The organism is Acinetobacter chengduensis (assembly GCF_003664645.1).
Lineage (GTDB): Bacteria > Pseudomonadota > Gammaproteobacteria > Pseudomonadales > Moraxellaceae > Acinetobacter > Acinetobacter chengduensis.
The window spans coordinates 115,344-173,014 of record NZ_RCHC01000004.1 but is presented as its reverse complement, the minus strand read 5'-3'; the positions used below and the strand labels follow the sequence as shown (position 1 = coordinate 173,014).

Below are 57,671 nucleotides of genomic sequence, written 5' to 3'. Positions count from 1 at the left end.
CTTTGTCTGAAATGATCCCACCTAACGCACGGGCAAATAGCGCTAATAAACCAAATATACCTGCAGCCATGCCGGCTTCTTTTAATCCAAATTGGAAGTTGTCGACGTAATACAGCGCAATAATGTTGTGAATAAAAATTTCTATACCAAAGCAAGCAGCATACGCGCCAAATAAAATCCATACGCGATAGTTACGTGCTGCATGCATTAAAATGGCCACACCGCCTTTTTTATCTGAACCGACTGCAATGCCTTGTTGACGTAATTCTTTAAAGTTCCCTTGTGGGCAGTCTTGGGTAAATTTCCAATACATTGCACCCACAATCAGCATCATCACACCCGGTACAATTAACGCGATACGCCAGCCCATGGTTTGTTCGACACCAAACATAACCAGTGCACCGAGCATTAAAGGCATAAGCGCTTGTGTTGCACCACCACCTGCATTTCCCCAACCCGCAGTTGCAGCATTGGCTGTCCCCACCACATTTGGCGCAAACATAATACTGGTGTGATATTGGGTGATCACGAAACTTGCCCCGATTGCCCCAATCAGCAAACGAAAGAACAAGAATGATTCATAACTGTTAGCCGATGCCACACCAAAGACTGGAATACTTCCGATGATGAGTAATGCTGTGTAAGTTTTCCGTGGGCCGTATTTATCACACAATGGCCCAACGATCAGTCGAACTAAAATAGTGATTGCAACAGCGGCAATATTAATATTGGCGATTTGATCTTTGGTAAGGTGAAATTCGCCTGCAATGACTGGCATTAAAGGTGCACAGGCAAACCAAGCAAAAAAGCAAACAAAGAATGCGAGCCAACTCATGTGGAAGGCCCGCATTGCTGCTGACGAAAAATTAAAAAGACTTATTTTTGTTGCTTTTTTAGCATTTAAATTTGAAGACATAGCTTCCAACTCCTGAACTGAACGTATACAAGTTGCTGTTATGTGTGACATAACAGAAACGATCAGAACGGACATCGTTGGCCGTCTTACAAATTATTTTTTAAAGTCGTCTTTGACTCATTTATACTTCAAGCATTCATCGTGCCAATCTTAAATTAAAATATATTAAGTCATTGTTAAATATGTAAATAAAAATTATTAGACTGTGTGCAGAAATTAAATTCCATCTATTCCCACTGCTTTCGTATTTTTTACAAAATCTAATCATGAATAAAAGCGCTTAATCTTGATGCATAATTGCATCATAAAAGTGCATATAAATATTTACATGGCTTAAGTTTTTTAACATCTATCGCGCTTTGTATGGCTTGTCTTTTATTTTTAATTGGCATCTAAATTGCTTAGCTTGCTAAATTTCATTTCAGCTCGACCCTGAGCATTTACATGCCAAAATTAAAAATAGCACTCATCGATGATGATGTAGAACGTGCATCTTTTATTAAGTCCTCACTCATCGAACATGGTTTCGAAGTTGTGGCCTGTCTGATGATTGATCATCTAAACAGTACAGATCTACAGACATTACAGGCAGATGTCATTCTTTTAGATATGGATCATCCACAGCGTGACATTATAGAAAGCTGCGTCAGTCAGTTTGATTTACCTACTGTTCTTTTTACCAAAAATTCGCATAAAGACACCATTAAAAATGCCATTGAAGCTGGTGTAACCGCCTATATTGTTGATGGAATTGATCCTGAAAAATTAGACAGTATTTTAGAAATTTCGATTGAACAGTTTAAAAAACATAAGAAACTGCTCAAAGACTTAAATGAAACTAAATGCAAACTGGCCGACCGCAAAGACATTGAAAAAGCCAAAGTCATGCTCATGCAAATTCATCATATTGAAGAAGATAAAGCGTTTGCTTTACTTAGGAAAAATGCCATGAGCCAGCGTATGACGATGGGTGAAATGGCGCGTCGCTTAATCGATGCGCAGGCCTTGCTTCAAACTCAATTTAAGGACTAAACATTCACTATGAATCAATTAGAAAAAAAAGATCTTCAGCTTGGCTATATTCCTCTGCTTGATTGCACGGCCATACTTTGGGCACAGCATCAGGGATATTTTGACCAACAAGGACTGAATGTGACTTTAGTCAAAGAAGCTTCGTGGGCGAGTCTACGTGATCGTATGGCTTTTGGATTATTGGATGTCACGCATTGTCTATCGGCCATGCTCCCAGCAGCAGCCACAGGAGATGATCATTTAGGTATTCCGCTACAAACCTCACAGGTGCTAAGTACAACACGTGCCTTTATTAGTTTAAGTCAGCAATTATGTTATGAATTAAATATTAGCCCCACAGATACGCCTACTGATTCTGCGAGAAAAATTACTCAAGCTATGCAACAGGGTAAAAAAATTCAACTGGCTCATGTATTTAAACAGTCCATTCATCATTATTGCCTACGTGAATGGCTCGCCTTGGGTAATACTGAATTGGCCCAAAACTATCGCTTATCAACCCTACCACCTCCGTATATGGTCGAAGCCATTGCGGCAAGGTTAATTGATGGTTTTTGTGTAGGTGAACCCTGGAATATTCAGGCACAAATTCAGGGTTATAGCCAAATTATTGCGGAAAGCCGACAGATTATTCCAGAAGTTGCTGATAAGGTACTGGCGACCACCCAAGAGTGGGCTGTGCAACATCCCAATACACTCAGCGCTGTGAAAAAAGCGATACAGCAAGCACAGCACGATTTAACCCATTTAGATCGGCTAGACGAGGTATGGAGAATGTTAGAAGCCAGTGAAATTATTCGTTTTAATTGTTCTGATCATTTGCATGTTGAAAGCTTTTATAAAATTCAAAATATTATTCGTAGTTTTGGTGTGCAAAAAGCACCTCAAGTTGATCATTTCAAATGGATTGTGCAACAAATGAGTAAATGGGAAAACTTAGAATTAAGTACGGCAGAAGTAGAGCAAATTGCCCAGCAGTGCATGGGGATAGCAATTGAATAACAACTTCATAGACAATGCCGAAGCCCTTCTCAATCGCTTTCTAATTTTTAGAATAAAATTTGAGTAAATCATTCAAAAAACTCAACATGGCATAAAAATCGCTTATGCATCATTAGCCCTGTACATAGCGTATAGATGATCCTAAGCGATATGCCAAGTGCATGAATTTTGAGACTGGTTTTTATGTCGATTACTTTTTCACGATTTTCTGAATATTTTATAGCGGTTGCGAAGTCAGGAAGCTTACGCAAAGCCGCAGAACAACTTTTTATCTCAGTGTCTGCGGTACATCGACAAATTGTACTGGCCGAAGAAGAATTGGGTGTCGCACTATTCGAACGATTACCTCAAGGTTTAAAACTTACGCTTGCAGGTGAACTGCTGTATGCAGACTTACTCAAATGGCAAAAGGAATTTCAATTAACACGGGTACGATTTGATGAAATTCAGGGTTTAAATCGGGGTAATATTCATATTGGATTCATTTCTGCGCTCAACGACAGTTTTGTCTTAGACAGTATTCAACATTTAACACAATTGTACCCGTGGATTAACATGAACATTTGTGTTCACAACAGCGAGGTTATTTCAAAAAAAATTATTGATGCAGAACTGGATTTTGGCATTATTTTAAATCCACAAAGTCACCATCAATTAGAAACTCTATCTTTTATCGAGATCCCGCTGGGCTATACCCTTTCGCCTTCGCACCCTTTAGCGGCAGCAGAAAAAATCTATTTATCAGATACGCTCAGTGAACGGCATATTATGCCAAGTGATCCTTTAGTGATCAGTGAATATGTTCACACTTTATATAAACATCATAAATTTACACCCATTCAAAAAATTGAATGTAATGATATTCGTATGATGAGTGCTCTTATTAAACAGAATTTGGGCATTGGTTTAATGTCTTATATGGATGCGCTTCCTTTGATTAAAACGGGTGAACTCATCTTTAAACCGCTTCATGAAAAAGGCATACATCGCTTAACTATTGCATTGTGCGTTGCATCAAAGCGTCAGACCACTAAAATATCTAAAATTATGATTAATCAAATGATAGAACAAATTGAAATAATCAAAAATGACCTTAAGTTTTTATAAAAATTAATTATTTCATTGGTATGCGAATAAAAAATACAAAAAACCAGTATCTAGTACTGGTTTTTTTGATTCATTTTAGTCACAAAATTAATCTAAAGGATTACCTACAATATTACTGATAATGCCCTTCATAATATGCTCGCCTTGCTCATGTTTTAAGTCTTCATACCATTGACGAGTGATGGCTTCGTCTTTCATGTGAGTCACATCACAACGCTTACGTGCCCGTAGCACCAGTTCATTGGCGCGTTCATTCCGTTTATTTTGATAGCGTTTTAAGGCATCTTGTAGCCCTAAGGTATTAATTTGCAAGGCACGTGCTAAGTAAATTGCATCTTCCATGGCTTGGCAACCACCTTGACCAATGTCCGGTGTTGTACTGTGTGCAGCATCACCCACAATCACCACACGCCCTTTATAGAAATCTGCAAATGGCTCAATATCATGAATTTCAACACGATTGGTTTTTTGCACATCTACAGCATCAATCAGCTTTTGTACGGGTTCACACCAGCCTTTAAAATATTCTTTAAACAAAGCTTTATATTGGCTACGATCATTTTCTAAACCTGCTGGCAATGGTACATCAAAGAAGAAGTAGAAACGATTCTGTGCAACAGGCATGAGAGAAACCCGTTTGCCTTCACCCACAAAAGTTGTCCATTGATCTGCAGCTGCAAATTCTTCTGAAATATCGACCAAGCCATTCCAATTGACATAACCCGCATAGCGACGATCAACCTGCGCACCCAATACATAAGCACGAGTAATGGAATGTGTTCCATCAGCACCCACGAGTAAGTCACATGCGTTTTCGGTACCATCTGCAAACTGAATTTGAACGCTGTCATTTTTTTCAGTAAATGCGGTCATTTTTTTAGCTAAATAAATATCTTCACGACCAAATTCATCCATGAGCATGTTTTGTAAATCAGCACGCGATACAGGATATGGGCGCTGGCCAACTTCCTCAATGAGTGGATACAAACTGAACTGCGTCATGGTGTCGCCACTGAGGCCATCAATATAGGCCAAATAATCCATTTTGCCACCAAGTTTTTCCACTTGCTCTGTTAAGCCAAGGTAATTTAAGCACTTCACACCATTTGACCACAGGGAAATTGCTGCACCAATAGGTAAGATCTGCTCAGCTTGCTCATAGATACTGACCTGATGCCCAAATTTTTTCAGTGCAATGCCCGTTGTTAAACCTGCCATCCCCGCACCGATAATTGCAATTTCCATCTGTCACTCCTGTCGTTATTTCGTCATTTACAGGTTGAAAAGCGAAAAGCGTGCCATTTTTTTTAAATAGGCTAAAAAAATCAAAAGTTGGCATAGGCTGTGCTTCTAATACCATGTATGGCTTGTTTTTATCGAATGTTAAAAATTCATCAAGATGATGCAAGTGTGATCTTTACAACAATCAAACCTGAATGGATTTTATAAATGGCAACTTTATTCGCCCCTATTTTTGATATTCCTGCACAATTACAAATACTCACTAACTTAGCAGATGACCGAATTGGTGCAAAAATTGTGGAATGTTCCGATGATTTTTTTGCAGAAGCAAAACGCATGCTTCAATTTGAAGCACCAGTATTTGTAGAAAATAAGTTTGACGACCATGGGAAATGGATGGATGGGTGGGAAACGCGCCGTAAACGTCAGAGTGGTTACGATTGGGCTATTGTGCAATTAGGGGTTGCGGGTCGTATACAAGCAGTAGATATAGACACCACATTTTTTACGGGTAATTATCCAGCCTCGGCTTCTGTTGAAGCATGCTATGCACCTGATGGTGATTTAAGCCAAGTTGAATGGGTCAGCCTAATAGATAATTCAATTTTAGGCCCAAGCCAGCACCATATATTTAATGCTAAATCCCAGCAACTTTTTAGCCATATTCGTTTAAATATTTTCCCAGATGGTGGAGTGGCACGTTTTAAAGTATATGGCACTGTTGAAGTGCAACAACACAATACTGAACAGACCTTAGATCTGTTAGCCTTAGAAAATGGTGGTCGCGTAATTGCCTATAGCGATGCTCATTTTGGGCATCCACGTAATTTAATTAATCCAGGTCGTGGCATTAATATGGGAGATGGCTGGGAAACTAAACGTCGCCGTGCTCCTGGTTTTGACTGGTGTATCTTAGCATTAGGTCAAAGTGGGAAGATTGAACAAATAGAGATTGATACAGCACATTTTAAAGGCAATTATCCTGCGCAGGTGTCTATACAAGCGGTATATATTGAAGATGCAACTGATCCGCAGCTCATCCCACAAAGTATATTTTGGCCATTTTTACTCACTGCACAAGAGATGCAAATGGATCATATTCATCAATATGTGGCTGAAATACTCCAACATGAAAAAATCTCACATATACGTGTAAACATGATTCCAGACGGTGGAATTAGCCGTATACGCCTTTGGGGTAAAATTGCAGGATAATAGCTATGAGCGTGAATATTGATTTGCAAAGCATTTATATTGAACCGCTTGCTAAAACGAGCTTTGCTACTTTTGGTGAGGTGATCCAATGTGCTGAGCAAGAGTTTTTTCACATCAATGATGCACATACAGAACGCTATCATGCGATTGCTATGAGCCAAGCAGATCAAGCACAAACAGGTATGAGTATTTTTCGAAATATCAAATCTACGGCATTGCCCTGCACAATTAATATGCTAGAGCGCCATCCTTTAGGATCTCAGGCTTTTGTTCCCATGCATGGGCAGGCATTTCTAATTGTTGTAGCCCCTGCTTTAGACGAAAACCAACCAGATCTGAGTCAACTACGTGCGTTTATCACGAATGGCGAGCAAGGTGTCAATTATCATGCGGGTACATGGCATCATCCACTTCTGACTTTTGAAGCCCCAAGTCAATTTGTAGTGATTGACCGTATTGGTACGGGCCCGAATTGTGACGTGGTTCAGTTCACGGTTCCGGTTCAGATTTGTGAGACTTAAAACATAGTCCTTTAAAATTTATTTCTTATCTAAAACAAGCACTTCAGTGCTTGTTTTTTATCTTAATTATTTTTTTATTATAAATATATCAGTCTGTCGATCTACGGCTTATATATGTATCTATCGAACTGCTCACACTATTCTAAACCTTATAAAAAAGCCCACAAATGTGGGCTGTAGGCTCGCTCTTAATAAAGCAAATGATTAGTTTAGTGCGGTGTTTTTATCATTGTTTTAGACACACTCACAGCACTTTTAGGTTTAAAGATACTCAGATGGTTAAACACAATGTTTAGTAAGATCGCCATGACGCAAGTAGAACTAATTCCTGAATGAAATAATGTTTGTACCCATTTTGGAAAGTTAGCATAGAATGAATGATCAATAATTGGAATCATACCTGCTGCGATTGCGGTCGCAACAATGATCAAATTCTTTTGTTCGTTATAGTCAATTTTGGCCAAAGTACGAATACCACTAGCAGCCACAGTACCAAATAGCACCAAGCCTGCGCCACCCAATACAGGTACTGGAATAGCCGCAATTAAACGCCCCATAATAGGTAAAATACCCAGCACCACTAAAATTAAACCGCCTGCAGCCACCACAAAACGGCTTTTTACTCCAGTAATGGCAACCAATCCCACATTTTGTGCAAATGCGCTTTGCATAAATGATCCAAAAATTGGGGCTACTGCACTCGATAGCATATCTGCACGTAAGCCATTGGTAATACGTTCTGCATCTACTTTAGTATCTACAATTTCCCCGACAGCAATAATGTCTGCCGTGGTTTCAGTCATAATTACAAGAGTAACAATCAGCATGGCAATAATCGCGCTGAGTTCAAATGTTGGCATGCCAAAAGCAAAGAAACTTGGGAATTGAATCCAGTTGCCACTTGCGACTTTAGAGAAGTCACCGAAGCCAAGTGCATAAGCCAATACAGTGCCTAAAATAATTGCCAGTAAAATAGACAGACGACGAATAGTAGCATTGCGGGTTAAATTCAGTGCAATCACAATAGCCAAAGTTAAAAACGCCAAGCTAATGTTTTCTGCACTACCCCAATCTGGTGCTTTGTTATTGCCGCCCATCATCCAGCGTACAGCAACGGGAAGCAATGACAGCCCGATCACAGTAATGACGCAACCTGTAACAATAGGTGGAAAGAAACGAATAATTTTTGAAAAATAAGGCGCCAGAAAAAAACCGATTAACGAGGCCACAATAACCGCACCATAAACAGCAGATAATCCACCGCCCGTAGTGACAATCGCAATCATGGTGGCTACGCCTGCAAAGGATACACCTTGCACTAAAGGTAATTGTGCACCAATATATTTCACCCCTATAGTTTGTAACATGGTCGCTAAACCGCCCACAAACAATGCAGCAGCAATCAATAATCCAATTTGTGCTGCTTCTAGACCAGCCGCTGTACCAATAATCAGTGGTGGTGCAATAATACCGCCATACATGGTCAACACGTGTTGCAAACCGTATGCAAGGCTTTTACCTGCACCTAAATATTCATGTTCTGGCGAAATGCTCTTTTCATGTTCTGTCATTTTTATATTCCCCTATATTTTAAACTTTTAGTTGTCAATTTAAGCGTTTAACTACCGCGGTAAGTCGAATACGCAAACGGGCTAATCAGCAAAGGAATATGGAAATGTTGTGATGTATCTTGTACATAAAAATGAATCACGGCTTTGGGAAAGAATGTGTCCATGCCTAAAGCTTTAAAATAAGGGGCTGTAGAAAACTCTAAACTATAAGCGCCAGCCTTAAACTCGGTCAGACCAAAGTCCATCACGCGTCCATCACTATTGGTGACGGCAGAACCTAAACTATGTCCAATGTCATTAAACAGTTCAATTTTTACATTGGAAGCAGGTTTGCCCAAAGTTGTATCTAAAATATGGGAACTGATCATGCGCTAAGCTCCTGCATTAATCTTAATAAGGCAATTTCTGATAACTGCTGATGCACAATGCGTTGCTCTGTATCTGGATCATTCATTAATCGGTAACGGAGCGCTTGAAGGACTTCTTGGCTGTTCAGGCCTGAAGCTTTAATTAAAAAAATGTAGCCATATTTTTGTTCATACGCGATATTTCCAGCCAAAAGCGCTTCCTGTGTTTCTTCATCACTGGTAATGCTTGCCTGCTCACGATTAGAAAAATCTTGTTCTTGATTGCTTAAATGAGCCTGAGCTTTTTTTTCACCAATTCGTGGATGATTATCCAAAGCACTTTTAATTTCAGCCCACTGCCATGTGGCTGCCTGTTGCTTTGCTAGACCTAGAAGCTCTTCAATTGATGTATAAGGTCGCTGAGCTGATAGTTGATTAGTCCAGCTCTCAATTTGCACACAGTGCTTTAAAAAAGTTTTTGCATCTGTTTCAGATGCTTGATTAAATTCAGCAAGATGCACTGTTAAATCGCCTAAAAATTGAATATTTGTTCAAATTTTATTTTGCAATATCAATGCCAAAGATACTTAAAAGCGAAAATCCATAATTTTAAAGATCAAAAAAATAGGAGCTAAGCCCCTATTTTTTAATTACTTATACTTCACTCATACCATGTGTTTTTTGCCAGTGCGAAGCAATGTCACCACGCTTACAAATCCACACTTTTTCGTGAGATTGCACATAATCTAAGAACCTTTGCAGTGCCTTAAACCGACCTGGTCGCCCTAAAAGACGGCAATGCATACCAATAGACATCATTTTAGGTGCAAACTCACCTTCGGCATATAAAACATCAAAGCTGTCTTTTAGATATTGATAGAACTGCTCTCCAGTGTTGAAACCACCCGCAGAACTAAATTTCATATCATTGCACTCTAATGTATACGGGATAATTAAATGAGCGCGACGATTTCCTTGACTGTCTGTCAAACTGCTCCAAAAAGGTAAGTCATCGCCATAGTGGTCACAGTCATATTGAATTTGTGGAAATTCAGCCAGCAGTTGACGAGTATTCGGGCTGTCACGTCCGGTGTACCAACCAATTGGAGTCTTACCAAATAATGCTTCTAACACGCTGATGGCCTGATCCATGTGTTGACGCTCAATCTCAATGGGCATGTTTTGATAGTGTAGCCAGCGCTGACCATGCGACACTACATCATAATCTGCATCTTTAATGGCTTGCACAATATGTGGATTACGCGCTAGCGCCATGCCTACGCCAAATATCGTCATAGGTAAGTCACGCTTCTGAAATTCTTCATGAATACGCCAAAAACCAGCTCTCGAGCCATATTCATACATGGAATCCATCGACATGTGCTTAGCTGGAAAGCTGGCAGCACCAACAATCTCAGATAAAAACTGCTCTGAACCTGCATCGCCATGTTCTACATGGTTTTCACCACCTTCTTCATAATTTAAAACAAACTGTACAGCAATGCGCGCTTGATTTGGCCATTGGGCATGGGGCGGATTGCCGTGATAGCCAATTAAATCTCTGGAATAGTGTTGTTGCTGAATTTCATCAATGAGCGCTTGTCCACGCAAATAAGGTGCTGACACTGGCATTTCCTAATTATCTATATCAAACAGTAAAATTAATTCACTATGCTTGCAATTAGTGCGCCAGAAAATTCTCTTTGCATTAAATTCTTTCATTTTTAAGTTTAAAGAATCTGGAAATGCTTGATTTTAATGCATCAATTTTGAATGACTAGAATCAATAAAGGTGTGTAAAATATTGATTAGCATAAGATTTAAAGCGTATATTTTGTAGATATTCAATAGTATCTTACATTTAGAAAAAACTGATTTGCTCTAAATTTTCTTCTACAATTTCTAGCCATGCACGCACGGCTGGGGTCATTGGAACGGTTCTATTCCACGCCATGCTTAAAGTCCAATTAATATGTGGCTCTTGTAAAATACTATAGTTAAATTTTTCAGCACTTAGCTGCTCGCAATATTTTTCAGGTAATAAAGCAATACCGACATTGGAATCCACAAGTTTACTAATAAAGTCCCATTGACTACTTTTACACACTACTTTGGGCTCAAAGCCGACATCGTTAGCAGCTTGTAAAATGATCTGATTAAGCCGAAATGTGTCATTAAACAGTAAAAAAGATTCTTCTTTCAGCTCGATCAAAGACACGGTTTTTCTCTTACCCCAACCAGATTGTTTTCGTGACAGCAAGCACATGGGCGAATCGACGATTGGAATACCACTTAATGCAGGCTTAAGGTGGCCTAAAATAATTCCGACATCTACTTTTCGGGCCAAAATAGCTGTTTCAATACTCGTTGCCCCAACTTCAAAAAAACTTAGCTCAATATTGGGATAAAGCTTATGAAATTTGGCAATCAATCGACTGAACATTGATGAGCCTATGGGGGGTAATCCAATGCTTAATGAACCTTGTTTGAGTTGCTGAATACTCGCAACAGAGGCATACATTTGTCTGTGTTGCTCGAGCATAGACAACGCGTGTTTATATATTTGCTCGCCAATTGCGGTTAGAGCGACATCCCTTTTACGCCCAGCCTGACCTTTATGGAATAAAGATGCGCCTATTTCTTCTTCTAATGCATCAATCATTTTACTGACAGTCGGCTGACTCACAAAAGATTCTTCGGCAGCTTTAGAAAAACTTTGTAGCTGTACGATATTCACAAAAACATTCAGGCTTTTAATATCCATAGTAAATTATTCAAAAAATGCATAATTATTTTTCAATTATTCATAATTTGCTTATGAGGTCAATTTTAAAATAGCCATCAGTTGTTTAGTACAGTCTGCTCTCTATGTTTAACTTACCTAAAATTCAGCATATTTCTGTTATTGCGTTACAACTTGGGCTATTAACTGCAATTTGGTGGCTTGGTGCTTGTATTCAGCAGTGGCTAAATTTACCTGTATCAGGTGGCGTAATTGGGTTACTTCTGGTTTTAGTAGCGTTACTGTCTGGCGTAATGAAGCTGGATTGGATTAAAGCTGGTTCTAGTTTTATTTTGGGTGAATTGGTGTTGCTGTTCATTCCTTGCGTTGTTGGCATTATGAAATATAAAGACTTATTCATTAGTCAAGGCTGGCAACTGGTATTAAGTGTCGTCATTGGCACCGTAATTGTTATGACCATTACAGCGCTCACTGTTGCATGGGGTTTTAAAATGGAAGCGACTTGGGCGAGCAAGCGCAGTGCTTTAAAAGCACAGCCACAGCAAGGAAAATAAGGTTGATCGTATGAACACTGTTTCAATTGTTTGTCTTATTGCCACTATTGTGGGCTATTTACTGGGCAAAAAGTTTTATAAAAAATATCCACTTATTATTTTCGCACCAGGTATTTTTGTTCCGACCATCATCATCATTGTATTGGTGATGAGTGGCGTGAGTTATGAAACTTATATGCTAGATGCGAAATGGCTTATATGGATGTTGGGTCCTGCAACTGTGGCCTTTGCCTTACCTATTTATGAATATCGAAAGTTAATTCAAAAACATGCCTTTGCTATTTGTTTGGGCATTATTGTAGGTATGCTGGCGGGCATTGTAAGTTCGTTTTATTTGGCAAAACTTTTCCAATTTGATGCGGCGACATCTTACAGTCTCATGGCGCGTTCAATATCTACACCTTTTGCCATGGAGCTCACTTCAAATATTGGTGGTTCTGTTGAATTAGTGATTGTATTTACGATGATTACAGGGACTGCAGGTGTAATGCTCGGTGATATGGTATTGGCTGGACTAAAACTGAAATCACACTTTGCACAAGGTGCATCTTTAGGAAATGCCGCACATGGCTTTGGCACAAGTCACGCTTTTTCACGTCATGCTGAAGAAGGTGTAGCTGCTTGTTTAACCATGGTACTTGCAGGCGTATTTATGGTACTTGCGGGGCCATTTTTAATCCGCTGGACTGTTGCCTTGCTTTAATCAGCATTCATTGAACTTATTTTAACTGCAACCTATCATTCGTGGGTTGCAGTGATTGCTCTCCTTTCTAGTGCAAAGCGCTTTCAATTTATATCCAATAAAAACCATCAAAGGTTTTATCATCCCGTCATTTACAATTCAGCGTATACTGTTTGGTTAAATTTCATATTATTTTGTGCATCACGCAGTCTTGAGCATGCAATGTCTAAAAATCTAGCTACCCTCATCGGTTTCAGTGCCATTTTGCAATGGTCTTCGATTGTTGGTTTATTAAAAACAGTCAGTTTCAGTATTGGGCCAGACCTTGCAGTGACCTTTATGTACACTTTCAGCACGGTCATTTTGTTGTTGCTATTCCGTATTCCAAAATTAAAAGAAATTCCGCGGGTTTACTTAATTTCAGCAACGTTGCTATTTTTGGTTTATGAACTGTGCTTTTCCTATGCTATTGCCTTAGCGCAAACTGCACAACAAGCCATAGAAGTGAGTTTGGTCAATTATTTATGGCCCAGCTTAACGGTCGCAGCATTAATTGTTTTTAAAGAACTTAAATTCAATATTTTTGTCATGATTGGACTGGCTATCAGCTTGGGTGGCATTGTAGTGATGCAAGCGGGTTCAGGTGAGTTTTCATGGGCTACAGTCATGCAAAACATCCAATCAAACCCTGCAAGCTATATTTTGGCATTTATTGGTGCCAGTTTATGGTCGGTTTATTGTGTAATTACTAAAAAATATAGCCAAGGCCACAATCCCATTGCGCTATTTTTCTTAGCTATTTCTGTAGTGTTATGGCTAAAAATGTTGTTATTTCATGATTTTCAAGGAATTCCAGAGATTAGTTTATCTACAGGTATATGTATGTTACTGGTTTCAATTGTGACAGCACTGGGCTATGCCGCATGGAATATTGGAATTATTCAGGGCAATATCACCTTATTAGTCACACTCTCATATTTTAGCCCATTATTTTCATCACTTCTGTCTATGCTCATTTTAGATACCGTACTGTCAAATGAATTTTGGCATGGTGCGATCTTAGTCACAGCAGGATCTTTCGTCTGTTGGATTTCGACAAATTGGGCAGATTTAAAACGCAAACTACACTTTAAATTTAAAGCACTCTAAAAAAAACAGCCATGATTTCATGGCTGTTTTTATGTGAACTCTTCAAAATCACTAAAGCATGTTTAAAACATTAATTAGTAAGTCACGCGTTTATAGTCACGATATTCAGGTGTCCAAAAATTGGCTTCAATTGCAGCCAAAATTTCTTCTTCACTCACTACGGGTGCTACACCATCTTGCATGGCTGCTTTTGCAACACGTAAAGCAATGACTTTAGAAATAGCTTGTAGCTGATCTAAGCTTGGCAATAAATCCGCTGTAGGGTCTTGTAATTTTGGTGAGCATTCAGCCAAAGCATTACTGGTCGCCATTAACATATTATCTGTTACGCGCTTAGCACGTGATGCAATCACGCCCAAGCCAATCCCAGGGAAAATATAAGAGTTATTGCACTGAGAAATATTAAAGATTTGATCATGATAATTTACAGGTGCAAATGGGCTACCTGTAGCAATCAATGCACGCCCTTCAGTCCATTGAATGACATCAGCAGGAACAGCTTCTACCTGAGATGTCGGATTTGAAAGTGGCAAGACTATTGGGTTCTCACAATTGGCAGCCATCGTTTCAATAATTGCTTTAGTAAACAACCCTGCCTGCCCTGATACGCCAATGAGCACGGTCGGCTTAGCATGTTTCACAACGTCTAATAACGAAATGATCTCATCTGCATTTGCCCAATGTGCAATGTGTTCTGGTTTTTGTGCCAATTTACGCTGAAAATTCAATAAATTGGGCTGATTTTCTGTAATTAAACCGAAACGGTCTACCATAAATACACGCTGACGCGCTTCAGCATCAGTTAAACCTTCAGCACACATTTGTGCAATAATTTGCTCTGCAATACCACAACCTGCAGAACCAGCACCTAAAAATGCAATGCGTTGATCTTTCAATTGTTTATTTGAAGCATGTGAAGCTGCAATTAAACTACCAACAGAAACCGCCGCCGTACCTTGAATATCATCATTGAAACAGCAAATTTTATCGCGGTATTTTTCTAATAAAGGCATCGCATTTTTTTGTGCGAAGTCTTCAAATTGAATCAGTGCTTCAGGCCAACGCTGCTGAATGGCATGAATGACTTTATCCACAAAGGCATAATATTCATCGCCACTAATACGTGGATGACGTAAACCCATATATAGTGGGTCATTTAATAATTGTTCGTTGTTGGTTCCGACGTCTAAGGTAATAGGTAATGTATAGGCTGGGCTAATACCACCACAAGCGGTATATAAAGATAATTTACCAATTGGAATACCCATGCCACCAATCCCTTGGTCGCCTAAACCTAGAATACGTTCGCCATCCGTAATCACAATGACCTTTACATTTTTTCGATTTACATTATGCAGAATCTGATCGACATGCTCACTGTCTGGATATGAAATAAAAACACCGCGATGGCGACGGTAAATATCTGAGAAATGTTGGCAAGCATCACCTACGGTTGGGGTATAAATGATCGGCATCATTTCTGTTAAATGATTTTCAATCAAATGATAAAACAGCGTTTCATTGGTGTCTTGAATGTTGCGTAAATAAATATGTTTATTGATTGGATCACTAAATGAACTATATTGCTGGTATGAGCGTTGACTTTGTTCTTCAATATTTTCAATTACATGTGGCATAAGACCATGTAAGTTAAATGCTTCGCGTTCCTGCTCTGAGAATGCTGAACCTTTATTTAGCAAAGGTAGCTCAAGTAAGGTATTTCCTGCGTATGGAATGTATAAGGGACGTTTATTTCGATCTGTACTAGACATTAAAAAAAGCTCTTTTGATTCAACTTTAACGACAGAGGGTTAAAGTATCGCGGTTTTATAGTTTATTCATATAGAATAGCGCAAAACAAAGTGGCTTTGTCATTCATTAAATAAATACCAATCTATCATTAATTTAACCGCAGAATATTAGTTATTGATTTTCTATAGACATGCTCATTGACTTAAAAAGCACAACACCCTTTAGTTTTAAGGAGTTTAATACTTTTGACTCATTTTCATTATTTTTCTTAAAATCATTTATTGATATCTTTTTATTATGATTGGCTTAAAAATAACACATTAACATTTTTATTATAAATATAGATTAATCTGTTTTAGCTATTATCATTTATTAAATTGCAAAGAATGAAATGGCAAAAAAACGTCATAAAAATTTAAGTTTATGTTTAAGCTAAATATTTTTAATATAAGCTACTCAATCACTACACAACATGTAAAAGTTTCGCAGAGAGCTTACACACAAGTACGTCAAACATTCATATTTGATCCCACTTTGTTTTGAATAATAGCATCATGACTTATCATCACCACCGCTTATATTTTGAGCTTGAGTGAAAACTCAATATCTATGGCGTTGGTCAGTAGTCACTTTCAAGGAATCTATGAGGTTTTAATGATGATAAAAAAAATAGCTACTCTTCTTGGTTTATCCGCAATTTCTGTTATGGCTTTGGCGGCCGATCCACTCCACGGTACCAAATGGAAAACGATTGATGATCAAACCAAAAAACCGCTCTCAATTGTAGAATTCCGCGAAGCACCTAATGGTGTGCTTACCGCTAAAATTGTAGATGTATTAACGCCTGGTGAGGCTGAAAGTTGCGCGAAATGCGTAGGTAAATTTCACAATAAACCCTTAAAAGGTGTTCAAATTGTGACTGGATTAAAAAATACTGGTAAGCAAAGCTATGACGGCGGGAAAATTACCGACCCTAAAAATGGCAAGACATATAGCTTTAATGCCAAACTTTCAAATGATGGCCAAACATTAAATGGTCGCGGTTATATCGGTGTCTCTGCTCTTGGGCGTAGCCAAACTTGGATTCGTGCCAACTAATAGATACGCAATAAAAAAATGGCTCTTATGAGCCATTTTTTTATTCTAAATTTTGAGCTTTACTCGTACGCCTGAGTATATTTTTAAGAAAGACAAAGATTAATAGACATCTCGTTTATAACGCTGTTGCTGTTTTAACTGTGTTAAGCCTTCAATTCCAATAATATCAATCAAGGCTTGTTCTACACCCTGAGCCATACCCATTAAACTGCCACAAATATACAAAGTTGCACCCTGCTCAATCCATTCTTTCAATTGTACGGACTTCGCAACTAATACATCTTGCACATAAGCCAGCGCCAGCCCATCTCTAGAATAAACCCGATCTATTTGGGGTAAATAACCTGCATTTTCTATGGCATTTAGTTCAGCTGTACAAATAGCATCATATTGTTGTTGTCTTTCACCAAAAATGAGCCAATTTTGCTGATGCCCTAAAGCTTGACGTTGCTGTAAATGTGCCATTAATCCAGCTAAGCCAGAACCATTGCCTATAAAAATGCAGGGTTCATTACTTGTATTGAGCTGAAAATTTGGATTGGAACGTATGGAAGCTGTCAGTTTTTCACCTATGGCCAAGGACGTAGTTAATAGACCAGAGCCTAAACCTAAACCTTGTTGTCCTACTTCTTGACGCACAATTAAATCTAAATGACCCTGCGCTGGAATACTCGCAATTGAATATTCACGCAGAGGTAAATGACTTAGTGCATCAATCCAACCCGTAACTTCCTGTTCTTGCTTCACAAATACAGGAGCTGTACGCAAATTTTTAAATCGTAGTGCATCAATATGTGAAGCATTTAAATGAGGCTGTTGATTTACAAACTCTTCCAAGGCTTGTTGGCTATTTGCACATTGAATTTCAACAATATCACCTGCATGCCATTGAAGCCCTGGTTCAACCTTAAAGCTCAAAAAGTATAAGCCTGTGCCCTGACTTCCAGCATTGAGTAAAGTTCTTTGACTAAGTTGTATGTCTGTCCAAACTTTTTTTGTTGGTACCCGACTCAACTCAAGCTGTGTGAACTGACTCAACTGTGTTTGCCAAGTATTTAAATCTGCATCTGCCAATTGATCTACACAAACTAAATCAAAGGAAGGCTGAGCATGTTGCTCAATTAACAAATCTTGCAAACGCTGCCCAAAAGCGCAAAAGTTCGTGTATCTACGGTCACCAAAAGCGAGTATTGCAAAAGTTTGGTGGGACAAATCTAAACGCTGCGAAGTCAATTGGTGCTGGAAAACTTGCGCACTATCTGGTGCATCACCTTCACCATAAGTGCTCACAAACCATAAACTTTGATGTGCTCGCTTCAGTTGCTCAACTTGAAGATCTTCAATATTTAGGCAAACACAGTGCTGACCTGCTTTTACCAGCTGTTCAGCAGTTTGTTTAGCGTAATTTTCAGCATGTCCAGACTGACTGGCATAGATGAGTAAATAGGTTTTATCGTAGATTTGATCGACTTTTTGCTGTGTAAATCGGCCGTAAATCAACACGCAAATATAAACCAAACAAAGTAAAAGCAAACACGCCAAAATTGTAAGAAGCAGTGCTACTGCAGAAGTCATCACACTGTCCTTAAATTGCAGTCCATATTAATAAGATAAACAAAGCCAAACTACTTGCGGTTAATAGCAAATGAGTGAGCAAACGTGTTTTGATACTTAAAAATAAAATGAAGCCAGCTACAGACAATAATAAAATAACGATTGAAGCGACATCAATAAACCAATTCCACGCAGTACCCGCATTTTTACCACGGTGTAAATCATTAATGAGAGATACCGTTGATGCAGGTTTTGATGTGACTTCTACTTCGCCTGTGTCTAATATTGCCCAAACATCAGTTTCGCCAGCAGGACTTTCTAGACGGATCATCACTTCACCATCCATCACTTCGCTACTTTTATAACGCCCAACCACAGTACTGTGTTCACGTACGTAATCTAAAAGTGCAGTACTTGGGTTTTCTTGATCAAGCAGTTGTTGGCTTACAGTATTGGGTAGCTGTAATTTAACTGGTGCTTCTTCTGGTGCAGGTTTGAACCAATCTGGATTATTTAAAAACAATCCAGTTAGTGCAAAAAAGAAAAGTGCAATAAATGCAAATGCAGAAAGCCAGCCATGCACATAGCGTGCATGGCGGTAAAAATCACGTCGTTGGTACACTGTTTAAAACCTTAAACTCAATCCGCTATTAATGCGCTTTTTGGAAACTCATTTTGACTGCGCCAATTTCAGTTTGAGCAGGCAAAGATTGTGCTGAAGCTTTAGATTTAACATCCAAATTCAGAGTTTGGTAGCTATGATCGCCGTGCTCACGTGAGGTTTCAATATGCACAGTATAGCTACCTGCTGCTACAGACTTACCATGATCATCCTTACCATCCCAAGCCAATTTGTAATTACCAGGTTGACGTGATGGTTTAGCGACTGCATCTAGATTGGTCATTTGACGGCCATAACGGCGCCACCATACATAGTTTGAATTAATCCACTTCTCATCTTTACCCCATACTGCAAGTGTACGGACTAATTTTTTATTTTCATCCGTTACCCATACAGAAACATAAGGCATACGATATTTTTCAACATTAATTTTTGGAATGGTTAAATCAATTAATGCTTGATAACCTGCTGGCCATTTTGCGGATGCACCTGAAGCAACTGTCAGCATTTCAGGGCTAACGTTGGTTTGTAATAGGTAATTCCAACCAGCGCTTTGATAAAATTCACCATTACTCATGGTCAGTTTTGCTTCGTAACCTACTAGGCTTTCAACTAAAGCCATACCATCTTCAGGTGACATCCCAGCTAAAGCAGTTGCTAGGGCATCTGCATCTGCAGCACACGCTCCAACAACCACACATTGTTCAACATGTTGCAGTGCCAAACCTGTATTTGGATTTAATAAATGACTTTGACCAGCCACATCGCGATAGCCTTTACCACTAAAAGCAACAGCATGGTCGCGTAATTTTAGAACTTCTGATGGAACGGCTAAATCGTGGTGATTAAATGCATCTTGTACGCCAATGCTCCAGCCATCCTTTTGCGGTGCATTCCCCCACACACGCATATCGCCACCAATATCAATGAGCAAACCTTCAATATGAGGTACTTTACTACGCGCTGCCAGCATTGCACGGTCAATAATATAACCTTTTGCATAAGCATCTGGCGCAAATGTGACCGCAGGTTGAATTGCTACTGTTTGCTGTGTAGCATCTAATGTCACTGTATCAGGTTTCATTAATTCGCTAGTAATGGCTACGCGAGTTGATTCGTCAACTGCTTGAATACCTTGGGCTTTTTCCCACATTGCAATCAATTCGCCAAGACGTGCATCAAATGCACCACAGCTTTTTGCGCGCCATGCTTCACATGCAGCTATCACTTCAAATAATTCTGGCGAAATTTGCGCCGATTTTTTTTCATTTAACGCTGAGATTTCGCTGTCAGAGCGCCATACTGAAAGCTTTTTATCTAATTGTGCAATTTCGGCTTCAATTGCATCTAAAGCTATTTTTGCATCTTGTTTATTGGTGCCTGTTACGACCACATCCAATGAAGTGCCTAATACATAATCACGATGAAAACGATGTGTTTGCGTCGTATCTGGCTGATTCAGTTGTGGACTTTGCACCAGATCTGTTGCGTAGGTCTGCAGTGGAGAAATCAGGGTAAGTGCGATAACCAGTGGGCTTAGATTAAACACTTTTTTATGCAATTTTTTGCTCTCAGCGAATGGCATGCTGACTCTCCAAAATATTTTTATAGCATCTTATTGATATTGATAACGGTTATCAAGTAGATTAACGCACATTGAAGATAAATAATTTTTAAACTGGAGAATTTAATGAACAATTGGTTGAAAATCGCCTTGGTTGCATCTTTACCTGTACTCGCAAATGCACATACAGCAAGCCCTTTTTTACTGCCTGACACCTTTGATGCGACATCTTCAAATGTAAGCTTCCAAAGCGCGATTACAATTGAAAAGTTTTTTGCACCCTCTATGAATTTCAAAACAACTTATGTTGTGACAAATCCAGATGGTAAAACAGTAGCGATTAATCCAGCGACTAGTTTGAAGCGTTTTAGTATTGCTGAGTTCGATTTACCTTCAGAAGGTACATATCGTATTCGTACACAAGATGCTACAGGTAATAGCACCAAATATGCACTTGTAGATGGCCGTTGGTTACGTGTACGTCCAGTACGTAATCCACAAAATGCACCCGCTAATCCTGCTCCACAAAAAGTGCCAGAACAAGCAAAAGTACCAACTGCTACACCAGCTCAACCGCCACGTGTAATCGCTGCAGATCAGGTGCCTGAAAAAGCACAAATTATTGAAGCAACAAATACATTTATCGCTGAAAGCTTTGTAACCAAAGGCAAACCTACGGCAATTCCAGCAGTGACCAACAAAGGATTTGAAGTTAAACTCATTAGTCATCCAAATGAGTTGTTTTCTGGTGAATCGCTTAAAGCACAAGTACTATTTAATGGTAAAGCAGTACCAGATTTAGAAGTAGATGTATTTAAAGGCGCGAGCACTTACGAGCCGAATGCAAAGCGTGAATTACCACATGTAGTAACCAATAAAAAAGGTGAATTTGAAGTTAAATTTGATAAAGCAGGTATTTATCTAATTACAGCATCTTACCCAGAAGCAAATTCAGACAACACCAAAAAACCAAACAGCGAAAACTTCACTTATGGTTTGACTGTTGAAGTTGCTGAATAATCTGCCTATCACACATTTATGGTAATGTTAAAAGCACATCTGAAAAGGATGTGCTTTTTTATGCTAAAAAACAATCAAATCGATTAAATGATGAACTCCGCGTAATTCATACTTCTATTTAATATGCTTTGTACGAAAATTTAAAAATCGCTCTGTCGATCCCAAATCATTTTTTGTATCAGCGAATATTTTATTTAAGCCCAAATGACCATGATGGCAGCAATCACGACCAATAAAAGCCCCCAGTGATCCGTTCGGGCGAGCTTTTCTTTAAAGAAAAAGGCAGAAATAAGTAAGCTAAACAGCACTTCTATTTGGCCTAGCGTTTTAACAATCGCAACGGACTGCATGCTCATTGCTGTAAACCAACCTAGTGAGGCTAAAAAGCTACAAACGCTCACTTTAAATGTAAGCCCAAGACGCTTGAACATTGCCACTAAAGTTTTTCGACTAAAAAGACTCAAATACAACAACATGCTTAGGCACTGAAAACCAATTACACAGAGTAATACCCACGAAGCACGATGTAAAAATGGCAAACTACTTAGCTCTAAACTCGCCTCACGGACCAATAACGATGTAATCGCAAAACTTAAACCGCTTCCTATACCAATGATAAGCGTGGGTATTGATAAGCTCTTTAATCCACTACCTTTGCTCAGTAAAAATACTGCTAGACCACCAATAAGTACGCCAATCCAGCCCAAAAAACTGAGATATTCTTGTAAAAATACCACACTAATGAGTGCCGCCAATATGGCTTCACTTTTAGCTAAGCCAACACCAATTGCATAGTTTTTTTGCTTGAATAACATCACCATTAAAATGGTGGCTAAAATTTGGCTACTTCCTGCAAAAAAGATATAGAGCCAAAATTTAGGGGTAAATTCAGCATGTAAAGTGATGGGATGCGTTTGGTACAACCAAAAGATATATACAGCTGCAAAAGGAAAACCAAATAAGAAACGTGCCAGCGTTACGCCATAAACATCTACAGTACTGCTGAGTTGTTTTTGAAATGCGTTGCGCCAAGACTGCATAAATGCAGCCATTAAAGTGAAAAGAATCCAGCTGGAGAACATGACTATTCCAATGACAGGAATGCTTAAAGACAAAGCTTTAATCTACGCTTATTTGGACTAATTTTCGAGTTAAAGTAGTCAGTTCTTCTATTCAAGTTTTTTATTAATGACTCAAAATCTCGTTATTACTCATACAAAAAATCAACTATTTAATCAAGCAAATAATGTCGTTATCTATATAAACTGCAATAGCAGTAATCTGCAATGCAATGCTTAGCATTTGCTAATTTTGTATGTTGAGATTTTAACTTAAGCTGAAATTTTCATGATTTATGCTTAGATCATTTTTTCTAAATTTACTTGTATAGGTATTATGTTTAATTGCAATAAAACACAATGCCATACCAAACGGTATAGCATTGCCAGCTTAAATCAACTGCATGAATCTTATGCTTTTTAAGCACTTAATAGCACTTTACCAAACTGCTCACGTAAGTCTTTTTTCAGCATTTTTCCAGTTCCACTCAGTGGAATGCTCTCAACAAAAATTACTTTATCTGGAATTTGCCATTTTGCGACTTTATCTGAATAAAAGTCTAAAATATCAGATTCATTTAACTCTACATCAGGCTTTTTAATAGCAATTAGAATAGGACGTTCATCCCACTTTTCATGCTCAGCGGCAATCACGGCTGCCATGGCAATTTTAGGATGGCCCATAGCTAAATTTTCTAAATCTACCGATGAAATCCATTCGCCACCCGACTTAATTAAATCTTTTGAGCGGTCACTAATTTTAAGATAGCCATCTTCATTTAAAGTAGCAATATCGCCCGTATCAAACCAACCATCAGTAGTTAAAGCACTATTTTCTTTGCCAAAGTAATTTTGGATAATCCAATGCCCTTTAATTTGTAAATTACCTGTAGTTTCACCATCGCGGGTGACTTCTTCAGTGCCATTTTCTTCATTGGTAATTCTTAAATCGACACCAAATGGCGGACGTCCCTGAGAAAGACGAACTCGCAATTTTTCTTCTTCAGATAAAGCTAAATGTTTAGCTTTAAATTGGTTTGCAGAACCTAAAGGACTGGTTTCCGTCATGCCCCAAGCATGGATGGTTTCACAGTTGAACTGATCTTTAAATGTTTTGAGCATCGCTGGAGGACAAGCCGAACCACCGACGACGTTGCGGGACAAGCTTGTTAGCTGACTACCTGACTGTTGCGCTGCGTTAATCAGACCTTGCCAAATGGTTGGTACACCTAAAGCAACATTCACTTTATAGCGATCAATTAAACCCACCAAACTTGCGCCATCTAACCCAGGCCCTGGCAATACCAAGGTACAGCCTGCCATAGCTGCAGCATAAGGTGTTCCCCATGCATTCACATGGAACATGGGTACAACTGGCATCATCACATCACGCGCAGAAATGTTTAAGGAATCTGGCATACTAATCGCGTAGCTATGCAATACCGTTGAACGATGGCTGTAGAGCACTCCTTTTGGATTACCTGTTGTGCCAGAGGTGTAGCACAAAGAACTGGCACTCAGTTCGTCAATCTCAGGCCATTGAAATTGAGTTGAATACCCTGCAATGAGCTCATCATAAAATAGAACGTCTGGAATGGCTTCGCGTACGGCATCATCAGGTGTATCTAAGCAAATGTAATGCTCTACACTTTTGAGTAAAGGCTTGACTGCCTTAATTAATGGCAAAAATGTTTTATCAAATAACAATGCCTTATCTGCCGCATCATTAATAATAAACACCAATTGCTCTGGGAAAAGTCGTGGATTAATGGTGTGACAGACCAAACCACTTCCTGAAATGGCATACCATGACTCTAAATGACGATGATTATTCCATGCAATCGTCGCGACACGGTCACCTAATACAAATCCAAAAGATTGTAAAACTTGGGCAAAGCGTTTGGAGTTATCGTGTATTTGTCCCCATGTTGTTTCAGTGATACTTAAATCGGTATTTTTTGAGATGACTAAACCGTCCGCATGATAACGTCCAGCGTGTTCAATCATGCTACTAATCAATAGTGGCTGAAACATCATATTTCCAAGCATGCCGTGCTCCTTATGCTATGTTGTTATTTCCATTTGCCCATCATTGGGTTTTATATTTCGGTATTTTTATACAAGTTCAAAGTGCAAATAAGCATCAATGTATTTTGCACTGTTTTATTTTTAACGTAGTTTAGTCTTTTTGACTAGCTTTTTTGCAAAAGTGTGCAAGTGCTTATTTGCTTGAATATTTTTAAATTAGAATAGATGAATTGAAAATGATCTTTTCCACCAATTTAATGTCCGAAAATCTCATTGAGTAAAAAAATAGCAAAAAAATACGCATCTAAAAAAGCCCAACACTGTTGAGCTTTTTTTAATGGATCGCACACAATTTGGAAGGCTTAAGATCATAAAAACCGCAAGAAAGAATACTTTAACCCATATTAATTTTGTCTGCATTTACCGCAATAGCAACACCCAAGCAAAATAAACCTGCATAAATAGCAAACCAAATAATCATATTTTTAAAGGCCTTGTCTGAAAGGCTACTATCCGCATATTGCGGTGCTTTATCTTGAGACTTTTGGTTCATGGACTCACCTTTAATTTCAATGAAGTGATGATTCATTATGAAAGCCCCAGCTATTTTGGGCTAGATACAGAAATAGATTAAAAAAATATAACAGTTAATGTAAATTGGCGCTAAATTTCTTCAAATTTATTAAAAATGAGTTATTTTAGTTAAATTATAGATACAGATATTTAGGCTGTAGCATGTTTAAATCTGAAAAATTAGCACATAGCATTGAACAACTCATTAAACATGGCCAATGGAAAACACATGAGAAATTACCGTCTTTACGTGAACAAGCCCAACTTTCCGGCTATAGCCTGATTACTGTGTTAAATGCATATCAAATACTTGAAGCTAAAGGCTTAATTTACGCTAAAGATAAGTCTGGTTACTATGTAGTTAAGGCAAAATCTATCCTTCAGCATCCGCTTGAGATGCAACACAGCAAAAATATTCAAATCAATTCTAAAGTCTTTCATTATTTAAAAAGCATACAGCACAGTGATATTTTGCCTTTTGGTTCGGCATTTCCTAATCCAGAACTTTTGTATAACCAAAAATTCATGCAACTCTTAGCACAGCATGCCAAACGCAAGCATAGTTATTTAAACAGCGATAATATGCCCCCAGGCAATTTTGCGTTACGCCAACTAATTGCAAATCGTTATATATTACAAGGTGTGCAATGTGATACGGATGACATTGTCATTACATCTGGCGCACTTAATGCATTGAATTTGGCTTTAGAAGCCCTTACACAGTCTGGGGACTTCATATTATTACAAGACACCGTATTTTACGGCGCATGGCAAGCGGCAGAACGCTTAGGTCTAGAAGTCGTTACTATTCCGACTCATCCAGATCATGGTTTTGATATTGTTGCCTTTGAACAAGCCCTTAAACAGTATCCGATTAAAGTCTGCTGGCTCATGTTGAATGTTCAAAACCCTGTAGGCTATACGGTTTCAAATTCAATTAAGCAAAAGATTGCAAATCTATTGCATGAATATCAAGTGTATTTGATTGAAGATGATGTATATGCCGAGTTGAGCTATGGCAAACATAAACCTTTGCCAATGACCTATTTTGATCAGCACCAACGGGTTTTGCACTGCTCCACTTTTTCTAAAACTCTTGGCATGGGCACCCGTGTAGGCTGGATTCACGCTCATCAATTTTCAGATGCAATCCAACATTTACAACTGATGAGTACAGTTTCAGTCAGCCCATTGGTGCAAAATGCTTTGGTCGATTTTCTCTCACACCATTATTATGAAAAGCATTTACGCCATTTACGCCAGCGTTTGGCCCAGTACAAGCAAGTATTTTATGACTATTTAGCGCAGCATTTGCCCGAAGATTGCCATATCCATTTTTTCACAAGTGGTTATTTTCTATGGATTGAACTTGCGCCAAACTGCGACAGTTTTAAAATTTATGAAAGCTTGTTAAAGCAAAATATTGGTATTGCACCGAGTGTATTGTTTCGACTTGAAAAAAATACACAAAATTATATCCGCCTCAACTGTTCATTTGAATGGAACGATACAATTGAAGTTGCTATGCAACAATTATGTGTATGTATACAACAGCAAAATGCATCCAGTTCTTTCACTTTAAATTAAAGCCTAAAAAGCCTAAAAAGCCTGAAATGATTCAGGCTTTTTGTTGATCGGATGACGGTTTTAAGCGTCACTTCTTTTAAAAATTATACATCGCGACTGCATTGACTCTGTTGTCTGAGCCTGTTTGGCTGCCATTTGGTGCTGGGCCAAAGGCTTCACGTTCACCATAAACATATTCTAGCCCTAAACTGATCGGTTTAATGGGGCTATAAAATACATTGGCCCATGCTTGCCATAAATCTTTATTGGCTTTGGTTTTATCAGGTAGTGCATTTATATACGTATCATTTTGATCCGCTTTCATATAGCCGTAGCCCAATGTTCCTTTAAACTGTGGGTTAAATTGCTGGGTAATACCAATAGTAATGGAGTCAAATGCATTGGTTGCGATGATCTCTTTATTGGCATTTGTTAAAAAACCAGAGTTGCTCCATGACACAAAACTGCTATCGCCTTTTACATGGTAATAGTCGGCTTTGATCATAGTTTTATCCGTCACGTCAAATTTGGTGCCTAAGCCAATGCCCCATGCTGTTTCTGTATCAGCATCGGTTTTTTTCTCTGTAGCCATTGCACGTGCGCTCAACAATAAGCGTTCATTGAATTGATGGTTTAAACGTGCAGTTAAAGCTGGTAAGCGTAAGTTTGAACTTTCATCTTTCGAATCTTCTGCAGCCAACACAAGGTTGGTGATTTGGCTCAATTTATGATTATAGCGAACCTGCGGTGTACGCTTTACCGCACCACCCACATAAGCTAAAGCATCAATTGTTTCAGGCATATAATCAGGGACTGCAAAGTTTGACCAGGTCTGGCCAACCAACCAATTTCCATAATTTATATATGCATGACGTATACGAAGCGCATCATTAGTGCCTAAAAAATCGACTTCAATTTTAGCTGAGATGTCTTGATCAGGTGTGCTTGTTTTAAAGTCTAATCCTAAACGTGTAGCGGCCAGCGTTGCCTTTAAACGATCCGAGCTTTCACTATTACCAGCTAAAGGTACGGTATTGATTTGATTATATAAGCGCGTGGCACTACCACCTTCTGCTTGGTATGAAGCATCTGCTCGTACATTGCCATAAAGTGTAAGTTCTGCACCTGCTTTGGTCTTTAAGCGCATGGTCTCAATTTTTAATCCCGACGTGCTTTCAGCATTCATTTTGGTTATGTTGGATTGAGCTTGTACCTGTTGCAAGTTTTGTGCATTGCTCTGCTGTTGCTGTGCATATTGTTGCATTAATAATTTTAAAGCTTTTACTTCGTCACGGAGTTGTTGTAATTCAGCATCTGTATTTGAAGCAGCAAAACTCATCATCGGGAAACTGCATGCACATGCAATGAATAATGTTTTTAATTTAAATGTTAACATTTTGGTGGTCATCCTGATTGTTTATAACCCAATATTCCATTTGGTTGACACACCAATTCATTGACTGCGTAAGTCTAGCCAAACTAGGCTTTCAATTGGTGTGTCGGGTTATTTTGTATTTGAATTAATGCGCAGTACTTTTGATTGGCGTAGCTTTTGTTGATGAAGCATGTGAACTCTTCACGCCTTCTACAGATGCCTTTAAGTTCACAAAAAATATCGCAATTGCAGCAATAGCCCCTGGTATAGCAATGACTAAGAAATTCATCTGATGGGGCAATTCTAGTGTGAGTAATGCACCTGTAAGGACAGGACCAACAATGGCACCGATACGGCCAATACCTGATGCCCAGCCCATTCCTGTAGAACGGACAGCCGCTGGATAAAACTGTGCGACAAAGGTATACAGTAAAATTTGTGAGCCAATGGTGGCAGCACCTGCAACCGCAATGAGCAGGTACAACACAAATTGAGGACTATTAAAACCCAGTAACACAAGTGCAATCGCACCAACGGTAAACATAATGCTGAGTACAGGTTTTAAATGAAATTTATCGGCCAATGTCCCACCACCAATTGCACCCACCATGCCACCAATATTGAGCGCAAATAAGAACAGCATACTTGCTCCCAACGAATAACCTGCTTGAATCATCAGTTTAGGTAGCCAACTGCCAAGTGCGTACACCATCAGTAAGCACATAAAAAATGCGATCCAAAACATGATGGTACTAAAGGTACGTCCTTGTTGAAATAAAGCTTTGAATGGCGCTTCATTGGTGCTGGTTTCATTTAATACAAATTGGATTTGAGGGCTAATACTCTGTGTCGGTGAAATTTTTTGCACAATTTCTGCAACTTGTGTGGTTTGACCTTTTTGCGTCAAAAACATGAGAGATTCTGGTAAGAATTTCCAAATCAGTGGTAACGCTAAAAATGGAATACATGCAATATAAAACATGATTTTCCAGCCGTAGTCCGCAATGAGCCAAGCCCCAAGTAGAGCCGAAGCCATACCACCAATGGCATAACCACTAAACATGAGTGCGACTAAGGTACTGCGAATACGTTTGGGTGCATATTCAGTCATGAGCGCGACGACATTGGGCATAACCCCCCCGATGCCTAGACCCGCTAAAAAGCGAAGTATGCCAAACTCAATCGGATTTGAGGCAAATGCACCTAAAAAGGTGAAGCCACTAAATAAGCCTACGCAAATCATAATGGTTTTTTTGCGCCCTAATTTATCTGATAATGTACCAAAGCACATTGCACCAAACATCATGCCAAACAGTGCTGTACTGGCCAATAAACCTGCTTGTACTGCACTTAGTGACCATTCTTGCATGAGCAATGGTAAAGCAACGCCATAAATGACTAAATCATAACCGTCAAAAATAATAATTAGTAAACACCAAATTAATACGCCCCAATGAAATGAGCTAAATTTGGCCTCGTCTACAATCGAGTTAACATTGAGTTGTTGTGTATTCACGCTAAGCCTCCTGCTTGTGAATTTTCCTATTCATAAAAACAATGAAGCAAAGGTTTTTTGATGTCCAAAACTGATAAGCTCTATATTTATACCTTTAAAGTAAACGCAATTTTTTCTGCTTTTAAACAATGGATTAAATAACGATGCTGAAGCATATTAATGATGAAATTATTTTGAATTTGATGTTTAGCTATAAGCCCGGACATAAAAAAAGGCAAATCTAAAAGTAATATTAGATTTGCCATAAATTATATATTTCACATGTTAAAAATATTTTTAAAGTTTAAATTTCAACCGTTTTAGCGAGATCGATCGTGTATGTTCAAAAACATTATATTAGATGCTCGCACGGTCGTAGCTAATCGCTTCTAAGTCATAGACTTGATAGATACAATCAAATAATGAACGAATATCATCGCTTTCATCCATACTTCGAAGAGCAAGAAAAATAGGACTGACAGCAGAATCATCAAGGATTGGAATATAGTGTAAATGTGGAAATTTAATCGTTTGTGCACTTTCAGGCACAACACAACAGCCCTCACCTGCAGCCACCAAACCCAACGCCAGCTGAATTTCACGGACTTCTTTTAAGTTTTTTGGGTCTAAACTATGTTCGGAAAATAAATGGCGAACTTGCGTGGAAAAATTAGGTTTAGGATGGCTTGGATATAAAAACATGTGTTCATCGACAATATCTGCCAAATACACACCTTGTGTTTGTGTGGCCAAAGGGTGACTAGCGTGTACTGCAAGCATTAAAGGCTCTTCCCTTAATAACACGCGACGTACTGCTGAATCTGAAATTCGTAAGCGTCCAAAACCCACATCAATCCGACCTTCTTTTAAAGCAGAAATTTGATCTTTGGTGCTCATCTCAATCAATTCAATTTTTAAATTTGGATGCTGTTTGCGAAATAAATAGACAATTTTGGGTAATAAACCATAGAGCAGAGACCCAACAAAACCCATCGTCACTGTTTTTTCTACCAATCCAATGCGCTGCGCCATCGTTTTTATTTCTTCAGCATTAGACAAAAGTTTAACGGCATGTTGATAGAAGAATTGCCCTGCTTCTGTGGTCTTCAAAGGGCGACTGCCACGCTCAAAAAGCTGTATGCCTAATTCGGCCTCAAGATTCTGAATCTGACGGCTTAGAGGTGGTTGAGCAATAAACAATTTTTCAGAAGCTTTAGTAAAACTTTGCTCTTCTACAACAGCAACAAAATAGCGAAGGTGTCTGAGTTCCATTCAATTTCATACCTTTTTAGTATATTAAAATGCATATTTGGTCTTCGACAGTCAAATATTATTCTTTTAAGGTATATCACAAGAGCTATGAAACGCAAGTTTGCGAAGAGTAAACATGTATAAATCTGTCGAAACAATTTTAGTCGAAATCCCAACCATCCGCCCACACAAAATGGCGGTGGCAACCATGCAAACCCAAACTTTGGTGTTAATTAAAATCACCACCGAAGATGGCTTTGTTGGTTGGGGCGAAGCAACCACCATTGGTGGCTTAGGGTATGGCGAAGAAAGCCCTGAAAGTATCAAGACAAACATTGAAACTTATTTCTCGCCTTTACTCCAAACGCTAAAAGCCCACAACATTGCACAAATTATGCAAGTGTTGAAAAAAAATATTAATGGTAACCGTTTTGCGAAATGTGCCATTCAAACTGCCCTTTTAGATATACAAGCACAGCGTTTAAATCTGCCATTGTCAGAACTGTTGGGTGGTCGATTACGTGACAGCGTACCTGTGCTTTGGGTTTTAGCTTCTGGTGATACCCAAAAGGATATTGCTGAAGCACAAAAAATGATTGCGATTAAACGTCACAACACCTTCAAACTCAAAATTGGCTCTCGCCCTGTAGAAGCTGATGTGGAGTATGTACTTGCCATTAAACAAGCATTGGGTAAAGACGTTTCAATCCGTGTAGATGTGAACCGTGCTTGGTCAGAGCTTGATGCCATTAAAGGTATTCAGCTTTTACAAGACGGTGGCGTTGACCTTATTGAGCAACCATGTGCAATTGACAATATTGATGCCATGCAACGCCTAAGCCGTCGTTTTGATATTGCCATTATGGCCGATGAATCTTTGATGGGTCCAAGTTCGGCTTATCGTCTTGCACGTACAAATGTAGCTTCAGTATTTGCCGTAAAAGTTGCGCAGTCTGGTGGGCTTTTAGAAGGTCGTGACGTCGCAACAATTGCACAATTGGCAGGTATCGATCTCTATGGCGGTACGATGCTAGAAGGCCCAGTCGGAACCATTGCATCTGCACATTTATTTTCAACTTTTGAAAATTTGGCAGCAGGAACAGAGCTTTTTGGCCCGCTACTACTGACTGAAGAAATTTTAAAAACACCTTTGCAATATCAAAATTTTGAACTTGTCGTACCTCAAAACCTAGGTTTAGGTATCGAATTAGATCAAGACAAAATTGATAACTTGCGTCGCAAATAAATTTAAATCAGGAGCTTCACATGCTTTTTCAAGTACGAATGGACGTGAATATTCCGCTGGATATGCCAGTGGAAAAAGCAAATGAAATTAAGGCTGTCGAAAAAGCCTATTCACAGGAGTTACAAGCCAAAGGTACTTGGCGTCATATTTGGCGCATTACCGGTCAGTACTCAAATATCAGTATTTTTGATGTGGAAAGCAACGAAGACCTGCATAACATTTTGCAAGGCTTACCGCTATATCCATACATGAATATTGAAGTGATGGCTTTAAACCGTCATCCATCGTCTATCCGAGACAATGACAGTTAATTCAAAAAGACGAACACATCCAAAGGGTCACATTTAACAAGGAAAGTGGCAGCCAAGTGAAATTATAAAAATCACCTTAGCCACCTCAAATACATACTTAAGGAGCAATAGTATGAACCGTCAAGATATTGATATTTTAGTTAAAACAATGAATGTAGATACAGCAACTAAACCTGTAGACGCTCGTGTACAACAGGTTGTTGTTCGCTTACTTGGCGATCTGTTTCAAGCGATTGAAGATTTAGATATTTCCCAAACAGAACTTTGGAAAGGCTTGGAATACTTTACCGATGCTGGTCAGGCCAACGAATTAGGTCTATTGGCTGCAGGTTTAGGTTTAGAGCACTACCTAGACTTACGTGCAGATGAAGCAGATGCCAAAGCAGGCATTACAGGTGGTACACCTCGTACTATTGAAGGCCCATTGTATGTTGCGGGTGCACCTGAATCTGTTGGTTTTGCACGTATGGATGATGGCACTGAAACTGACAAGATCCCGACTTTATTTATTGAAGGCACTGTTACAGATACCAATGGCAACATCATTGAAGGTGCAAAAGTTGAAATTTGGCATGCCAACAGCTTAGGCAACTACTCATTCTTTGATAAATCACAGTCTGACTTCAACTTACGCCGTTCAATTTTCAGTGATCAAGATGGTAAATACCTTGCTCAAACTACCATGCCTGTTGGCTATGGTTGCCCGCCTGAAGGCACAACACAGTTTGTATTAGACAAACTTGGTCGTCACGGCAACCGTCCATCTCATGTGCATTATTTCATTTCTGCACCAGGCTATCGCAAGCTGACTACTCAATTCAACATCGAAGGCGATCAATACTTGTGGGATGACTTTGCATTTGCAACACGTGAAGGCCTTGTAGCGACAGCTGTTGATGTAACAGATGAAGCTGAGATTGCACGTCGTGGTCTAAACCAGCCTTTTAAACACATCACTTTCAATGTTGAACTTGTCAAAGAGCAAAATGAAGCTCCATCAACAGAAGTCGATCGTCGTCGCGCTAGCGCTTAATCACTATATTAGGAAACTCAGATGACAATGTAATGACATCTGAGTGACTTGCCAAAATTTGGAAAGTTGGAGAAAGGATATGCCACGTATTCCCGTAATTAATACCAGCCACCTCGATCGTATTGATGAACTACTCGTTGATGATTTTGACAGTGGTGAATTTAAACTTCATCGTTCTGTGTTTACAGATCAAGCCCTCTTCGACCTAGAGATGAAATACATCTTTGAAGGCAACTGGGTGTACTTGGCGCATGAAAGCCAAATTCCAAATAACAACGATTTTTATACCACACACATTGGCCGTCAACCGATCATCATTGCACGTAACCGTCAAGGTGAGCTGAATGCGATGATTAATGCCTGTTCACACCGTGGTGCACAGCTATGTCGCCATAAAAAAGGTAACAAGGCAACCTATACTTGCCCTTTCCACGGTTGGACTTTTAATAACTCAGGAAAATTACTCAAAGTAAAAGATCCGTCAGAAGCTGGTTATTCAGACTGTTTTAACCAAGATGGTTCGCATGATTTAAAGAAAGTTGCACGCTTTGAAAGCTATAAAGGCTTCTTATTCGGGAGTCTAAACCCTGATGTTCCTTCTTTAGAAGAATATTTAGGTGAAACCAGCAAAATTATCGACATGATTGTGGGTCAATCAGATCAAGGCCTTGAAGTATTGCGTGGTTCATCTACTTATACATACGAAGGTAACTGGAAACTGACTGCCGAAAATGGCGCAGATGGTTACCACGTTTCTGCGGTGCATTGGAACTATGCAGCGACAACACAACACCGCAAAGAAGCACAAGCAGCAGACAACATTCGTGCGATGAGTGCGGGTTCTTGGGGTAAACAAGGTGGTGGTTCATACGGTTTCGAACATGGCCACATGCTACTTTGGACACAGTGGGCAAACCCTGAAGACCGTCCTAATTTTGTAAAAGCTGAGGAATATACAGAGAAATTTGGTGCGCCGATGTCGAAATGGATGATCGAGCGTTCACGTAATCTTTGTTTATATCCAAATGTGTATTTGATGGATCAGTTTGGTTCTCAAATTCGTGTGTTACGCCCTATTTCAGTGAATAAAACAGAAGTGACGATTTACTGCATCGCACCCGTTGGTGAAGCTCCAGATGCTCGCGCACGCCGTATTCGCCAATATGAAGATTTCTTTAATGCATCTGGCATGGCAACGCCAGACGATTTAGAAGAATTCCGTGCATGCCAAGCGGGTTATGCAGGAATTGAACTGGAATGGAACGATATGTGCCGTGGTTCAAAACATTGGATTCAAGGCCCAGATGATGCTGCCAATGAAATTGGTCTCAAACCTGTCCTGAGTGGTATTAAAACTGAAGATGAAGGTCTGTATCTTGCACAACATCAATATTGGTTAAAAATGATGAAGTATGCAATTCAAGCAGAAAAGGAACTCGCTGAAATTGAAGCATCAGCAATGGGAGAAATCGCATGAATGTAGCTGTTCAACAAGATGCAATCACGCTAGATGCCATTGCGCAATTCCTCTACAAAGAAGCGCGTTTTCTAGATGATGAACAATGGGATGATTGGGTCGATTGCTATGCCCCATCTGCTTCATTTTGGATGCCTGCTTGGGATGATGACGACAAGTTAACGACCGATCCGCAATCTGAGATTTCACTGATTTACTACCCAGACCGCCAAGGTTTAGAAGACCGCGTATTCCGTATTAAAACAGAACGCTCTTCTGCAACGATGCCAGATACCCGTACAAGTCATCAGATTAGCAATATTGAAGTGCTTGAACAAAATGGTAGCAAAGTCACCGTTCGTTTTAACTGGAATACGCTGAGTTTCCGTTACAAAACCAATTATAGCTATTTTGGTATGTCGTGTTATGAAATCGATTTTTCAGCAGAAAATCCACAAATTTTAAGTAAATACGTGGTGCTAAAAAATGATTACATCAACCAAGTAATCGACATCTACCACCTCTAAATTAAGACAGTCATGTCACCTTTCAGCCAGAAGGATATTTGGCTGAAAGGACTCAGTTATACAGATTTTTAAAGGATATTCAGCCATGTCAAACCACAATGTTGCACTTCAATTTGAAGATGGCGTTACTCGTTTTATTTCAGTTGCACAAGGTGAAACCCTTTCCGATGCGGCTTACCGTCAAAAGATTAATATTCCGCTCGACTGCCGTGATGGCGCTTGTGGTACATGTCGAGCATTCTGTGAATCTGGCAACTTTGATATGCCTGAAGAAACTTATATTGAAGATGCTTTGACACCTGAGGAAGCAGCTGAAGGCTACATCCTTGCTTGTCAATGTAAACCAACTTCGGATGCGGTATTCCAAATTCAAGCAACGTCAGACGTATGTAAAACTGAAATCAAGGCACTGCAAGGCACATTGCTTAGTGTAGACAATCTTTCTGATTCAACTATTACATTTGATATTCAGCTAGATGAAGGTCAACCAGACATTAACTTCCTTGCTGGACAGTATGTCAATGTTGGCATTCCAGGCACATCAGAAACTCGTTCATATTCTTTTAGTTCAAAACCTGGTAATCGCCTGACCAGCTTTGTGGTACGTAACGTACCTAACGGAAAAATGAGCGAATTTTTGAGTTCAAATGCAAAAGCTGGCGACAAAATGAACTTTACAGGTCCATTTGGTAGTTTCTACTTACGCAATGTTGCACGTCCAGTCCTAATGCTCGCTGGTGGAACAGGTATTGCACCATTCATGTCGATGTTGCAGGTTTTAGAAGAAAAAGGCGCTGAACACCCTGTTCGTTTAGTGTTTGGTGTGACCAATGACTTCGATCTGGTTGCCATTGAAAAGTTAAATGCCCTCAAAGAAAAATTTGAGTGGTTTGACTATCGAACTGTGGTTGCTAGCCCTGAATCTAATCATGAGCGTAAAGGCTATGTCACTAACCATATTGAAAATGAATGGTTAAATGCTGGTGATGTGGACGTTTACCTATGTGGCCCTGTACCCATGGTTGAAGCGGTACGTGGTTGGTTAGATAGTGCAAATATTAAACCTGCAAGTTTCTTATTTGAAAAATTCTCTGCGAACTGAGCATTAGACTGAGGTGGAGAAAGAGATGAATAATATCCATAGATTTGAAAATAAAGTGGTTATAGTGACTGGTGCCGCACAAGGCATTGGGCGCGGTGTAGCTTTACAAGTGGCACTGGAAGGCGCTCAAGTTGTTTTAGCTGATCTGTCTGATTATGTTGAGGAAACACTTGCAGAGATTGAAGCTCAAGACGGTGATGCAATTATTGTCAAAGCCAATCTTGAAAGCTTTGCAGGTGCTCAATCCGTTGTTGAGCATGCCATAGCAACCTACGGTCGTGTTGATGTACTTATCAATAACGTCGGTGGCGCAATTTGGATGAAACCTTTTCAAGAGTTTTCTGAAGAAGAAATTATCAAAGAAGTAAATCGCTCATTATTTCCCACATTATGGTGTTGCCGTGCAGTACTACCAGAAATGATTAAAAATCAGCAAGGTACCATTGTAAACGTATCTTCTATTGCCACACGCGGGATTAATCGAGTGCCCTATTCTGCATCTAAAGGCGGTGTAAATGGCTTAACAGCAGCGCTGGCTTTTGAACATGCAAAAGATGAAATCCGTGTGAATGCTGTAGCAACGGGTGGTACAGAAGCCCCTCCACGTAAAGTGCCACGCAACAGCTCACCACTTTCAGATGCTGAGCAAACTTGGATGCAAGAAGTTGTTGACCAAACGATTGATCGTACTTTCTTGGGACGCTACGGCACCATTCAGGAGCAAGTTAATGCCATTTTATTCTTAGCATCTGATGCGTCGTCGTATATGACAGGAACTGTGGTGCCTGTGGGTGGTGGTGATCAAGGCTAACCTGTTCATCTAAATTACGGGATCATTTGGTGTAAAGCACGGAGGCAACAACAATGGCGACCCTGTTTAAAACCTTAAAAAAGGATTGGTCTGTTTCAGCAACAGTCGCAGGATTTTTAGCTGTACTGATTTCCTATTCAGGCCCACTCATTATTTTTTTTCAAGCAGCTCAGAAGGCAAATGTTGCACCTGAAATGATGATCTCATGGATTTGGGGGATATCTATAGGTGCTGCTATCGCAGGAATATTTTTATCCATTAAATATAAAGTGCCTGTTGTGACCGCTTGGTCTGCACCTGGTACGGCGCTATTAGTCACGCTATTTCCCAATATTAGTTTGAATGAAGCGGTAGCTGCCTACATTACGACAGCAATTGTCATCCTAATCATTGGATTAACAGGCTATTTTGACAAACTTTTAAAATGGATTCCGCAATCCATTGCTGCAGGTATGATGGCAGGTATTTTATTTCAGTTTGGCCTAGGACTTTTTCAAGCAACTGACAATATGCCTTTTATTGTATTTGGCATGCTGTTGGTATTTTTATTGTCGAAACGTTTCAACCCACGTTACAGCATGCTTTGGGTTTTGCTCACAGGTGTAATCCTGAGTTTATGTTTTGGCAAAATGAACCCAGTAGAAATGCAATTCAGTTTAGCCATTCCTCAATGGATTCAGCCAGAGTGGACATTCAATAGTCTGCTGAATTTAGCACTTCCCCTTATTTTAGTCAGCCTATCGGGACAGTTTTTACCTGGCATGGCGATGATGAAACTCAGTGGTTATGACACCCCAGCCAAACCCATCATTACTGCAACCAGTATAGCGTCATTAGCTGTCGCATGTGTTGGTGGGATCACCATTGTGCTTGCATCCATTACAGCGGCGCTATGTATGGGTAAAGATGCCCATGAACTCAAAGATAAACGCTACATCGCAGGTGTTGCCAATGGCATTTTTTACATTTGCGGTGGCTTGTTTGCTGGAAGCATAGTTCTGCTGTTTAGCTTGCTTCCTAAAGAACTTGTAGCTGCACTTGCAGGGCTTGCGCTCTTAGGTGCAATTGCCACCAATGTATCGGTTGCAATGAAAGATGAAGGCCAGCGAGATGCGGCTTTAATTACCTTTTTAGCAACAGCCTCAGGCATGCATTTTCTAGGATTAAGTTCCGTATTTTGGGGCATTGTGATTGGAATTATTGCTCACTTATTGTTAAGCAAACCAAAAACCTCAGCTTCAACGACCAATATCCCGCTAAAGGGTTCAACAGATTCTAAATCATTATAGTGTAGGTACAAATATGATCGATAAAAGTCAGACTTCTTTAAAAGAAGTACTTTCACAAATCAAAAATGGCTCAACCATTATGATTGGTGGTTTTGGTACTGCAGGCCAACCCGCAGAACTCATTGATGGCCTGATTGAACTGGGTATTAAAGACTTAGTGATCGTCAACAATAATGCAGGAAATGGTGATTATGGTTTAGCCAAACTTCTTAAAGCTGGTGCTGTACGTAAAATTATTTGCTCTTTCCCTCGTCAGTCCGACTCATGGGTATTTGATGAGTTATACCGTGCAGGAAAAATTGAACTAGAACTGGTTCCTCAAGGGAACTTGGCATGTCGTATTCAAGCTGCAGGTATGGGTTTAGGTCCAATTTATACACCAACAGGCTTCGGAACTTTACTGGCTGAAGGTAAGCCGACCATGAATTACGATGGTAAAGACTACGTTTTAGAAAATCCAATTAAAGCGGATTTTGCACTCATTAAAGCCAATCAAGGCGATCGCTGGGGAAATTTAGTCTATCGAAAATCTGCACGCAACTTTGGCCCAATTATGGCTATGGCGGCAGATATTACCATTGCCCAAGTTTCTGAGGTGGTTGAACTCGGTGCATTAGACCCTGAGCACATTATTACTCCGGGTATTTTCGTTCAACATGTTGTTGCTGTTACCCCTGCACAGTAATTGGAGATTCACAATGAGCTATAGCAAACTAACACGTGACCAAATTGCTGAACGTGTAGCACGAGATATTCCAGATGGTGCTTATGTCAATTTAGGCATTGGCCTACCGACCAAAATTGCTAACTACTTGCCTTCAGACAAAGACGTATTTTTACATTCTGAAAATGGTTTATTGGCTTTTGGTGAAAAACCAGAAGCGGGTCAAGAGGATCCAGAGCTGATAAATGCAGGTAAAGAGTTTGTTACCATGCTGACAGGGGGGGCATTTTTTCATCATGGCGACTCATTTGCCATGATGCGCGGTGGCCATTTAGACATCGCTGTTCTTGGTGCTTTCCAAGTGGCTGAAAATGGCGATCTTGCAAACTGGCATACAGGTGCACCAGATGCAATTCCTGCTGTTGGCGGTGCAATGGATTTAGCTGTGGGTGCAAAAAAAGTCTTTATTACGACCGATCATGTGACTAAAAAAGGCGAACCTAAAATTGTGGCTGAATTGACTTATCCTGCGACAGGTTTGAAGTGTGTAGATCGTATTTACACTGACCTCTGCGTGATTGACGTTACATCTACTGGCATGAAAGTGATTGAGAAAGTAGATGGTCTTTCATTTGAGGAATTGCAATCGTTGACGGGTGCAACGCTGATTGATACGACTGCCTAAAGCAGAAATCCCCCCCTTATTAAAGGAGCGATTTAGGGAGGATTAATATAAAAATTAACTTCCTATAAATCCCTCCCAACCTCCCTTTTCTAAAGGGAGGAGCTTTATTTCAAGGATTTATAAAATGAAAAACGCATATATCATTGATGCTATTCGTACACCTTTCGGCCGTTATGCGGGTGGTTTAGCGCCTGTACGTGCAGATGACTTAGGCGCCGTGCCAATTAAAGCCATTATGCAACGTAATCCATCTGTGGAGTGGGAAAAAGTAGACGACATTATTTATGGCTGTGCCAACCAAGCTGGCGAAGATAACCGTAACGTTGGCCGAATGTCTGCTCTTCTTGCTGGTGTACCTTTTCAAGTACCAGCAACAACAGTCAACCGCCTGTGTGGTTCATCCTTAGATGCAATTGCAATGGCAGCACGTGCAATTAAAGCCGGTGAAGCCAATTTGATTATCGCTGGCGGTGTAGAGAGCATGAGTCGCGCACCTTTTGTCATGGGTAAATCAGACAGCGCTTATGGCCGTAGCCAAAAGATTGAAGATACCACCATGGGTTGGCGCTTTATTAATCCTAAACTTAAAGAACTTTATGGTGTTGAAACCATGCCACAGACTGCAGAAAACGTAGCTGAGCAATTCAACATTAACCGTGCTGATCAAGATCAATTTGCATTGACTAGCCAACAACGTACTGCGACTGCACAAGCACGTGGTTTCTTTGATAAAGAGATCATTGCTGTGAGTATCCCACAGCGTAAAGGTGACCCTGTTATTGTTGATAAAGATGAACATCCTCGTGCCTCCACAACGCTTGAAGGCTTAAGCAAACTCAAAGCTGTTGTAAAAGCAGATGGTACAGTCACTGCGGGTAATGCATCAGGCATTAATGATGGTGCAGCTGCTCTATTAATCGCGTCTGATGAGGCTGTTACGCAGTATGGTTTAAAGCCACGTGCAAAAATTATTGGTGCGACGGTTGTTGGTGTTGAACCACGCATTATGGGTTTTGGCCCTTCACCAGCGATCAAAAAGCTACTAAACCAAATAGGTTTAACTTTAGCTCAAATGGATGTCATTGAACTCAATGAAGCCTTTGCTGCCCAAGCACTGGCTGTAACCCGAGATTTAGGTCTTGAAGATACTGATACACGCGTCAATCCAAATGGTGGAGCTATTGCGATCGGACATCCTCTTGGTGCTTCAGGTGCTCGTTTGGTCACAACAGCATTAAACCAGCTCGAAGCAATAGATGGAAAATATGCACTATGCTCAATGTGTATTGGTGTCGGTCAAGGCATTGCTTTGATTATTGAACGTGTTTAAGAAATCCCTCCTCAGCTCCTTTTAAAAATAAAGGTAGCTTAAAATAAAGATTAAGGAATTCAAATGCCAACATTTACATCAAATGATGCACAAATTAACTATCAAACTTTTGGTCATAATCATCAGCCAGCACTGATATTTTCAAACTCATTGGGCACCCAATTTTCTATGTGGAAAGCACAAATTGAGGCGCTCAAAAAGCAATTTTATATTATTTGTTACGATACCCGTGGCCATGGTGAATCCACTGCGCCAACAGGCCCATATACCCTAGAACAACTAGGTCAAGATGTGATTCATTTAATGGATCACCTTGAAATAGAAAAAGCCGATTTTTGTGGCATTTCTATGGGCGGGCTTACAGGACAATGGTTAGCCATTCATCATCCAGAGCGTTTTAAGCACATTGTTGTCTGCAATACGGCAGCCAAAATTGGCCAAGAAAGCGCATGGAACGAGCGTGCAAAACTCGTGCGCGAACAAGGCCTTGAACCTATAGCCAGCACAGCTGCATCACGCTGGTTTACTGAACCCTTTATCCAGAGTAACGCAGCAGTAATTGCAAAACTTTCAAACGACTTAGGTGCTGGCAGCCCTGAAGGTTATGCAAGCTGTTGTGAAGCTTTGGCTAAAGCGGATTTAACTACAGAAATTTCACAAATACGTGTCCCGATGTTAGTTATTGCAGGTACACTTGACCCTGTTACGACAGGGGCAGATGGACAGTATTTGGTGAATCAAATTCGTAACAGTGCTTTATTTGAAATTGAAGCCTCACACATTTCAAATATTGAGCAAGCTCAGGTGTTTACTCAAACACTCTCAGAGTTTTTAGCACAAAGCTAAATCAATCCTAATGAGCACTCAATAAAAATGCCTGCGTTATGCAGGCATTTTTTTAGTAAAATCATCTATTAATTCATGTTATTCAACTCGTTGGAGTTCATTCACAGATGTACCCCGTTGGGCCAGCCATAAATCACGGCGTTTAAATAACTTTGGTGCAACAACATTGACGTCATCAATCAATTTTTGCAAATCAGCATTAACTAACTGTCCATTTTGAACTAGGATTTTTCCAGCCACCATGGTCATTACTATATCTTGGCCTTGTACCGCATGGACTAAATTATGATGTAAATTAAATAATTTCCCGTCTGTAATCAGTGGCGTCATACGGGGTGTTGCTGTATTCACCACAATCATATCGGCTTGTTTGCCTGTCTCTAAAGAACCAATTTTGTCTTGCATCCCTATGGCTTGAGCACCTAAAGACGTTCCCATTTTGCAGACAGACCATGCATCCAAAGAAGCTGCATTTAAATTTGAAAATTTTGCTAATAAAGAGGCTGTTTTCATCTCTTCAAACAGATCCAAATTATTATTTTCTTTTTCACCATCCGTTCCTAAGCCCACAGCCAAACCGCTCGCCAGCATTTGGGTAATGGGTGCCGCACCAGATGCCAATTTCATGTTTGAAATTGGATTGTGCGCAACACCTACACAGTAATTTTTTAAAATATCAATTTCTGTGGCATTCGCCCAAACGCAATGTGCAAGCAAACATTGGGGCACATCAAATAAACCCAACTGCTCCAAAGTTTGGATCGGTCGTACGCCATAACGTTTTAGATTTTCTTGCACATCAAATTGGCTTTCATTACTGTGGGTATGAAATCCTGTTTTATAATCCTGACATAACTTTTGTATGCGATGCAATGCAGGCTCTTGTGCATAAAATAAGTGCTCTAGACCAACCCACACATCGATTCGACCATGCGCACTTTGGTGCCAACGATTCAGCAAAGCTTCATTACTGTGAAGTGTCTCAAAATAATCATGATCGGGATGCTCAGCGACATAAGGTACTAGGACAGCTCGAATTCCCAGTTCTTTCGCAGCCTCAGCACTCCCATCCATAAAACGCCACATATCCACAATTGTAGTGGTACCAGATAAAAGGGCTTCCGCATAACATAAATATGACGCAATTTTGGCATCTTCAGGTAATAACACACGGTGCATTGGGTCTATATACTGCTGTAGCCAATCCCACACGGGCAAGCCTTCTGCAGTACCGCGTAAAAAACCTGAATGGCAATGTGTATTGACCAACCCAGGCATGAGTAAACCATTCTCGTAGTGCTCTACAATCGCTTCAGGGTACTGTGCCTGAAGTATTTCTCGTGTACCAACTTGCTGAATGATTTGACCATCAATTAGCACTGCACCTTGCTCAATGCAGTCTAATTGCGCATTCATGGTCAGAACGTAATCTGCACTGATAATTTTCATTTCAATCTCTAATTTTGTATGTGCAAGTTATGGCGTAAATGTTTTGCCCAGCGAAGCAGGTAAATTCATTTTTAATAATTTTTTGTCGCGTGAAATGATGACTAACACAACAATAGTGGCAACATAAGGCAGTGCGGAAAGCAACTCATTTGGAACTTTTAAGCCCAATGCCTGCGCATGAAACTGTAAAATGGTTACCCCCCCAAATAAGTACGCACCCAACATCAAACGTGTCGGTTTCCATGTTGCAAATACCACTAAAGCAATTGCAATCCAGCCACGGCCAGCCACCATGTTTTCAATCCACATCGGTGTGTATACCGTGGATAAAAATGCACCGCCAATACCTGCCATTGCACCACCAAATAGCACTGCACAATAACGAATTGCCAGTACGTTGTAACCCATTGCATGTGCACTTTCAGGGGACTCACCCACTGCTTTTAATAAAAGCCCGAGTCTCGTTTTAGCCAATACCCACCAAATCACCACAAAGGCAACAATGGATAAATACACTACATAGTTTTGCTGAAATAACACTGGGCCAATCCATGGAATATCCGCTAAGCCAGGAATATTCAAATTTTGTAAGCCTGGTAAGGCCATGCTGACATAGTTTTGACCAATAAATGCCGAAATACCAATACCAAAAATGGTGAGAGCCAAACCACAGGCTGACTGATTAGTACTTAAGGAAAGTGTAAAAAATGCAAAAATGAGCGACATAAACATGCCAGCCAAAGCACCAACCAATAATGCACTGGCAACGCTGGCTTCATAATGTGCGGCAAAGGCAAAGCCTGCAATCGCGCCAACGAGCATCATACCCTCTACACCAAGGTTAATTACCCCTGTACGCTCAGCAACCAATTCACCTAAGCCTGCAAAAATCAGAGGTGTGGCAGCTGCAATCGTTCCCGCCAAAATGGCAGTCATTTCAATACTCATGATTTATTCCTCTTGATTTAAGCCACACTAGCATTCGTGACAGGTTTAATTTTCTTTTTGGCAAAGCGATAGCGTTTTTCAATCAGGACATCTGAAGCCAGCAAGAAAAATAGTAATAATCCTTGGAAAATACCTGTAATCGCGACAGACAGCTGTAATTGCATTTGTGCCATTTCACCACCAAGGTAAAGGAGTGCCATCAAGAGGCCTGCAAGTACAATTCCAATCGGGTTTAAGCGACCTAAATAAGCCACGATAATAGCTGCATAGCCATAACCTGGAGAGATGTTTGGATTGAGTTGCCCAATTGGGCCAGCAACTTCACAAATGCCCGCAATACCCGCCATAAGCCCTGAGATGCCTAAGCTTAACCAAACGGCTTTTTTAGAAGAAAAGCCAGCATATTGTGCAGCTAAAGGTGCTTGACCACTCACTTCTAGTTTGTAGGCAGTCATGCTTTTTTTAATAAAGAACCAAAATATAACTGCAGCCAACAATGTTAAAAAGATGGATACATTGACACGTGTACCTTCCACAATAAAAGGCAACGTGGCACTTTCGCCAAACATTACAGATTGTGGGAAGTTCATGCCATCTGGATCACGCCATGGCCCATTCACCAAGTACAACAAAACAAACAAAGCTACATAGTTCATCATGAGCGTGGTTAGGGTTTCTTCTGCATTAAAATGAGTCTTTAAAAAGGCAGGAATAAGTCCCCAAAATGCACCACCAATCGCGCCCATAACAATCATGAGGGGTAAAATCCACCAGCCCATTTGGTCATGAAATAAAATAGCAATGCCACCACCCAAAATGGCCCCCATGGTGAGCTGACCTTCTGCACCAATGTTGAATAGTTTGGCCCGAAAACCAATGGCAAGGCCAAGCGCAATTAAAATGAGTGGACTGGCTTTAATGACCAATTCGCTTAAGCTATAAATTGAAGTCAGTGGTTCAATAAAAAAGATATATAGCGCTTTTGCTGGGTTTACACCCAAAAGAAAAAACAATAAACTTCCAACAACCAGCATGGCAATAAGTGCGATGATTGGAGATAACCATCTCATGAGTTGTGAGGGCTTTTCCCTCGGTTCTAATAAATACATGGATTCACCTCTATGCCTTGCTATGCATGTAATTCAGGCTTGTGGCCGTCATGCTGATCGGATGGTTGTGAAGATATGCCCGACATTAGCAAGCCAATTTGTTCTGCATTTGTACTGGTCGTTGCTTGCGGGAGCGAAAGCTTGCCTGAGGCAAGCACACAGATTCGATCGCTAATTTCGAATAACTCTTCTAGCTCTTCTGAAATCACTAAAATCGCGACGCCTGTACGTGATAAATCAATTAAGGTTTGGCGAATAAACATTGACGCGCCGACATCTACGCCCCACGTAGGCTGAGAAATAATTAGAAACTTGGGCTGTTGTAAAATTTCACGACCGACAATAAATTTTTGCAAATTACCACCCGACAATGAACGTGCTTCTGCATGTGCGCCTGCAGCTTTAACGCCAAAATTTTGAATACAGTTTTCTGCAAACGTTTTGGTTTTTGCAAAGTTAATTAATCCCAAGCGTGTAAGCCCACGTCGAAATGCAGTCAGCAATGTATTTTCAGACAGCGTCATGGCAGGAACAGCACCGCGACCGAGACGTTCTTCTGGTACAAAACCTAAGCCTAAATCCCGACGCTCACCTGCATTTAATTGGGTAATATTTTGACCTTTAAGCCAGATTTTGCCTTGTTCAGAAAAAGACTCCCCTGAAAGCAATGCCAAGAGCTCCGCCTGACCATTGCCTGATATTCCAGCAATGCCCATAATTTCACCAGCTTGAATATTGAGATTAATACCTGCTAAAGACACGCCAAAAGGATCATCAGCTGTTTTGGATAAATTGGAGATTTCAAAGTAGGTTGCTTTATCACCTGTGTAGTCAGCATGCACATAAGTCGGCAATTCACGCCCAATCATCAATTTCGCTAAATCGCTCGTAGAATTATCTTTAGGCAAAACATGACCTGTCACCTGACCATTTCTAAGAATAGTGGCTTCATCACACAGCGCTTTAATTTCGTGTAACTTATGGCTGATATATAAAATAGAGACACCTTGAGATGCCAACAGTTTTAAAGTTTTAAATAGCTGTTGTACTGCTTGTGGTGTAAGCACAGATGTCGGTTCATCCAAAATAATTAAAGATGGGTTTTGTAGTAGGCAACGAATAATTTCAACACGTTGTCGTTCACCGACCGATAAAGAATGAACTTCACGTCTTGGGTCTACAGGTAACCCATATTGCTCAGAAACGTCTCGAATTTTTTGATGCAAGCTGGCGAGATCAATTTTTTCATCTAGTCCTAATAGAATATTTTGTGCAACGGTTAAGGTTTCAAACAAAGAAAAATGCTGATAAACCATCCCAATACCTAGCTTACGGGCCATAGAGGGATTGTCGATTCTAACTTCTTTACCATTCCAAATAATTTGCCCTTGATCGGCTTTGGTTGCGCCATAAATAATTTTCATCAAGGTGCTTTTTCCAGCACCATTTTCACCTAGAATCGCGTGAATATGACCCGCTTGAACTTTCAAATTAATATGGTCATTGGCTTTCAATGAATTGTAATTTTTACAAATATTAAGGAGCTCAAGACGAGGAATGGCAATGCTTGGCGCTCTATTCAGATTTAGGTCAGGTTCATGTTGAAATGCATTCATACCTCAAGCTCTCATCTTTAAAATCTATGCTGTATGGCTTGGATCGCGCCTAGACACAGTGTATCTAGGCAGTCTTTGCTTTATTTTGGCAGTGCGCCTTCTACACCTTTCACATAAAAGTTCATTTTGCTCAATTCAGCATCGCTCATTGTTTTGCCTTTTGCCAAAACGAGGCTACCGTCTTGTTTATAAATTGGGCCTGTAAATGGATGTAAAGTTCCTTTATGAATTGCACTTTGTACGCTAAGGGCTTTTTGTTTCACATTAGCTGGTAAAAATGGTGCGAAGTTTTCAATTTTGACCGCATCTTGTTTTACGCCATACCACATTGCGCTTGGTTTCCATGTTTTATTCGCAACTTGTTGCATAACTGGCGTATAAATTTTTTCCCAATGTAAAACAGAGGCTGCCAACTGTGCTTTGGCACCAAATTTGCTCATGTCTGAATCCCAACCAAAGGCATAAACACCTTTTTGTTCAGCGGCTTGTACCACTGCTGGAGAGTCTGTGTTTTGCATGAGCACATCGGCATTTTGAGCAATTAAAGCCAATGCAGCATCACGCTCTTTACCAGGGTTAAACCAAGAGTTCACCCAAATGACTTTGGTTTTAATTTTTGGATTGACGCTTTGCGCACCTAAGGTATAAGCATTAATGTTACGTACCACTTCTGGAATTGGGAAAGACCCAACCACGCCTAAGGTATTCTTTTTAGTTTGCTGACCAGCCACGACACCCAGCATGTATGCACCCTCATAAGTGCGCACATCATATACACCTAAATTTTTGCCTTGCTTATAGCCTGTTGCATGCATAAATACAGTATTTGGAAATTGTTTGGCTACTTTTTCCATTTGGTTCATATAACCAAAAGACGTACCAAAAATGACTTTATTGCCCTGTTGCGCCAAATTTCGAATAACACGTTCTGCATCGGCAGTTTCTGGCACATTTTCAATATGAGATGTTTTATATTTACCTGCTAATGCCTTTTCAGCTTTAATACGGCCTTGATCATGTGAATATGTCCAGCCATGATCACTGGTTGGTCCAATATAAACAAAGGCTGCTTTATCTACTGCATTTGCGGTAGTGGTCAATGACGCACCCAAAAGTGTTGCTGTACTTAAGGTTAAAACGATTTTTTTTAGCTGAGTTTTAAAGCTATATTTTTTTGGCATGAAACTACTCCCATTAACTGACTGTATTTCTAATTGTTGTCATTACAACAGCTTAGAAATTCAAAAATTGAACATCGGTTTAAATTTGTTGTGTTCACTTTCTGTTAATTAGCAAGTTCCATTCCAAAGTTAATAAAAATTAAAACATAGACACCTTGTTCTATTTTTTAGAACATTAATCTGTATTTTTATATAATAAATACAATATCTTATGAGTTTATAAGTTTTATTATTTTCTAATCTATAGCTCAGATTTTTCAGGCCTGCTTTATATTTTTCAGCTTCAATTCAAAAATGCTTTTTTTTGGCGCAAGTGTATTTTTTTGTGCATATATAAATAAAAAAGCCGAGTACTTTTTAAGGCTACTCGGCTGTAGGTACCAATTATTTATTTTAGATTTTTTCGAGTATTTTTTGTTCTTCTTGACTTAAGTCATAGGCTTTCATATACATTTCTTCCATGTGTTCGCCTGCGGTGCAGGGACTGTAACGATAGTCCTCGCCATCAACTAAAGTTCCGGGTAAGGCATTAATTGCTGTCATATAATTTGGCCCATAAAAAAATGGAATTGAATAACGAGAATTTCCGCCAGCATACACATTACGTACCCGATGTGGATTAGATTTAAATAAATCATTGCTCCACCGTGGAATAAGATCTCCTAAATTCACCACAAAAGTTCCATCAATAGGTGGTGCTGTGACCCATGTTCCATCGGGTAAACATACTTCTAAACCGCCACAGCTGTCTTGTGCCAAAATGGTAATAGAGCCCCAATCTGTATGTGCACCTACACCATAGCTATCTGAGGATGCATCTGCTGGATGTGGCGGATAACGGAGCATTTTTAGCGTCATCATCGGATCATGACAGCAGTCATCAAAATAATGTTCACCTAAATTTAATGCCAAGGCCAAGAGTTGCATAATACGCTTTGCTAACTCGCTAAGTGCTTGAATATATTCCTGACATTGTTGCTCCATTTCTGGCACTTCGGCATGTGGCCATTGATTGATGCCATAACCTTGATAATGCGCCAAAACATAAGGATGATCGCTGGCATAATTTTTACCGCAATAAAATCCCTCTTTTAAATCTGGCTTACCACTGTAATCAGATTTTTGAGCAGCCAATTGTTCAAAGCCTAAATGACTGACATTTAAACTTTGGTCATACTTGAGTTTGGTAGCCAAAGGCAAATTGAATATTTTTTCACATAAGCTAAATTGGCGCTGAATGAGTGTAGTTGGTATGCCATGATTTTTAACATAAAAAAAACCCGAATGCGTGGCTGCATCTCTTAATAAAGCCACTACGGCATGCGCCTGATTTGAGCCTGATACAAGTGCTTCACTCAAATCTAAAACTGGAATACTGGTCATGGTCTGTGTACCTATGGGCATCAATGTGCGCTTTAAATAGCGCACAAACTAAGATTTAAATAATTTTAAATGACGACTGTGTTTATTTAGGAAATGCGCCCTCTACACCCTTCACGTAATAATTAGTTTTAGATAAGTCGACATCAGTGAGAGATTTTCCTTTTGCAATCAATAGGCTTCCATCTTGCTTATAAATAGGGCCACTAAATGGATGTAAGGTTCCTTTTGCTATTGCATCACGTGTTGCAATCGCCTTGGCTTTCATTTCTGGCGTGGTATTTGGGCCAAAGTTTTCAATATTCACAGCGCCTTGTTTTACGCCATATTTAATTGCGCTAGTCTTCCATTTTTTTGCCAACACATCTTTCATCACTGGTTCATAAATTTTTTCCCAGTGCAGTACAGCAGCAGCCAAATGCGCTTTAGGGCCAAACTTGGTCATATCTGAGTTCCAGCCAAATGCATATACACCTTTTTGCTCAGCAGCTTGCACTACAGCTGGCGAATCCGTGTTTTGCATGAGTACATCTGCTTTTTGCGCAATCAGTGCTAAAGCCGCTTCACGCTCTTTCCCCGGGTTAAACCATGTATTGGCCCAAATGACTTTGGTTTTTACATTGGGGTTTACGCTTTGAGCCCCTAATGTATAGGCATTAATATTACGTACCACCTCAGGAATAGGAAACGAAGCAACTACACCAATCGTATTGGTTTTGGTTTTTTGCCCGGCGACTACACCTAACATATATGCACCTTCATAGGTACGAGTTTCATATACACCTAAGTTTTTGCCCTGTTTATAACCTGTTGCATGCATAAATACGGTATTTGGAAATTGCTTAGCAACTTTTTCCATCGAATTCATATACCCAAAGGACGTTCCAAAAATAACTTTATTGCCCTTTTGTGCCAAATTACGAATAACACGCTCAGCATCTGCTGTTTCAGGCACATTCTCAACAAAAGTAGTTTGATATTTTCCAGCCAAAGCTTTATCTGCTTTGATACGCCCTTGTTCATGTGAATAAGACCAGCCATGATCACTCGTTGGGCCTAAATACACAAAAGCGGCTTGCTCTTTGGCTTGGGCTAAGCTCGAAACTCCAATTGCTAAAACTGTTAAAGCACTGACAAATACTTTCTTCTTAAATTGCATTAGACCGCCCCACCTTTGATAATTTTCAACTTAAAATTCTGAATTTTTAAACACTTTAATAATATGCAATTAACATTCCAAAAATAATCAAATTTAACTTATTATTTAAAATATTAAAAATTAACCATAAAATAAATTAGCTCGTTTATATTTAAAATATTAAAACCAATTAAAACTATAGTTTATCTAGAATTAAAATAGATCCATCTATCGTGTTGCCCAAAAACCAGCCTGTACTTGCATAATTTCAGGCTCTAATTCTTCAATTGGACCAATCAATTCAATGTCTTTTTGACCATGTTTAAACACATAAGATGCAGGAATGCTCATGGTTGGATTTTCCCCATGATTTGCAGTACAGGCCAATAATTTTTCTTCAGTCATGGCAAATACCACACGCCCAATATTGGCCCAATAAATAGTGCCCGCACACATACAGCAAGGTTCTACGCTGGTGTATAAGGTGCAGTTCCATAAAAATTCGGGCGTATAATTACTGCACGCCACTCGAGCCAAAGTTGATTCTGCATGATTCACAGTATCAATATTACACTGGGTTAATAGTACTGTTTCATGGTCTGGGGCTACCAATACTGCACCAAATGGGTGATGGCCTAAAGAGATTGCACGTTGTGCGACTTCATTCGAAATCTTTAAGAACTTTATAATCTGTTCCTGTGTAGGTTTTTTCATACTAAATACCTAAAATAAATCTTATAAAATATTAAATCAGTGAAAATATTTTATTTTCAAATAAAAAAGCACCTTTATTTAAAAGTGCTTAATATAATCAATTTATACAATATATCGTTTACTCAACCCCCATTCTGCCAATATGCGGCGATAGGTCGTAGAAGAACGATCGGCTTCAAAATGTGCCTCCATCGTAATATCCAACGGAAGTTCTTCTGGTTTTTGACTTTCCACCATCTCTTGATCTTCCGCAAAAATTTGTGCATTAAAGTCATATACAGCTTGTAAGTCACCTGTGGTGTCAAAATTGCGTGTAAGTGGTACAAATAAGCGTGTTTGGTTATGTGACACAGGGCAGCATGCGTTTAAGATTTTTAATACACCATCATTTGGAAAATACACCGTTAAGGTCGCTGAAAATGGTGGATAGACATCAAACTCACGGGTCCACAAAAAGTCTTTTGGAGCTAAATGCTGTAGACCATGCGGATAATTACTGACATCTGATATATATATACTTTTCAGTCCATAATCGGTTCTTTCAGTATGGTATTTAGGCACGACAGGATTATCACGTTCTGCAAAAGCTTCATGATGTACCCAAGCAAAATGTGCAACATCAATAAAGCCTTCTAATTGACGGCCACTTGAACCCGCGATATCCACATAGGGCGGTAAAATAGCTTGATGATCTGCATGATCCCAAGTTTCAAGCACTGGAAAATTAGCTTCTTGCTCATTTCGACTAAATAAACTGGTCCAAATCAGCCCATATTTTTCTACTACTGGAAATTTCGTTAGGCTAAAACGATCTGATATTTTTGTCAGTTCTGGTTGCGCAGGAATTTTGCTACATTTTCCTGCTGCGTTATAGCGTAAGCCATGATAAGGGCAGACAATTTCTTCACCTTCTACCCAACCCTTAGTTAAAGGTACACCACGGTGTGGGCAAATATTACGCACAAGATGAATTTGGCCACTTTCTGTTTTGTACAGAGCCATTTTGACATCTAATAAAATCACTTGTTGCGGTTCTGTAGTCACATCCTGAACACGCGCAACTGGATACCAATGCTGTGCCAAAATATTCCAATCCGATGCTTCAAATTGACTGCATTGCGGTTGGCTAAATAAATTGAGGACTGGAATAGCGTTCATAATAGACTCACGAATAGCATTAATTTTGCTGAAATTCTTGTACTAAACAAGAAAAAATGGCTGTTGCCTGATGTTTTTAAATTAATGTTTTTATTAATTTTCTGTCTATTAGAATGTTTCTAACATTTTGTTCTAATAATTAGAACACTCAAAATATAAGCCAAATTGTATAAATCACATTTTCCCTTAAGGTATTGCTGTATTTACATTTAAAGAATAAATAACCGCTTAAGCCAAACTTAGTACCATCTTATTTTTGAAAATTTGAATGTCTGGTACAAAAATTGTATGCATGCACCGCATCATGATTTGTATATGGTTAGTTTATGACAACGCTCTGGATTAAAAATCCCATGGCTATTTTTACCGCCAATGATCAAGATGCACGTGGCGGTCTGCTGATTTCAAACGGTAAAATTATTGAATTGATTGCACTTGGACAAAACCCAAAGCATGCCTACGATGCTTTTTTTGATGCCTCTCAATTGGTGATTACCCCAGGTTTAATCAATAGTCATCATCATTTTTATCAAACCCTTACCCGTGCATGGGCACCTGTAGTTAATGCACCACTTTTTCCATGGTTAACCACTTTATACCCCGTTTGGGCAAAGCTGAATCCTGAGCAACTGCACTTAGCGACTCAAATTGCGCTATCGGAACTTTTACTTTCTGGCTGCACCTTCGCCGCCGATCATCATTATTTATTTCCACAACAATTAACCGATGCCATTGATATACAGGTCAATGCTTCCACAGAGATTGGCCTACGCGTGATGCTAACCCGTGGTTCGATGAGCTTGGGGCAAAATGAAGGTGGCTTACCACCACAGCATACTGTGCAAGATATGGATATTATTTTAAAAGACTCAGAACGTTTAGTCAGCAAGTACCACCAACGCAGTGCTGATGCCATGGTGAATATTGCACTTGCACCCTGCTCACCTTTTTCAGTCACACAAGACATTATGAAAGAAAGTGCCAAATTAGCTCAAGATTTGGACGTGCGCTTACATACGCACTTAGCTGAAACCATTGATGAAGAAAACTTTTGTTTAAATCGATTTGGAATGCGTACCGTAGATTATTTGGAAAGCGTCGGTTGGCTAAATGAGCGAACTTGGTTGGCGCATGGCATACATTTTAATAGTGAGGAAATTCAACGCTTAGGCCAAGCTAAAGTGGGAATTTGTCACTGCCCACATTCTAACATGCGTCTTGCCTCTGGAATTTGCCCAACGATAGACCTAATGCAAGCCGGTAGTCCACTTGGTTTAGGTGTAGATGGTTCAGCCTCTGGTGATGCCTCTAATTTAATACTTGAGGCACGTCAAGGAATGTATTTACAGCGCCTTAAATATGGAGCGGAAATTATTACTCCAGAGCTAGCTTTAGGCTGGGCGACAAAAGGTTCTGCACAGCTACTTGGTCGTGAGCAACATTTGGGGCAGTTAGCGGTGGGTTTTCAAGCAGACTTAGCCTGTTATGCACTTGATGATATCAAGTTTTCGGGCGCACATGATCCTATTGCCGCTTTGCTTTTATGTGGTGCAGATCATGCAGAGCACGTCATGGTGAATGGCAAATGGGTGGTAAAAAACCAAACGTTGCTGAATATTGATTTAGATGAACTGCAAGCTAAACATCGTTTGGCGGCAAAGGCATTATTGGCGGCCTAAACTTGAAGATCCCTAAATTTATAAAGGGTTTAAACATCTATGCTAACTAGAAAACACCGCACAAGTGAGTTCAATACTATTAGTATTAGTTATGTATTAAAGGTATTTCATAAATCACTGACCCTTTAATAAAACATTTCATAAAGTTACCTCTCTTTTTAGGAGAGGTTTAGGAAAATTTGAAAACTATTAAAAAATACAGTTTGTGAACATTTTTAATTTAAGAATGGATAATGTATTTATTGTCAGAGCTTAAATTGATTTGCCCTCTGATGTGACAAATTTATGCGCAACGTATATCTTAAACGGATTATTTAAATTTAGAACATTGAACAAAACAGGTGCAAGGACGATGCAAAAAGTTGTGGTATTTTCAGGTGCTGGCATGAGTGCAGAAAGCGGGATTGAAACCTTTCGTGACAGTGATGGTTTATGGGATCAACATCGTATAGAGGATGTAGCCACACCTGAAGCTTGGGCCCGTAACCCTGATTTGGTGCAACGCTTTTATAATGCACGACGTAAACGTATTTTAGCAGCAGTGCCAAATACAGCGCATCAATTAATTGCAGAGCTTGATGATTTTTTTGATGTGGAAGTGATTACACAAAATATTGATGACTTACACGAACGTGCAGGTAGTCAAAATGTTCTGCATTTGCATGGTCATATTCGCTACGCTAAAAGCTCTGGCCCTCAGACTCAACATCCTGAAGAATTATTTGAAATTGAAAGTTCTGATTTAAATTTAGATACAGACAAATGCCCTGATGGTTATCCGCTCAGGCCACATGTAGTATGGTTTGGTGAAGCCGTTCCTGCCTATGAAGATGCCAGCATAAGTGTGCAAACCGCAGATATTTTTATTGTGATTGGTACGAGTTTAGCGGTCTACCCTGTAGCTGGTCTGATTCACCAGATTCGCCCGAGTTGCCGTGCATTTTATATTGACCCGAAAGCAGATTATCAGCGCGTACCTCAGCAATATGAATTGATTAAAGAAGGCGCTAGCGAAGGGATGAAAAAACTGTTTCAACAACTAGTTGCGCCATAAAAGTACATTTTAGCCTCAACATTGATCAATAAAAACCATATTGCCTACGGAAGAGGCAAGCTTTTTTAAGTATTTGTTCCATTAAACCTCGTACATTGTAATTAAATCACGGCATACAGGCCTTTGGCATTCTAATTGCTTAACAGTATTACGTTTTATTAAAAAAGTAATATTGGGGCTTGGTCAGTATGGGTTATGTCGCAAGAGAGCTCAGTCCAAAAAGTAAGCTATTGCTTGGCTTAGGATCATTTTTAATTCCTGTGCTTATTTGGTGTGCAGTGAGTTATTTGCCATTTTTATGGCATCCACAGGTACAAATTACTCAGTCTGGCAGTGTGCCGTATTTGCAAGTTGATAGCCGTGTAGATAAAGCCGTATTTTATGCCGAAGCACAATCTGCCGTGAATGCTGGAGTTGCACCACCTCAAGGTAAATTGGTCAATCCAATTTATTTACCTGCACCGCATGAAGTTGCAAAAGCACTGGTAACCGCCTTTATTACACCTCCAGCACAGCCAGATGCGCCATGGTTTCATCAAAGCTTGTGGCACAGTATCAAAATTGTGTTTAGTGCATTTTTTATTGCTTCATTGGTGGGTATTCCACTAGGCATCTTGTGTGGTTTTTCTCAAACAATATCGCAACTGACCGAACCCTTTGTTGAGTTTTTTCGCTATTTACCCGCACCTGCTTTTGGCGCATTAGCTGTTGCCATTTTAGGTATTAATGATGCGCCCAAGATTGCGATTATTGTGATTGGTACACTGTTTCAGCAAATTCTGATTATTGCCAATACCACTCGTATGGTCGACCGTAGCCTGATCGAAGCAGGTTTTACTTTAGGCACCAACAAAATGAAAAGCTTATTTCATGTGGTGATTCCTTCGGCACTGCCAGATATTTACCGTGACTTACGTGTGTTGCTTGGCTGGGCTTGGACATATTTGATCGTATCTGAACTGATCGGCACAACGTCTGGCATTACCTGGTTTATTACCCAACAAGCGCGTTACCAAAACTTTGACAATGTTTACGCTGCGATTCTGATTATTGGGGTAATTGGTTTGGTGTGTGATGTCGTTCTAATGAAATTGGGACAACATCTATTTAAATGGAAAGCAGGAGCAAAATAATGAATAACACAGAATTTAATGCCACTACATATTTCGATGCTATTTATGCGCGCCCTGTCATTTTAGAAGCTAAAAAACTGACCCAAAGCTTTAAGCATGGCAAAACTGAACGCACCATTTTAAATCAGCTGGATTTGAAAATTCATAAGCGTGAATTTATCTGTGTGATTGGCCCATCAGGTTGTGGTAAGTCTACGTTTAGCCGAATTGTGGCGGGACTCGACCCATACAGCAGTGGTGAATTACTGGTCGATGGTCAAACTATTAAAGGCCCGAGCCCTGAACGTGGCATGGTATTTCAGGGCTATACCCTTTTTCCATGGAAAACTGTCAAAGAAAATGTGATGTTTGGCCCTTTAATGAAAGGTGCAAGTAATGCTTCTGCTGAATCTAGTGCCCGTGAATGGATTGATATTATTGGCTTAGAAAAATACCAAGATCAGTACCCACATCAGCTTTCTGGCGGTATGAAACAGCGCGTTGCAATTGCCCGTGCGCTGGTCAATGAACCCAAAATTTTATTAATGGATGAACCTTTTGGGGCACTCGATCCGCATACCCGTCAAAAAATGCAAAAGCATTTAATGGATCTTTGGCAAAATATTGATATTACGATTATTTTTGTAACTCATGACATGGATGAAGCGATTTTATTGGCGGATCGGATTGTAGCTTTAAAAGCGAATCCTGGTGAAATTAAAGAAATTATTGAGGTCGATTTACCACGTCCGCGAAATCCTGAACTCATGCTTACACCAGAGTTTAAGCAACTGCG

At 39.7% G+C, this 57,671-nt stretch carries 53 protein-coding genes (2 of these 53 cut by a window edge); 27 read left to right on the top strand and 26 right to left on the bottom strand.

Going from position 1 to position 57,671, the window contains the following annotated elements:
• A protein-coding gene (locus D9K81_RS05215; RefSeq protein WP_120374116.1) for an MFS transporter crosses the window boundary here: on the bottom strand, positions 1 to 916 show its 5' portion. It extends 434 nt beyond the left edge of the window; the window shows 916 of its 1,350 coding nt (coding positions 1-916); the start codon lies at positions 914 to 916; the stop codon falls past the left edge of the window.
• A gap of 444 nt (positions 917 to 1,360) precedes the next feature.
• On the opposite strand from D9K81_RS05215, the gene D9K81_RS05210 reads away from it, so the two are divergent.
• The 3 genes from D9K81_RS05210 to D9K81_RS05200 all read left to right on the top strand — a co-directional run bounded on the left by D9K81_RS05210 (position 1,361) and on the right by D9K81_RS05200 (position 4,057).
• On the top strand, positions 1,361 to 1,948 hold the full coding sequence (locus D9K81_RS05210) for an ANTAR domain-containing response regulator (RefSeq protein WP_120374115.1): 588 nt from the start codon (positions 1,361 to 1,363) through the stop codon (positions 1,946 to 1,948).
• Between the two features lie 9 nt (positions 1,949 to 1,957).
• A complete protein-coding gene (locus tag D9K81_RS05205; protein ID WP_120374114.1) occupies positions 1,958 to 2,950 on the top strand; it encodes an ABC transporter substrate-binding protein in 993 nt (330 codons plus the stop codon).
• Between the two features lie 183 nt (positions 2,951 to 3,133).
• A complete protein-coding gene (locus tag D9K81_RS05200; RefSeq protein WP_120374113.1) occupies positions 3,134 to 4,057 on the top strand; it encodes a LysR family transcriptional regulator in 924 nt (307 codons plus the stop codon).
• 87 nt (positions 4,058 to 4,144) lie between these two features.
• On the opposite strand, the gene hpxO is transcribed toward D9K81_RS05200, so the two are convergent.
• The gene (hpxO, locus tag D9K81_RS05195) at positions 4,145 to 5,302 is read right to left on the bottom strand and encodes an FAD-dependent urate hydroxylase HpxO (RefSeq protein WP_120374112.1); all 1,158 of its coding nucleotides are present in this window, start codon (positions 5,300 to 5,302) and stop codon (positions 4,145 to 4,147) included.
• A gap of 204 nt (positions 5,303 to 5,506) precedes the next feature.
• Between hpxO and alc the strand changes: the two genes are divergently transcribed.
• Both alc and D9K81_RS05185 read left to right on the top strand, forming a co-directional pair.
• Positions 5,507 to 6,514, top strand: coding sequence for an allantoicase (alc, locus tag D9K81_RS05190; protein ID WP_120374111.1), 1,008 nt, complete (start codon positions 5,507 to 5,509; stop codon positions 6,512 to 6,514).
• A gap of 5 nt (positions 6,515 to 6,519) precedes the next feature.
• On the top strand, positions 6,520 to 7,035 hold the full coding sequence (locus D9K81_RS05185; RefSeq protein WP_171406879.1) for an ureidoglycolate lyase: 516 nt from the start codon (positions 6,520 to 6,522) through the stop codon (positions 7,033 to 7,035).
• Positions 7,036 to 7,244: 209 nt separating this feature from the next.
• Here D9K81_RS05185 and D9K81_RS05180 read toward each other — a convergent pair whose 3' ends face one another.
• The 5 genes from D9K81_RS05180 to D9K81_RS05160 all read right to left on the bottom strand — a co-directional run bounded on the left by D9K81_RS05180 (position 7,245) and on the right by D9K81_RS05160 (position 11,717).
• The gene (locus D9K81_RS05180; protein ID WP_120374110.1) at positions 7,245 to 8,606 is read right to left on the bottom strand and encodes a nucleobase:cation symporter-2 family protein; all 1,362 of its coding nucleotides are present in this window, start codon (positions 8,604 to 8,606) and stop codon (positions 7,245 to 7,247) included.
• 47 nt (positions 8,607 to 8,653) lie between these two features.
• Positions 8,654 to 8,974 carry a hydroxyisourate hydrolase gene (gene uraH / locus D9K81_RS05175; RefSeq protein ID WP_120374109.1) on the bottom strand — a complete coding sequence of 107 codons (321 nt, stop codon included), beginning with the start codon at positions 8,972 to 8,974 and terminating at the stop codon, positions 8,654 to 8,656.
• Positions 8,971 to 9,474, bottom strand: a complete 504-nt coding sequence (gene uraD / locus D9K81_RS05170; protein WP_120374108.1) for a 2-oxo-4-hydroxy-4-carboxy-5-ureidoimidazoline decarboxylase — start codon at positions 9,472 to 9,474, stop codon at positions 8,971 to 8,973. Before uraD ends, uraH begins: the two co-directional genes overlap by 4 nt.
• A 133-nt stretch (positions 9,475 to 9,607) precedes the next feature.
• Positions 9,608 to 10,579: an allantoinase PuuE gene (gene puuE, locus D9K81_RS05165; protein ID WP_120374174.1), complete on the bottom strand. Its 972-nt coding sequence runs from the start codon at positions 10,577 to 10,579 to the stop codon at positions 9,608 to 9,610.
• Between the two features lie 235 nt (positions 10,580 to 10,814).
• Positions 10,815 to 11,717: a LysR family transcriptional regulator gene (locus D9K81_RS05160; RefSeq protein ID WP_120374107.1), complete on the bottom strand. Its 903-nt coding sequence runs from the start codon at positions 11,715 to 11,717 to the stop codon at positions 10,815 to 10,817.
• A 104-nt stretch (positions 11,718 to 11,821) separates the two neighbouring features.
• Here D9K81_RS05160 and D9K81_RS05155 point away from each other — a divergent pair, with 104 nt between their 5' ends.
• The 3 genes from D9K81_RS05155 to yddG all read left to right on the top strand — a co-directional run bounded on the left by D9K81_RS05155 (position 11,822) and on the right by yddG (position 14,081).
• Entirely contained in the window at positions 11,822 to 12,250 is a 429-nt protein-coding gene (locus D9K81_RS05155) for a CidA/LrgA family protein (protein WP_120374106.1), read from the top strand.
• Between the two features lie 10 nt (positions 12,251 to 12,260).
• Complete coding sequence (locus D9K81_RS05150) at positions 12,261 to 12,953, top strand: LrgB family protein (protein ID WP_120374105.1); 693 nt, start codon at positions 12,261 to 12,263, stop codon at positions 12,951 to 12,953.
• A gap of 201 nt (positions 12,954 to 13,154) precedes the next feature.
• Positions 13,155 to 14,081 carry an aromatic amino acid DMT transporter YddG gene (gene yddG / locus D9K81_RS05145; RefSeq protein WP_120374104.1) on the top strand — a complete coding sequence of 309 codons (927 nt, stop codon included), beginning with the start codon at positions 13,155 to 13,157 and terminating at the stop codon, positions 14,079 to 14,081.
• 74 nt (positions 14,082 to 14,155) lie between these two features.
• Here the strand turns inward: yddG and D9K81_RS05140 are convergent, their stop codons facing one another.
• Positions 14,156 to 15,853, bottom strand: coding sequence for an NAD-dependent malic enzyme (locus D9K81_RS05140; protein ID WP_120374103.1), 1,698 nt, complete (start codon positions 15,851 to 15,853; stop codon positions 14,156 to 14,158).
• Between the two features lie 640 nt (positions 15,854 to 16,493).
• Here D9K81_RS05140 and D9K81_RS05135 point away from each other — a divergent pair.
• Positions 16,494 to 16,931 carry a DUF2147 domain-containing protein gene (locus D9K81_RS05135; protein WP_120374173.1) on the top strand — a complete coding sequence of 146 codons (438 nt, stop codon included), beginning with the start codon at positions 16,494 to 16,496 and terminating at the stop codon, positions 16,929 to 16,931.
• A 99-nt stretch (positions 16,932 to 17,030) separates the two neighbouring features.
• On the opposite strand, the gene D9K81_RS05130 is transcribed toward D9K81_RS05135, so the two are convergent.
• The 3 genes from D9K81_RS05130 to D9K81_RS05120 are packed head-to-tail and all read right to left on the bottom strand — an operon-like array spanning position 17,031 to position 20,692.
• The gene (locus tag D9K81_RS05130; protein WP_120374102.1) at positions 17,031 to 18,506 is read right to left on the bottom strand and encodes a flavodoxin domain-containing protein; all 1,476 of its coding nucleotides are present in this window, start codon (positions 18,504 to 18,506) and stop codon (positions 17,031 to 17,033) included.
• A gap of 10 nt (positions 18,507 to 18,516) precedes the next feature.
• Positions 18,517 to 19,107: a PepSY-associated TM helix domain-containing protein gene (locus tag D9K81_RS05125; protein ID WP_120374101.1), complete on the bottom strand. Its 591-nt coding sequence runs from the start codon at positions 19,105 to 19,107 to the stop codon at positions 18,517 to 18,519.
• Positions 19,108 to 19,135: 28 nt separating this feature from the next.
• Positions 19,136 to 20,692, bottom strand: a complete 1,557-nt coding sequence (locus D9K81_RS05120) for a DUF2271 domain-containing protein (protein ID WP_120374100.1) — start codon at positions 20,690 to 20,692, stop codon at positions 19,136 to 19,138.
• Positions 20,693 to 20,797: 105 nt separating this feature from the next.
• On the opposite strand from D9K81_RS05120, the gene D9K81_RS05115 reads away from it, so the two are divergent.
• Positions 20,798 to 21,691, top strand: coding sequence for a DUF4198 domain-containing protein (locus D9K81_RS05115; protein WP_120374099.1), 894 nt, complete (start codon positions 20,798 to 20,800; stop codon positions 21,689 to 21,691).
• Positions 21,692 to 21,885: 194 nt separating this feature from the next.
• Here D9K81_RS05115 and D9K81_RS05110 read toward each other — a convergent pair whose 3' ends face one another.
• The 3 genes from D9K81_RS05110 to D9K81_RS18395 all read right to left on the bottom strand — a co-directional run bounded on the left by D9K81_RS05110 (position 21,886) and on the right by D9K81_RS18395 (position 25,330).
• Positions 21,886 to 22,773 (bottom strand): DMT family transporter, encoded by an 888-nt coding sequence (locus D9K81_RS05110; protein ID WP_120374098.1) that lies wholly within the window; start codon positions 22,771 to 22,773, stop codon positions 21,886 to 21,888.
• 396 nt (positions 22,774 to 23,169) lie between these two features.
• Positions 23,170 to 24,798: a long-chain-fatty-acid--CoA ligase gene (locus tag D9K81_RS05105; RefSeq protein ID WP_120374097.1), complete on the bottom strand. Its 1,629-nt coding sequence runs from the start codon at positions 24,796 to 24,798 to the stop codon at positions 23,170 to 23,172.
• 373 nt (positions 24,799 to 25,171) lie between these two features.
• Complete coding sequence (locus D9K81_RS18395) at positions 25,172 to 25,330, bottom strand: hypothetical protein (protein ID WP_171406877.1); 159 nt, start codon at positions 25,328 to 25,330, stop codon at positions 25,172 to 25,174.
• 182 nt (positions 25,331 to 25,512) lie between these two features.
• Between D9K81_RS18395 and D9K81_RS05095 the strand changes: the two genes are divergently transcribed.
• Positions 25,513 to 26,937: an aminotransferase-like domain-containing protein gene (locus D9K81_RS05095; RefSeq protein ID WP_121523146.1), complete on the top strand. Its 1,425-nt coding sequence runs from the start codon at positions 25,513 to 25,515 to the stop codon at positions 26,935 to 26,937.
• A 76-nt stretch (positions 26,938 to 27,013) separates the two neighbouring features.
• Here the strand turns inward: D9K81_RS05095 and D9K81_RS05090 are convergent, their stop codons facing one another.
• The 3 genes from D9K81_RS05090 to D9K81_RS05080 form a co-directional block, all read right to left on the bottom strand.
• A complete protein-coding gene (locus D9K81_RS05090; RefSeq protein WP_171406876.1) occupies positions 27,014 to 28,312 on the bottom strand; it encodes a DcaP family trimeric outer membrane transporter in 1,299 nt (432 codons plus the stop codon).
• A gap of 124 nt (positions 28,313 to 28,436) precedes the next feature.
• Complete coding sequence (locus D9K81_RS05085; RefSeq protein ID WP_120374093.1) at positions 28,437 to 29,807, bottom strand: MFS transporter; 1,371 nt, start codon at positions 29,805 to 29,807, stop codon at positions 28,437 to 28,439.
• A gap of 336 nt (positions 29,808 to 30,143) precedes the next feature.
• Entirely contained in the window at positions 30,144 to 31,058 is a 915-nt protein-coding gene (locus D9K81_RS05080; RefSeq protein ID WP_120374092.1) for a LysR family transcriptional regulator, read from the bottom strand.
• Between the two features lie 115 nt (positions 31,059 to 31,173).
• Between D9K81_RS05080 and D9K81_RS05075 the strand changes: the two genes are divergently transcribed.
• From D9K81_RS05075 to pcaD, 12 genes are all read left to right on the top strand, one after another.
• Positions 31,174 to 32,283 (top strand): muconate/chloromuconate family cycloisomerase, encoded by a 1,110-nt coding sequence (locus tag D9K81_RS05075; RefSeq protein ID WP_121523144.1) that lies wholly within the window; start codon positions 31,174 to 31,176, stop codon positions 32,281 to 32,283.
• Positions 32,284 to 32,303: 20 nt separating this feature from the next.
• The gene (gene catC, locus D9K81_RS05070) at positions 32,304 to 32,594 is read left to right on the top strand and encodes a muconolactone Delta-isomerase (RefSeq protein WP_120374090.1); all 291 of its coding nucleotides are present in this window, start codon (positions 32,304 to 32,306) and stop codon (positions 32,592 to 32,594) included.
• A 112-nt stretch (positions 32,595 to 32,706) separates the two neighbouring features.
• Positions 32,707 to 33,627, top strand: coding sequence for a catechol 1,2-dioxygenase (gene catA, locus D9K81_RS05065; RefSeq protein ID WP_120374089.1), 921 nt, complete (start codon positions 32,707 to 32,709; stop codon positions 33,625 to 33,627).
• Between the two features lie 79 nt (positions 33,628 to 33,706).
• Entirely contained in the window at positions 33,707 to 35,104 is a 1,398-nt protein-coding gene (benA, locus tag D9K81_RS05060; protein ID WP_120374088.1) for a benzoate 1,2-dioxygenase large subunit, read from the top strand.
• Positions 35,101 to 35,610, top strand: a complete 510-nt coding sequence (gene benB / locus D9K81_RS05055) for a benzoate 1,2-dioxygenase small subunit (RefSeq protein ID WP_120374087.1) — start codon at positions 35,101 to 35,103, stop codon at positions 35,608 to 35,610. Before benA ends, benB begins: the two co-directional genes overlap by 4 nt.
• 85 nt (positions 35,611 to 35,695) lie before the next feature.
• On the top strand, positions 35,696 to 36,712 hold the full coding sequence (gene benC, locus D9K81_RS05050; RefSeq protein ID WP_120374086.1) for a benzoate 1,2-dioxygenase electron transfer component BenC: 1,017 nt from the start codon (positions 35,696 to 35,698) through the stop codon (positions 36,710 to 36,712).
• 25 nt (positions 36,713 to 36,737) lie between these two features.
• Positions 36,738 to 37,523 (top strand): benzoate diol dehydrogenase BenD, encoded by a 786-nt coding sequence (gene benD, locus D9K81_RS05045; RefSeq protein WP_120374085.1) that lies wholly within the window; start codon positions 36,738 to 36,740, stop codon positions 37,521 to 37,523.
• 53 nt (positions 37,524 to 37,576) lie between these two features.
• Positions 37,577 to 38,812, top strand: coding sequence for a benzoate/H(+) symporter BenE (gene benE / locus D9K81_RS05040; protein WP_120374084.1), 1,236 nt, complete (start codon positions 37,577 to 37,579; stop codon positions 38,810 to 38,812).
• A 13-nt stretch (positions 38,813 to 38,825) separates the two neighbouring features.
• On the top strand, positions 38,826 to 39,497 hold the full coding sequence (locus tag D9K81_RS05035; RefSeq protein ID WP_120374083.1) for a 3-oxoacid CoA-transferase subunit A: 672 nt from the start codon (positions 38,826 to 38,828) through the stop codon (positions 39,495 to 39,497).
• Positions 39,498 to 39,510: 13 nt separating this feature from the next.
• On the top strand, positions 39,511 to 40,161 hold the full coding sequence (locus tag D9K81_RS05030; RefSeq protein ID WP_120374082.1) for a 3-oxoacid CoA-transferase subunit B: 651 nt from the start codon (positions 39,511 to 39,513) through the stop codon (positions 40,159 to 40,161).
• A 124-nt stretch (positions 40,162 to 40,285) separates the two neighbouring features.
• On the top strand, positions 40,286 to 41,491 hold the full coding sequence (pcaF, locus tag D9K81_RS05025; protein WP_120374081.1) for a 3-oxoadipyl-CoA thiolase: 1,206 nt from the start codon (positions 40,286 to 40,288) through the stop codon (positions 41,489 to 41,491).
• Between the two features lie 63 nt (positions 41,492 to 41,554).
• On the top strand, positions 41,555 to 42,337 hold the full coding sequence (gene pcaD, locus D9K81_RS05020) for a 3-oxoadipate enol-lactonase (RefSeq protein WP_120374080.1): 783 nt from the start codon (positions 41,555 to 41,557) through the stop codon (positions 42,335 to 42,337).
• A 78-nt stretch (positions 42,338 to 42,415) separates the two neighbouring features.
• Here pcaD and D9K81_RS05015 read toward each other — a convergent pair whose 3' ends face one another.
• The 9 genes from D9K81_RS05015 to D9K81_RS04975 form a co-directional block, all read right to left on the bottom strand.
• Entirely contained in the window at positions 42,416 to 43,786 is a 1,371-nt protein-coding gene (locus D9K81_RS05015; RefSeq protein ID WP_120374079.1) for an amidohydrolase family protein, read from the bottom strand.
• Positions 43,787 to 43,813: 27 nt separating this feature from the next.
• On the bottom strand, positions 43,814 to 44,734 hold the full coding sequence (locus tag D9K81_RS05010) for an ABC transporter permease (protein ID WP_120374078.1): 921 nt from the start codon (positions 44,732 to 44,734) through the stop codon (positions 43,814 to 43,816).
• 17 nt (positions 44,735 to 44,751) lie between these two features.
• On the bottom strand, positions 44,752 to 45,843 hold the full coding sequence (locus D9K81_RS05005; protein WP_120374077.1) for an ABC transporter permease: 1,092 nt from the start codon (positions 45,841 to 45,843) through the stop codon (positions 44,752 to 44,754).
• Between the two features lie 20 nt (positions 45,844 to 45,863).
• The gene (locus tag D9K81_RS05000) at positions 45,864 to 47,459 is read right to left on the bottom strand and encodes an ABC transporter ATP-binding protein (RefSeq protein WP_120374076.1); all 1,596 of its coding nucleotides are present in this window, start codon (positions 47,457 to 47,459) and stop codon (positions 45,864 to 45,866) included.
• A gap of 80 nt (positions 47,460 to 47,539) precedes the next feature.
• A complete protein-coding gene (locus D9K81_RS04995; RefSeq protein WP_120374075.1) occupies positions 47,540 to 48,640 on the bottom strand; it encodes a BMP family ABC transporter substrate-binding protein in 1,101 nt (366 codons plus the stop codon).
• A 393-nt stretch (positions 48,641 to 49,033) separates the two neighbouring features.
• Positions 49,034 to 50,023, bottom strand: a complete 990-nt coding sequence (locus tag D9K81_RS04990) for an isopenicillin N synthase family dioxygenase (protein ID WP_120374172.1) — start codon at positions 50,021 to 50,023, stop codon at positions 49,034 to 49,036.
• Between the two features lie 82 nt (positions 50,024 to 50,105).
• Positions 50,106 to 51,179 carry a BMP family ABC transporter substrate-binding protein gene (locus tag D9K81_RS04985; RefSeq protein ID WP_120374074.1) on the bottom strand — a complete coding sequence of 358 codons (1,074 nt, stop codon included), beginning with the start codon at positions 51,177 to 51,179 and terminating at the stop codon, positions 50,106 to 50,108.
• A 207-nt stretch (positions 51,180 to 51,386) separates the two neighbouring features.
• Complete coding sequence (locus D9K81_RS04980) at positions 51,387 to 51,872, bottom strand: nucleoside deaminase (protein WP_120374073.1); 486 nt, start codon at positions 51,870 to 51,872, stop codon at positions 51,387 to 51,389.
• Between the two features lie 102 nt (positions 51,873 to 51,974).
• Entirely contained in the window at positions 51,975 to 53,030 is a 1,056-nt protein-coding gene (locus tag D9K81_RS04975; protein ID WP_120374072.1) for an aromatic ring-hydroxylating oxygenase subunit alpha, read from the bottom strand.
• Between the two features lie 326 nt (positions 53,031 to 53,356).
• On the opposite strand from D9K81_RS04975, the gene D9K81_RS04970 reads away from it, so the two are divergent.
• The 4 genes from D9K81_RS04970 to D9K81_RS04955 all read left to right on the top strand — a co-directional run.
• Positions 53,357 to 54,709, top strand: a complete 1,353-nt coding sequence (locus tag D9K81_RS04970) for an 8-oxoguanine deaminase (protein ID WP_120374071.1) — start codon at positions 53,357 to 53,359, stop codon at positions 54,707 to 54,709.
• 352 nt (positions 54,710 to 55,061) lie between these two features.
• The gene (locus tag D9K81_RS04965) at positions 55,062 to 55,763 is read left to right on the top strand and encodes a Sir2 family NAD-dependent protein deacetylase (RefSeq protein ID WP_120374070.1); all 702 of its coding nucleotides are present in this window, start codon (positions 55,062 to 55,064) and stop codon (positions 55,761 to 55,763) included.
• A gap of 188 nt (positions 55,764 to 55,951) precedes the next feature.
• On the top strand, positions 55,952 to 56,896 hold the full coding sequence (locus D9K81_RS04960) for an ABC transporter permease (protein WP_120374069.1): 945 nt from the start codon (positions 55,952 to 55,954) through the stop codon (positions 56,894 to 56,896).
• Positions 56,896 to 57,671 carry the 5' portion of an ABC transporter ATP-binding protein gene (locus D9K81_RS04955; protein WP_120374068.1) on the top strand. Its footprint extends 106 nt past the window's final position, so 776 of the gene's 882 nt are visible here — the first part of the coding sequence; its start codon is at positions 56,896 to 56,898; its stop codon lies beyond the right edge, outside the window. Before D9K81_RS04960 ends, D9K81_RS04955 begins: the two co-directional genes overlap by 1 nt.

Bases quoted from the DNA above. Each gene is read 5' to 3' on its own strand.
- D9K81_RS05210 (WP_120374115.1), top strand. From the start codon at position 1,361: ATGCCAAAATTAAAAATAGCACTCATCGATGATGATGTAGAACGTGCA.
- D9K81_RS05205 (WP_120374114.1), top strand. From the start codon at position 1,958: ATGAATCAATTAGAAAAAAAAGATCTTCAGCTTGGCTATATTCCTCTG.
- D9K81_RS05200 (WP_120374113.1), top strand. From the start codon at position 3,134: ATGTCGATTACTTTTTCACGATTTTCTGAATATTTTATAGCGGTTGCG.
- hpxO (WP_120374112.1), bottom strand. From the start codon at position 5,302: ATGGAAATTGCAATTATCGGTGCGGGGATGGCAGGTTTAACAACGGGC.
- alc (WP_120374111.1), top strand. From the start codon at position 5,507: ATGGCAACTTTATTCGCCCCTATTTTTGATATTCCTGCACAATTACAA.
- D9K81_RS05185 (WP_171406879.1), top strand. From the start codon at position 6,520: ATGAGCGTGAATATTGATTTGCAAAGCATTTATATTGAACCGCTTGCT.
- D9K81_RS05180 (WP_120374110.1), bottom strand. From the start codon at position 8,606: ATGACAGAACATGAAAAGAGCATTTCGCCAGAACATGAATATTTAGGT.
- uraH (WP_120374109.1), bottom strand. From the start codon at position 8,974: ATGATCAGTTCCCATATTTTAGATACAACTTTGGGCAAACCTGCTTCC.
- D9K81_RS05160 (WP_120374107.1), bottom strand. From the start codon at position 11,717: ATGGATATTAAAAGCCTGAATGTTTTTGTGAATATCGTACAGCTACAA.
- D9K81_RS05155 (WP_120374106.1), top strand. From the start codon at position 11,822: ATGTTTAACTTACCTAAAATTCAGCATATTTCTGTTATTGCGTTACAA.
- D9K81_RS05150 (WP_120374105.1), top strand. From the start codon at position 12,261: ATGAACACTGTTTCAATTGTTTGTCTTATTGCCACTATTGTGGGCTAT.
- yddG (WP_120374104.1), top strand. From the start codon at position 13,155: ATGTCTAAAAATCTAGCTACCCTCATCGGTTTCAGTGCCATTTTGCAA.
- D9K81_RS05140 (WP_120374103.1), bottom strand. From the start codon at position 15,853: ATGTCTAGTACAGATCGAAATAAACGTCCCTTATACATTCCATACGCA.
- D9K81_RS05130 (WP_120374102.1), bottom strand. From the start codon at position 18,506: ATGACTTCTGCAGTAGCACTGCTTCTTACAATTTTGGCGTGTTTGCTT.
- D9K81_RS05120 (WP_120374100.1), bottom strand. From the start codon at position 20,692: ATGCCATTCGCTGAGAGCAAAAAATTGCATAAAAAAGTGTTTAATCTA.
- D9K81_RS05115 (WP_120374099.1), top strand. From the start codon at position 20,798: ATGAACAATTGGTTGAAAATCGCCTTGGTTGCATCTTTACCTGTACTC.
- D9K81_RS05110 (WP_120374098.1), bottom strand. From the start codon at position 22,773: ATGTTCTCCAGCTGGATTCTTTTCACTTTAATGGCTGCATTTATGCAG.
- D9K81_RS05105 (WP_120374097.1), bottom strand. From the start codon at position 24,798: ATGCTTGGAAATATGATGTTTCAGCCACTATTGATTAGTAGCATGATT.
- D9K81_RS18395 (WP_171406877.1), bottom strand. From the start codon at position 25,330: ATGAACCAAAAGTCTCAAGATAAAGCACCGCAATATGCGGATAGTAGC.
- D9K81_RS05095 (WP_121523146.1), top strand. From the start codon at position 25,513: ATGTTTAAATCTGAAAAATTAGCACATAGCATTGAACAACTCATTAAA.
- D9K81_RS05090 (WP_171406876.1), bottom strand. From the start codon at position 28,312: ATGTTAACATTTAAATTAAAAACATTATTCATTGCATGTGCATGCAGT.
- D9K81_RS05080 (WP_120374092.1), bottom strand. From the start codon at position 31,058: ATGGAACTCAGACACCTTCGCTATTTTGTTGCTGTTGTAGAAGAGCAA.
- D9K81_RS05075 (WP_121523144.1), top strand. From the start codon at position 31,174: ATGTATAAATCTGTCGAAACAATTTTAGTCGAAATCCCAACCATCCGC.
- catC (WP_120374090.1), top strand. From the start codon at position 32,304: ATGCTTTTTCAAGTACGAATGGACGTGAATATTCCGCTGGATATGCCA.
- catA (WP_120374089.1), top strand. From the start codon at position 32,707: ATGAACCGTCAAGATATTGATATTTTAGTTAAAACAATGAATGTAGAT.
- benA (WP_120374088.1), top strand. From the start codon at position 33,707: ATGCCACGTATTCCCGTAATTAATACCAGCCACCTCGATCGTATTGAT.
- benB (WP_120374087.1), top strand. From the start codon at position 35,101: ATGAATGTAGCTGTTCAACAAGATGCAATCACGCTAGATGCCATTGCG.
- benC (WP_120374086.1), top strand. From the start codon at position 35,696: ATGTCAAACCACAATGTTGCACTTCAATTTGAAGATGGCGTTACTCGT.
- benD (WP_120374085.1), top strand. From the start codon at position 36,738: ATGAATAATATCCATAGATTTGAAAATAAAGTGGTTATAGTGACTGGT.
- benE (WP_120374084.1), top strand. From the start codon at position 37,577: ATGGCGACCCTGTTTAAAACCTTAAAAAAGGATTGGTCTGTTTCAGCA.
- D9K81_RS05035 (WP_120374083.1), top strand. From the start codon at position 38,826: ATGATCGATAAAAGTCAGACTTCTTTAAAAGAAGTACTTTCACAAATC.
- D9K81_RS05030 (WP_120374082.1), top strand. From the start codon at position 39,511: ATGAGCTATAGCAAACTAACACGTGACCAAATTGCTGAACGTGTAGCA.
- pcaF (WP_120374081.1), top strand. From the start codon at position 40,286: ATGAAAAACGCATATATCATTGATGCTATTCGTACACCTTTCGGCCGT.
- pcaD (WP_120374080.1), top strand. From the start codon at position 41,555: ATGCCAACATTTACATCAAATGATGCACAAATTAACTATCAAACTTTT.
- D9K81_RS05015 (WP_120374079.1), bottom strand. From the start codon at position 43,786: ATGAAAATTATCAGTGCAGATTACGTTCTGACCATGAATGCGCAATTA.
- D9K81_RS05010 (WP_120374078.1), bottom strand. From the start codon at position 44,734: ATGAGTATTGAAATGACTGCCATTTTGGCGGGAACGATTGCAGCTGCC.
- D9K81_RS05005 (WP_120374077.1), bottom strand. From the start codon at position 45,843: ATGTATTTATTAGAACCGAGGGAAAAGCCCTCACAACTCATGAGATGG.
- D9K81_RS05000 (WP_120374076.1), bottom strand. From the start codon at position 47,459: ATGAATGCATTTCAACATGAACCTGACCTAAATCTGAATAGAGCGCCA.
- D9K81_RS04995 (WP_120374075.1), bottom strand. From the start codon at position 48,640: ATGCCAAAAAAATATAGCTTTAAAACTCAGCTAAAAAAAATCGTTTTA.
- D9K81_RS04990 (WP_120374172.1), bottom strand. From the start codon at position 50,023: ATGACCAGTATTCCAGTTTTAGATTTGAGTGAAGCACTTGTATCAGGC.
- D9K81_RS04985 (WP_120374074.1), bottom strand. From the start codon at position 51,179: ATGCAATTTAAGAAGAAAGTATTTGTCAGTGCTTTAACAGTTTTAGCA.
- D9K81_RS04980 (WP_120374073.1), bottom strand. From the start codon at position 51,872: ATGAAAAAACCTACACAGGAACAGATTATAAAGTTCTTAAAGATTTCG.
- D9K81_RS04975 (WP_120374072.1), bottom strand. From the start codon at position 53,030: ATGAACGCTATTCCAGTCCTCAATTTATTTAGCCAACCGCAATGCAGT.
- D9K81_RS04970 (WP_120374071.1), top strand. From the start codon at position 53,357: ATGACAACGCTCTGGATTAAAAATCCCATGGCTATTTTTACCGCCAAT.
- D9K81_RS04965 (WP_120374070.1), top strand. From the start codon at position 55,062: ATGCAAAAAGTTGTGGTATTTTCAGGTGCTGGCATGAGTGCAGAAAGC.
- D9K81_RS04960 (WP_120374069.1), top strand. From the start codon at position 55,952: ATGGGTTATGTCGCAAGAGAGCTCAGTCCAAAAAGTAAGCTATTGCTT.